Annotated in this window: 41 protein-coding genes (1 of these 41 cut by a window edge); 17 read left to right on the forward strand and 24 right to left on the reverse strand. The window is 70.4% G+C overall.

The features are described 5' to 3' along the window. The 6 genes from OO67_RS15935 to OO67_RS15955 form a co-directional block, all read right to left on the reverse strand. Positions 1-97, reverse strand: the 5' portion of a protein-coding gene (locus OO67_RS15935; RefSeq protein WP_033300709.1) for a glycoside hydrolase family 11 protein. It extends 629 nt beyond the left edge of the window; 97 of the gene's 726 nt are visible here — the first part of the coding sequence; the start codon lies at positions 95-97; the stop codon falls past the left edge of the window. 754 nt (positions 98-851) lie between these two features. After that, the gene (locus OO67_RS15940) at positions 852-2,075 is read right to left on the reverse strand and encodes an MFS transporter (protein WP_051709452.1); all 1,224 of its coding nucleotides are present in this window, start codon (positions 2,073-2,075) and stop codon (positions 852-854) included. Between the two features lie 163 nt (positions 2,076-2,238). Continuing rightward, positions 2,239-2,448: a hypothetical protein gene (locus OO67_RS38990; RefSeq protein ID WP_167748647.1), complete on the reverse strand. Its 210-nt coding sequence runs from the start codon at positions 2,446-2,448 to the stop codon at positions 2,239-2,241. A gap of 11 nt (positions 2,449-2,459) precedes the next feature. Further along, on the reverse strand, positions 2,460-2,651 hold the full coding sequence (locus OO67_RS36715) for a recombinase family protein (protein ID WP_244300217.1): 192 nt from the start codon (positions 2,649-2,651) through the stop codon (positions 2,460-2,462). 226 nt (positions 2,652-2,877) lie between these two features. After that, complete coding sequence (locus tag OO67_RS15950) at positions 2,878-3,426, reverse strand: TetR/AcrR family transcriptional regulator (RefSeq protein ID WP_033300711.1); 549 nt, start codon at positions 3,424-3,426, stop codon at positions 2,878-2,880. A 25-nt stretch (positions 3,427-3,451) separates the two neighbouring features. After that, positions 3,452-3,925, reverse strand: coding sequence for a nuclear transport factor 2 family protein (locus tag OO67_RS15955; protein WP_033300713.1), 474 nt, complete (start codon positions 3,923-3,925; stop codon positions 3,452-3,454). Positions 3,926-5,144: 1,219 nt separating this feature from the next. On the opposite strand from OO67_RS15955, the gene OO67_RS15960 reads away from it, so the two are divergent. Together OO67_RS15960 and OO67_RS15965 are read left to right on the forward strand one after the other, a co-directional pair. Beyond that, complete coding sequence (locus OO67_RS15960) at positions 5,145-6,266, forward strand: outer membrane protein assembly factor BamB family protein (protein WP_167748651.1); 1,122 nt, start codon at positions 5,145-5,147, stop codon at positions 6,264-6,266. Between the two features lie 911 nt (positions 6,267-7,177). Next, positions 7,178-8,116 (forward strand): DUF3048 domain-containing protein, encoded by a 939-nt coding sequence (locus OO67_RS15965; RefSeq protein ID WP_033300717.1) that lies wholly within the window; start codon positions 7,178-7,180, stop codon positions 8,114-8,116. A gap of 288 nt (positions 8,117-8,404) precedes the next feature. On the opposite strand, the gene OO67_RS15970 is transcribed toward OO67_RS15965, so the two are convergent. The 6 genes from OO67_RS15970 to OO67_RS15995 all read right to left on the reverse strand — a co-directional run bounded on the left by OO67_RS15970 (position 8,405) and on the right by OO67_RS15995 (position 15,045). Further along, positions 8,405-9,802, reverse strand: a complete 1,398-nt coding sequence (locus OO67_RS15970) for an NAD(P)-binding domain-containing protein (protein ID WP_033300719.1) — start codon at positions 9,800-9,802, stop codon at positions 8,405-8,407. 63 nt (positions 9,803-9,865) lie between these two features. After that, positions 9,866-10,003 (reverse strand): hypothetical protein, encoded by a 138-nt coding sequence (locus tag OO67_RS39310; RefSeq protein WP_208861020.1) that lies wholly within the window; start codon positions 10,001-10,003, stop codon positions 9,866-9,868. A gap of 450 nt (positions 10,004-10,453) precedes the next feature. Then, on the reverse strand, positions 10,454-10,834 hold the full coding sequence (locus OO67_RS15980) for an FKBP-type peptidyl-prolyl cis-trans isomerase (RefSeq protein WP_033300723.1): 381 nt from the start codon (positions 10,832-10,834) through the stop codon (positions 10,454-10,456). A gap of 730 nt (positions 10,835-11,564) precedes the next feature. After that, complete coding sequence (locus OO67_RS36720) at positions 11,565-13,016, reverse strand: serine/threonine-protein kinase (RefSeq protein WP_078597964.1); 1,452 nt, start codon at positions 13,014-13,016, stop codon at positions 11,565-11,567. A gap of 617 nt (positions 13,017-13,633) precedes the next feature. Then, positions 13,634-14,476 (reverse strand): cytochrome c oxidase assembly protein, encoded by an 843-nt coding sequence (locus tag OO67_RS15990; protein ID WP_051709454.1) that lies wholly within the window; start codon positions 14,474-14,476, stop codon positions 13,634-13,636. Continuing rightward, positions 14,473-15,045: a DUF2243 domain-containing protein gene (locus tag OO67_RS15995; protein ID WP_244300219.1), complete on the reverse strand. Its 573-nt coding sequence runs from the start codon at positions 15,043-15,045 to the stop codon at positions 14,473-14,475. The genes OO67_RS15990 and OO67_RS15995 overlap by 4 nt, the downstream gene beginning before the upstream one ends. Positions 15,046-15,952: 907 nt before the next feature. On the opposite strand from OO67_RS15995, the gene OO67_RS39825 reads away from it, so the two are divergent. Next, complete coding sequence (locus OO67_RS39825; RefSeq protein WP_244300231.1) at positions 15,953-16,276, forward strand: hypothetical protein; 324 nt, start codon at positions 15,953-15,955, stop codon at positions 16,274-16,276. A 161-nt stretch (positions 16,277-16,437) separates the two neighbouring features. Beyond that, positions 16,438-16,887, forward strand: coding sequence for a Helicase associated domain protein (locus OO67_RS40620; RefSeq protein WP_051709458.1), 450 nt, complete (start codon positions 16,438-16,440; stop codon positions 16,885-16,887). A 721-nt stretch (positions 16,888-17,608) separates the two neighbouring features. Here the strand turns inward: OO67_RS40620 and OO67_RS35725 are convergent. Both OO67_RS35725 and OO67_RS16010 read right to left on the reverse strand, forming a co-directional pair. Next, positions 17,609-17,935: a hypothetical protein gene (locus OO67_RS35725; RefSeq protein ID WP_051709460.1), complete on the reverse strand. Its 327-nt coding sequence runs from the start codon at positions 17,933-17,935 to the stop codon at positions 17,609-17,611. A gap of 249 nt (positions 17,936-18,184) precedes the next feature. Further along, positions 18,185-19,054: an MBL fold metallo-hydrolase gene (locus OO67_RS16010; RefSeq protein WP_033300726.1), complete on the reverse strand. Its 870-nt coding sequence runs from the start codon at positions 19,052-19,054 to the stop codon at positions 18,185-18,187. A gap of 708 nt (positions 19,055-19,762) precedes the next feature. Between OO67_RS16010 and OO67_RS40480 the strand changes: the two genes are divergently transcribed. Further along, positions 19,763-19,897: a hypothetical protein gene (locus tag OO67_RS40480; protein ID WP_279626900.1), complete on the forward strand. Its 135-nt coding sequence runs from the start codon at positions 19,763-19,765 to the stop codon at positions 19,895-19,897. Positions 19,898-20,001: 104 nt separating this feature from the next. Here OO67_RS40480 and OO67_RS16015 read toward each other — a convergent pair whose 3' ends face one another. Continuing rightward, positions 20,002-20,283 (reverse strand): hypothetical protein, encoded by a 282-nt coding sequence (locus OO67_RS16015; protein WP_033300727.1) that lies wholly within the window; start codon positions 20,281-20,283, stop codon positions 20,002-20,004. 273 nt (positions 20,284-20,556) lie between these two features. Between OO67_RS16015 and OO67_RS16020 the strand changes: the two genes are divergently transcribed. Then, complete coding sequence (locus OO67_RS16020) at positions 20,557-21,417, forward strand: helix-turn-helix domain-containing protein (protein WP_033300728.1); 861 nt, start codon at positions 20,557-20,559, stop codon at positions 21,415-21,417. 326 nt (positions 21,418-21,743) lie between these two features. On the opposite strand, the gene OO67_RS16025 is transcribed toward OO67_RS16020, so the two are convergent. Then, positions 21,744-22,247: an AAA family ATPase gene (locus tag OO67_RS16025; protein WP_051709462.1), complete on the reverse strand. Its 504-nt coding sequence runs from the start codon at positions 22,245-22,247 to the stop codon at positions 21,744-21,746. 818 nt (positions 22,248-23,065) lie between these two features. On the opposite strand from OO67_RS16025, the gene OO67_RS16030 reads away from it, so the two are divergent. The 3 genes from OO67_RS16030 to OO67_RS16040 are packed head-to-tail and all read left to right on the forward strand — an operon-like array spanning position 23,066 to position 26,605. Then, complete coding sequence (locus OO67_RS16030; RefSeq protein ID WP_033300731.1) at positions 23,066-24,307, forward strand: hypothetical protein; 1,242 nt, start codon at positions 23,066-23,068, stop codon at positions 24,305-24,307. Next, positions 24,304-25,869: a vWA domain-containing protein gene (locus tag OO67_RS16035; protein ID WP_078597966.1), complete on the forward strand. Its 1,566-nt coding sequence runs from the start codon at positions 24,304-24,306 to the stop codon at positions 25,867-25,869. The genes OO67_RS16030 and OO67_RS16035 overlap by 4 nt, the downstream gene beginning before the upstream one ends. Then, the gene (locus tag OO67_RS16040) at positions 25,856-26,605 is read left to right on the forward strand and encodes a hypothetical protein (protein WP_157841694.1); all 750 of its coding nucleotides are present in this window, start codon (positions 25,856-25,858) and stop codon (positions 26,603-26,605) included. The genes OO67_RS16035 and OO67_RS16040 overlap by 14 nt, the downstream gene beginning before the upstream one ends. A gap of 433 nt (positions 26,606-27,038) precedes the next feature. On the opposite strand, the gene OO67_RS16045 is transcribed toward OO67_RS16040, so the two are convergent. From OO67_RS16045 to OO67_RS16060, 4 genes are all read right to left on the reverse strand, one after another. Continuing rightward, positions 27,039-27,275: a hypothetical protein gene (locus tag OO67_RS16045; RefSeq protein WP_033300733.1), complete on the reverse strand. Its 237-nt coding sequence runs from the start codon at positions 27,273-27,275 to the stop codon at positions 27,039-27,041. 763 nt (positions 27,276-28,038) lie between these two features. Further along, positions 28,039-29,613, reverse strand: coding sequence for a hypothetical protein (locus OO67_RS16050; protein ID WP_033300734.1), 1,575 nt, complete (start codon positions 29,611-29,613; stop codon positions 28,039-28,041). A 543-nt stretch (positions 29,614-30,156) separates the two neighbouring features. After that, positions 30,157-31,539, reverse strand: a complete 1,383-nt coding sequence (locus OO67_RS16055; RefSeq protein ID WP_033300735.1) for a hypothetical protein — start codon at positions 31,537-31,539, stop codon at positions 30,157-30,159. Between the two features lie 573 nt (positions 31,540-32,112). Next, positions 32,113-32,316, reverse strand: a complete 204-nt coding sequence (locus OO67_RS16060) for a cold-shock protein (RefSeq protein WP_033300839.1) — start codon at positions 32,314-32,316, stop codon at positions 32,113-32,115. A gap of 875 nt (positions 32,317-33,191) precedes the next feature. Here OO67_RS16060 and OO67_RS16065 point away from each other — a divergent pair. The 5 genes from OO67_RS16065 to OO67_RS16085 all read left to right on the forward strand — a co-directional run bounded on the left by OO67_RS16065 (position 33,192) and on the right by OO67_RS16085 (position 37,646). Further along, a complete protein-coding gene (locus OO67_RS16065) occupies positions 33,192-33,443 on the forward strand; it encodes an MbtH family protein (RefSeq protein ID WP_033300736.1) in 252 nt (83 codons plus the stop codon). Positions 33,444-33,475: 32 nt separating this feature from the next. Continuing rightward, positions 33,476-34,636, forward strand: a complete 1,161-nt coding sequence (sbnA, locus tag OO67_RS16070) for a 2,3-diaminopropionate biosynthesis protein SbnA (RefSeq protein ID WP_033300738.1) — start codon at positions 33,476-33,478, stop codon at positions 34,634-34,636. Next, positions 34,630-35,661 (forward strand): 2,3-diaminopropionate biosynthesis protein SbnB, encoded by a 1,032-nt coding sequence (gene sbnB, locus OO67_RS16075; protein ID WP_033300739.1) that lies wholly within the window; start codon positions 34,630-34,632, stop codon positions 35,659-35,661. The genes sbnA and sbnB overlap by 7 nt, the downstream gene beginning before the upstream one ends. 582 nt (positions 35,662-36,243) lie before the next feature. Continuing rightward, positions 36,244-36,864: a helix-turn-helix transcriptional regulator gene (locus tag OO67_RS16080; protein ID WP_033300740.1), complete on the forward strand. Its 621-nt coding sequence runs from the start codon at positions 36,244-36,246 to the stop codon at positions 36,862-36,864. Next, positions 36,861-37,646: a helix-turn-helix transcriptional regulator gene (locus tag OO67_RS16085; RefSeq protein ID WP_244300220.1), complete on the forward strand. Its 786-nt coding sequence runs from the start codon at positions 36,861-36,863 to the stop codon at positions 37,644-37,646. Before OO67_RS16080 ends, OO67_RS16085 begins: the two co-directional genes overlap by 4 nt. A gap of 150 nt (positions 37,647-37,796) precedes the next feature. On the opposite strand, the gene panD is transcribed toward OO67_RS16085, so the two are convergent. Both panD and OO67_RS16095 read right to left on the reverse strand, forming a co-directional pair. Then, positions 37,797-38,222: an aspartate 1-decarboxylase gene (gene panD, locus OO67_RS16090; protein ID WP_033300741.1), complete on the reverse strand. Its 426-nt coding sequence runs from the start codon at positions 38,220-38,222 to the stop codon at positions 37,797-37,799. 98 nt (positions 38,223-38,320) lie between these two features. Beyond that, positions 38,321-39,739, reverse strand: coding sequence for an MFS transporter (locus OO67_RS16095; protein WP_051709464.1), 1,419 nt, complete (start codon positions 39,737-39,739; stop codon positions 38,321-38,323). Positions 39,740-40,034: 295 nt separating this feature from the next. Between OO67_RS16095 and OO67_RS16100 the strand changes: the two genes are divergently transcribed. From OO67_RS16100 to OO67_RS16110, 3 genes are all read left to right on the forward strand, one after another. Further along, complete coding sequence (locus OO67_RS16100; RefSeq protein ID WP_106972759.1) at positions 40,035-40,955, forward strand: TauD/TfdA family dioxygenase; 921 nt, start codon at positions 40,035-40,037, stop codon at positions 40,953-40,955. Positions 40,956-41,076: 121 nt separating this feature from the next. Further along, positions 41,077-47,625: a non-ribosomal peptide synthetase gene (locus tag OO67_RS16105; protein ID WP_033300744.1), complete on the forward strand. Its 6,549-nt coding sequence runs from the start codon at positions 41,077-41,079 to the stop codon at positions 47,623-47,625. Beyond that, positions 47,622-54,872: a non-ribosomal peptide synthetase gene (locus OO67_RS16110; protein WP_033300745.1), complete on the forward strand. Its 7,251-nt coding sequence runs from the start codon at positions 47,622-47,624 to the stop codon at positions 54,870-54,872. Before OO67_RS16105 ends, OO67_RS16110 begins: the two co-directional genes overlap by 4 nt. A 388-nt stretch (positions 54,873-55,260) precedes the next feature. Here OO67_RS16110 and OO67_RS38035 read toward each other — a convergent pair whose 3' ends face one another. Together OO67_RS38035 and OO67_RS39315 are read right to left on the reverse strand one after the other, a co-directional pair. Next, positions 55,261-56,211 (reverse strand): lantibiotic dehydratase, encoded by a 951-nt coding sequence (locus tag OO67_RS38035; protein ID WP_051709467.1) that lies wholly within the window; start codon positions 56,209-56,211, stop codon positions 55,261-55,263. Continuing rightward, positions 56,183-56,381, reverse strand: a 199-nt coding sequence (locus OO67_RS39315; RefSeq protein WP_208861021.1) for a hypothetical protein, incomplete at its 5' end; no start/stop codon positions are given. The genes OO67_RS39315 and OO67_RS38035, both read right to left, overlap by 29 nt.

Raw genomic sequence — 56,381 nt, forward strand, 5'->3', positions numbered from 1 at the left:
CGGTGCCGGCGCCGCCGAGGAAGCCTCGTCGGCTCCAGCCGTTGAGGGGAGCGGAGTTCTGCTGGATCTGGTCCTGCTGCGTGCCGTCCTGCTGCATGCGTCCTCCAGATGAAGGCTGGTGGGGCCGGGCGGCTTCTGCTGTCCGGCGGCCTTGCATGAAACACGGCGGGGGTCGCCCGTCGTCGTGCGGTGACAACCGGCCGCCATCCCCGGTCACATGACGCGCGGGGAACGACGTACTCCTGCCGTTCGGTGGCCACAGTTTTCGCAAAGCCTCATGAACCTGTCAATACTTTCGGCAACCTTTCGGAAATATTTCCGTTGACCAGAAGGATCTCGGCGAGGACATCCTCGCTGGTCAACAAGCCTCTCACGCGAACTGGCGCGAGGGATAGGATGAGAGTCCAGAGGGACAGGACGCAGGCATGGAAGCAGACTTCGAAACTTTCGAACAAGCGTAGACGCGACCACGTCGGCCTGCCACCGAACGAATGGTGCGGTGCCGCGCGCGCCCTCGAATCCGTCAGCCTCGCCTGGCCGACAGGCCCTGCCTCTCACGTCGACGAGGCCGCGGGTGCCTTCGATGTCCTGGCGTCGGTCGCCGGCACCGACCTCTCGACTGTGTACAGCACCCACAGGCGGCACCACCTGCCCGGGCCGAGGCCCTCCTTCCGGACCTCGACGTGACCGGACGCCTCGGCACCTCGGCCTCGGGGCGGCGGGCGGAATGAAGCGAGCACACCACCCGTCGCCAGCTTCTGATGGCTCGCGGGACGGTGACAGCACCTTCCGCCGCGTTCTGCAGAGATACGGCAACCGACGAGGCGTCCACAACCGTCGCCGGCCGGGTATCAGCAGTTCTCGGCGGGCCTGCCCTCCATCGTCCGCCCGGATTCAGGCGTGCGGACCTGCTCCACGGGCGGCAGCAGCCGCTCGGTGAGCAGTGCCGAGAACGCGGCGACGGTCAGCAGCCCGCCCACCAGGAACGTGGCCCGCACATCCCAGGCGGGCAGGACAAGGCCGCCGAGCAGCGCCCCGCCGGCGACCCCGGCGTTGTAGGCACCGGAGTTCGCCGCCAGGGCGATCTCGGTGCGGGCGGGAGCGAAGCGCAGCATGTGGTTCTGGGTGGCCATGAACACCGGTCCGAGTGAGCCGCCCAGCAGCGCCAGGAACACGACGGCTCCGGCCGGGGCGGTACCGAACGCGTACAGGCCCAGCATGCCGGCGGCCTGAGTGGCCACCGGAACGGCCAGCGTGCCTCGCGGGTAGCGGTCCAGGAGCGGCCCCGCCGTCGTCACCCCGACCACGCCCGCGATGCCCGAGACCATCAGCAGAGCGCTGACGGAGGTGTCGGAGAAACCGCTCACGTCACCCAGGAACTTCACGAGGTACGTATAGCCGGCGAACGCGCCCGTGACGGAGAGGGCGGTGGTCAGCAGCACGATCTTGAACCGCCGACTGTCGGGTGCCGAACCGTAGGCCGCGTGCCCCTCCTCCGGACGGGACGTCGGGAGGAGAACAGCGATCGTGACGAGGGAGACCAGGCCCAGCCCCGCCAGCATGACGAGCGGGAGCTGCCACGCGCTCTGCTGGCCCAGCCACGTACCGAGCGGGACGCCCAGCACCAGGGCCAGCGAACCGGCCACCGACAGCACCCCGATCACCCGCCCTCGGACAGCTGGTGCGAACAGGCCGACCGCCACCGGCCCCATCACCGCCCAGAACAGCGCCTGGGCGAGCGCGGTCACCACCCGGGCGGCCATCAGCAGCCAGTAGCTGGAGCCCAGCGCCGGGACAAGGCTGGACAGAACGAGCGCGGCCAGCACCACGGTGAGCAAGTGGCGGCGTGGCATGGACCGGGTGGCGTGCGCGAGAGGCAGCGAGACGACGGCGACGGTCAGCCCGTAGGCGGTGACCAGACAGCCCACCGCCGAGAGTGAGACCTGCACGTCGTCCGAGATCAGCTCGAGCAGCCCGATCGGCAGGTTCTCCACGGTGTTGAAGGTGAACGCCGCCAGCATCAGGGCCGCGAGCACGGCTGCCTTGTGCCAGCGAGCCGACGGTGCCGTTGCCATGCAGCCTCTTCCCGCTCTCCTACGTCGATCGCACTCCGGTTGAACATACGCACAACTCATCTGCTCCTTGATCTGCTTGAGGCCACATTGGCCGAGAGCCGTGCTGTGGGGTGGGCAGGGAACAGGCTGCCCGACGACTTCTACCGGCCCGGGCCCACCACGATCACCCGCGCCGCCCACGGTGCGGGATGTCGTCGGCGATCTCCCACGCTCCGATACCCCAGACCACTGGCAGGTCGAACTCAGAACCGACTCCACCAGGCTTCAGCTCGGGCACGTAGTTGCAGATCGTGTTCTTGGGGACGCAGAGGAGCTCTGCGATCGAGGTGACGGCGTTCTCCGGGCGGGCGAGCAGGTCGCGGGCGTGACGCACCTGTTCCTCCGTCATCGCCGGCGGGCGGCCGAGTCGGGCGCCGCGGCGCGGGCGACGTCCAGGCCCTCGTCGGTGCCTTGCACGATGGGTTCGCGGATGAACTCCACCACGGCCGCAAAAACGTGGAAGACCAGGCGCCCGCCGGGCGTGGTCGTCCCCCGTCCCTCCGTGTCGCCGTCGGCGGTGAACAGCACGGACAGCATGTCGCCGCGAGATCACCGAGGAACTGGGCCTGCCGGACCGTCCCTGTCGCGCGGCTCGCCGTCCACTTCCTCTCGTCCCTCTCGCCGCACCCGGGCCCCATCAGAAATGTGCCAGAACCGGTGATCTGTGACGTTCCGTGACTGGTGTACCGGTCGGTGAGGCCTGGCGTCGCGGTCGACAGGGGCCGGAGCTCGGGGCCGTCGTCGCCGAACTGCCGGTGTCAGGTCATCGAACGGTGAGGACGCGCGCCCACGGCTCATCGATGTCGGCCAGACCCAGCACGGCGACCACGTTGTCGAGCATGCCGGCGCCGAACCAGCGCCTCACGGCGTCGTCGTCGCCCAGCAGCTGCCGAACGGTGTCGACCTGCTTGGCGTAGCACCGGCGCACGGCCTGCGCCACCAGCGGCTCGCCGGCGGCACAGTTCGCGTGCATGAGGAAACGCAGGATGTTCCGGTCCGCGACGAGCGCGGCGTAGGCGCCGCGCGCCGCATCCAGTGCCGCCCCTGACGGCGGCTCGGCCCCACCCACCGCCGGTGCGTGCGCGACCAGCGAGTCGGTCATGACGACGGACACGTGGTCGACCACCGCCGCGAACAGCGCTTCCTTGTTCGGGTACAGGCGGTAGAGATACGGCTGAGAGATGCCGACCCAGTCTGCGATCTCGTGCGTCGACGTACCGTAGAAACCCTTTTGCGCGAAGCAGTCGACCGCGGCGGCCATGATGGCCCGACGTCGTTCATCGCTCTTCGTACTGGTACCGGCGGCAGGCATGGGTGTCAGTCAAACACGGCTTCCCTCAGCTTCCAAAAGTCACGCTGCGGTCAGGGTCGGACAGCACGTCGTTGGGCGTGAGCGCCTCGATCGCCACCAGCGGGTTCCAGTAGTCCAGGTAGTGGGTGATGAGCGCGTCGTCATTGGTCCGGACAACGGAGATGCACGTCTGCTCGTACGGCTTGCCGGTCGGCAGCGCAGTTCCCGTCGAGCGGAATTCAGCGATCACCAGACGCGGATCGACCGTGTCATGGAACACCAGGTCGACGAACTCGACGTCGAAGGTCTCGGGGAAGCCGCTCATGTGGGCGCGCAGGGCGTCTCGTCCCGTGACCTGCTTCGGCACGCCGTCCGGGGCGTACGGGAACTCGAGCACCGCGTCCGGGGTGAACAGCTTCACCCACTCCTCGGTGTGTCCTGCGGCGGTGAGGCGCAGGTGCTCGGCCACGGCGCGCTGGGCAGCGGCGCGGCGGTCGGCATCGTTCTTCTGGACTGTCATAATCACTCCTGCGTTAGTGGTCGATCTATAACCTACCACGTGGAAGCCGTGCGGGTACTCGAGCAAGAGGTCACGCAAGGGATCCCGGCCTCGCTTCACGTGGGGATGACGTCCAGAGAACGCACCTCGGCAGCGGACGGCGGCCCGGCTCCATGGGAAACTCGTTACGCAGCGTCACAGACAACCGCTTCTGACACAGCTTGTTCTTCATCCTCGGGCATGACGCAGAGCCAACAGAGTCTCGAAGTGTCTGCCCGGCGTGACAGCCGTGACGCTGTCGCGGCAGCAGCCACGAGAGCTCCTGTGAGAAGCCCGCGCATTTACCGGTCCACGGACAGCTGACCGAGCCGATCCCGTCGATGGAGTGCCGGCCGGCCGATTTGAGGTCGCGTGCGGTGACTGCGGGAAGCCCGGTGGCTTCGCAGTGAGGGCAGATGCCGCCAGGTCCAGGCTGGTAGAGCAGGGGTCATCTCCGTGGCTGCAAGGGGCTTGGCACGAAGGAGTGAACTCGGCGTGCGAGGCGGTGTCCCGCCGTGGCGGACCTCCGGTGCCGAACGGGTCTCGCGCGGTGCTGAATTGGGTGTCCAGGGGCGGCAGGCGACGGCGAAGAGCGCCCCGAATGAAGGTCACGACCCGGACCGCGGCCGCTGTCCGGTCCAAGTGGCAGCATGCGGAGCACAACAGGAAAGCCCGGTGGACGAACCCGGGCTCTACGCTAAGGGTGCTTCCCTCAGTCACCAGTTCAGGGCCGCCATGCCGGCTTTGCAGCCGTGCAGGCTGACGCATCCTCATAAGGACCGACAGACACATGTCACAGCCGCCCATGCCACCCGTTCCGCCTGCGGCACCGGGTCATCCGGCTCAGGGGCCTCCCGGATTCGGGCCGCCGCCATACACGGGTGGGCCCTACGGCACCCAGCCGCCGTACGGGCCCGTCCCACCCCGGTTCCAGCAGATCCCCAGCCCTCCGGCTGGGGGCAAGAAGCACCGGAGAGCGGTCATCGCGGGCTGCGTCACTGCGGCCTTGGCCGTCGTGGCCGCCTGCACCCTCGCGTTCTTCCACTTCGATGACGGGCAGCAGTCGGCTGAAGATGCGAAGGGGGGCGCGTCTGCGAAGGCGTCAGCTATGGCCGACCCCACGCAGAGCCGCGTACTGCTGAACGTGCCGCCGCCGGAAGAAGACGTCGAAGCCGAAACCCACAGGGGGGATGGTGCATGGGTGACGTCACACTCCTACGTCACGGGCGGTCTCTTCTCCGTCGTCGGCTACGACCTGGACAGCGGAAAGCAGACCTGGAAACTGCCGCTGGACGGTGATCTGTGCCGCGCGTCCAAGGACGCGAGTAGCAGGGGCTACGTGGCTGTGGTGCTCGCCGGGTCCAAGAAGCCGTACAGCAAGTGCACCGAGGTCGCTGTGATCGACATCAATCACGGCCGCAAAGTCTGGCAGAAGACGGTCGCCTCGGATTCCACCGCCACCATGGGGCTGGACCTCAGCGTCGCCATCAGCGAGAGCTTCGCCGCGGTCGGATGGGCGACGGACGAGGCGGAGGAGTCGTGGGGTTTCGCCATCGACACCGGCAAAACCGTGTGGGACTCCGCCCCGCCGGGTTGCGACTACGAGGAGTACGTCGGCGGCAGCACAATGGCAGGTCTCGCCTGGTGCGACGACCGTTTCGCGGTGTCACAGCGTGATCCGCGTACGGGTAAACCGTCGCGAACCGTGAAGCTACCGGAGGACTTGGGGTATCCGTATCTGGCCTCGGCCGACCCGCTGGTGGTCGCCTCCTACGTGGGCGATGAGGACAACCAACTGGACGCGAACCGGCTGTGGACGTTCAACACGGACGGCTCGGTCAAGGCGACCATCAAGGTCGATGACTACGTCCCCGGCTGTCAGAGCGGCACCGGCACCGGGTGCGGCGCTTTCGTGGCCACGCAGGACACCCTCTACATCGGCAGCGACGAGGAGCACCTCACCAGCGGGAACCACCTCGCCGCATTCGACATGAGTACGGGCAAGCGCAAGTGGACCGTGGACGGCGTGGGCTGGTCGGTCACGCGGCCCCTGCGCGCCGACGACACGGGTGTGATCGTCTTCAACCACGCCGGCCAGAACCGGGACGGCAGCGGTGTATTCCATCTGGCTGCCGCAGACGGCAAGCAGACCGTTCTCCTGAAGCAGTCCAAAGGCTTCGCGATCTCGGACACGACGGCGCAACTGTCTCCGGAGACCATGAGGGATCCAATTCTCTACGAAGACGGACGCCTGTTCTTCCACCGCGCCTCAGGCTGGTTCATGGAAGACATCCCCATGACCTACATCCTCACGACCCACTGACCTTCCGCGAACTCCTGGAGGTCGTTCCCGCCAGGAACGACCTCCTCTTTTCGTACTCAGGGCAAGCGACCGACCTCGCCGCAGTCCGCAACATGAGCCTGGTCCGAATGAACGCCCACCTGCCGCAAGTCCATGACGTGTAGCCGTATTTCCGCTCTGCGCCGGCGGCGGGAGTAGCGCGCGACGGGCTCAAGGTCAGGTCGTGTCCTGAAATGCGAACAGGATGCCGATACCGAACCTGGTCAACGGCGGTATCGACTCGGATCTCGGCCCGCTCTCGCCGACGGCACAGGCGACGTCGCCCTCCACATCGGCTACCGCACCACCTGACCTCTCGCGCCAGCCGGGATGGCGAGCGAGGTGCTCTCTCCGGCGCGGGGCGCCGTGGTGGCGACGTAGGTGTCCTCGTCGCTGCCGCGCAGCCACACCGCTGGACAGGTGCATGATCGCGAAGGGTGGGGCAGGCACTCTCACAGCCACGTCCCGGAGACTCGGAACGGGCGTCTCCGACGCCGTGGCCTCCACATCATGTCCGCCGCACCAGACGTGCTCGGCGTGCCCGGTTGTCGCGCCTCGTCCTGAGCAGCAGCCGACCCTCGTGGCCGACGTGGTCAGCCTCCACCGGGAGTATCGGCGCGGGGTCTCCCCCGGTGCGCTGTCGTCCCGTGGGAGCGCCGGCGCGTGAGGCTGTACGGCTCTGTCATTCCAGCCGCGCCGTGGAAATTCTCTCCGCGCAGCATGTACGGCAACTTCTCCAGTGCTCTTGGTCGGCTGGCCGGACAGCGCCGGAGGGGTTCCGACGTCGCGTCTGAGGCGCTCCGGCCGGTCTTCTGCGTGATGATTGACGGGAGAGTCATCGCCGCAGCAGACATGAGCCGGTGCCGCAGAGCGGCCCGAAAGGGGCGGCAGCCATGCCCACGTCCAGAACGAAGCGATCGACCGCAGCCGCACTCGCCGCGCTCACGCTCGTCATCACCGCAGCCTGCAGCAGCTCGGGCGGAGGGAAGACAGCTCCCAGGACGACATCCGCACCACGCGCCGACATCCTCGCCGTGAAGATCGACAACGTAGCCGCGGCACGGCCGCCCACCGGACTCGAGAAGGCCGACATCGTCTACGTGGAGCAGGTGGAGGCAGGCCTCAGCCGCATACTCGCCGTCTACTCCTCCGACCTGCCCTCCGTCATCGGCCCCGTACGCAGCGCTCGCGAAACGGATCTGGAGCTGCTCCGGCAGTTCGACGAGCCCACGCTCGCGTACTCGGGCGCCCAGTCCGCCCTCCGGCCGTCGATCGAAGCGGCCCCCCTCGACGCGCTGCCGCCGTCGAAGGCACCGGATGCCTATTTCCGCAGCGGGGACCGCGCCGCACCGCACAATCTCTACCTGCGCCCGGGGAGGATCCCGCACTCCTCCACCGGGGTGAACGCGGCCGAGGACCTCGGGATCCGCTTCGCTGCGCCGCCCCCGGGCGGCACCCCCGTCCACGGGCGCACCGTGTCGTACCCGTCGGCGCAGTTCACCTTCACCTGGGCCGCAGACCGGGACCAGTGGCTGGTGAGCATGGACAGAACCCCGGCCCGTACGGCCTCCGGGGACCGGCTACGAGCCGCCACAGTGGTCCTGCAGGATGTGGACGTGCAGCCTTCACGCTTCCGGGACCGAGGGGGAAACACCTCACCCTTCAGCGCGACCGTTGGAACCGGCTCGGCGGCCGTCCTGCGTGACGGCAAGTCGTACGACGTGGCATGGGAGCGGAGCACCGCCGAGTCGGCGACCAGCTTCACCACCGAGGACGGCGAGCCGATGACGTTCGCGACCGGCCAGGTGTGGATCGTGCTCGTACCGAAGTGACGCGCGGCCGCCGGAGAGTCCGCGCATGCGGACTCCGGCGGCCCCGGTGACGGCGAAGCGACTCGGACTCAGACGATGTCGATGATCGTGCGCAGTGCCTCGCCGGTGCAGGTCACTCTGGAACCGACCTCCATGGTGCAGTCCTGGACAGCTCCACCACACCGGACGTCCTCGCCCGCCAGGTCGAGCAGGACGTCGACGGTATCGCCGTGCAGCTCACTGTCGAGGCGGAGGGACCGCAGGAGTAGAGCGCCGTCCGATCTGCGTGCGCTGGGATGCTCAGCTGGGTCACGAGCCGCAGCAGCCGCCGGCCGGTGCCTTCTCGGTGACCGCGGCAGCGGTTACCACGGGGGCGCCTACGCCGAGCTGCACCAATGCGGGTTCCGGTGCGGCGCAGCACCCTGCAACCTCGCTCTGCGCCGCGGCAGGATCGTCGAACAGACCGGCGCCGCCGCAGACCCCGGTTTCGGGGAGGGTGAGTTCGACGCGGTCGGCCGCTTCGAGGTCGCCTGCGATGGCAGCAGCGACGGAGCGGACCTGCTCGTAGCCGGTCATGGCCAGGAAGGTGGGGGCACGGCCGTAGGACTTCATACCGACCAGGTAGACGCCTGGTTCGGGGTGGGACAGTTCGCGGTGGCCGTGGGGGTAGACGCTGCCGCAGGAGTGCTGGTTGGGATCGATGAGTGGGGCCAGCTCGGTTGGTGCCTGGAGGCGTTCGTCGAGGCCGAGGCGGATTTCGGAGAGGAATGTCAGGTCAGGGCGTAGTCCGGTCAGTACGACGACTTCGTCGACCGGGTCGAGCTCGCGGCCGTCTTCGCCGACCAGGACGAGGCGGCCCTTGACGTCCCGTTTGATGGCCTCGGTGCGAAAGCCCGTGACGGCATCGGCATGGCCTTGGTCGACAGCGGCCTTGGCGGCCAGGCCGAGAGCGCCGCGGGCGGGGAGCTGGTCGGCGTTGCCACCGCCGAAGGTGGACCCGCTGATGCCTCGGCGCAGGATCCACACCGCGTGCGTGCCGGGCTCGTCCTGTGCGACGTCGGCGAGGCCGGCGAGCGCGGTGAAGGCGGAGGCGCCGGAGCCGATGACTGCGGTGCGCTTGCCGGCGTAGCGGGCACGGACGACGGGATCCTTGAGGTCTGGCACCCGGTAGGTGATGCGATCGGCCGCCGCGTTCTCGCCAAGGGCGGGCAGGCCGGAGGCGCCTGCCGGGCTCGGCGTGGACCAGGTGCCGGAGGCGTCGATGACGGCGCGGGCGAAGACGCGCTCCTCACCGTCCTGGGTGGTGAAGTGGACGACGAAGGGCTGGGATTCACGCTCGGCGTCGACGATGCGGTCACGCCCGCTGCGGGAGACGCCCGTGACCGTAGCTTTGTACCGGACGCGGTCGCCCAGGGTGTCGGCGAGGGGCTGCAGGTACTGCGCGGCCCAGTCGCCGCCGGAGGGGTAGGTGCTCGCGTCAGGCTTGGTCCAGCCGGTCGGGGCCAGGAGCTCTTCGGCGGCAGGATCGATGAGCTCGCCCCAGGTCGAGAACAGCCGCACGTGGCTCCACCCGCGGACAGCCGAGCCAGCGGTATCGCCTGCTTCCAGGACGAGGGGCTCGATGCCGCGCTCGACAAGGTGGGCGGCGGCAGCCAGTCCGGTGGGACCAGCTCCGACGATGACGACGGGAAGCTGCGGGGTGCTCATGATGCTCGGTCTCCTCAAGAGGGCGAAGGGTCAGCGCGCGTGAGTGATGGCTGCAGGCAGGGCCTACTGCCTGCGCTCCGTCGCCCTGGCAGCGCTGTCGCCGACCTGGGCGCAGCGGTCGCAGCAGCTGACGCCGCCAAGGTGGCGGGTGATGCGGCGGGCTCGGGCCGCACTGAACGCGGTCCTGACTGTGGGCGCCACGATCATTCCCTTGATTTGATGCTTGTCGATATGAAGAAGCCTGCCACTTGCTTCGGCGAGTGTCAACATAGACACATGTCGAATTCCGACGTGATGGAGCTCCCGGTTCCACAGGAGCAACCCGTGGTGCCACGCGGGTCCCGGCACGCCTTCCGCGAAGCGCCCCGAATCCAGCTTCACCGGGGTCGTCCACTCTGCCTCTGACCGTCAGCCGGCTCGGCGTCAGCGGCTGGCTTCGCTCCGAGCCTGTTGGGCACGCGGCACATCGCGTGGGCATCGAGTCCGAACATGGCGGGTGCATGTGCGCCGTGAGCGGTCCGTGGATCACGGGCGCCGATGCGTGCCTCCGTCCGTGGCTGCGGGTGAAGGGTGCCCGGGTGTGGTGTCCGGTCGGCCGGCAGGTGTCGGCCTGCCTTGGTGCCGGGCGGAGAGACCTGGCAGCAGCAGGCCTCAGACTGCGACGGAGAGGAGGTCCACCACGAAGACGAGTGTCGAGCCCGCCGGGATCAACGGCGAGGGTGACTGGTTGCCGTAGCCGAGGCGCGGGGGAACGATGATCTCGCGCCTGCCGCCGACCTTCATCCCTCTGACCCCGCGGTCCCAGCCCTTGATGACCTTGCCACCGCCCACGGCGAACTTGAACGTCCGGCCCCGGTCCCAGGAGGTGTCGAATTCCTTTCCGGACTCGAAGGTGACTCCGACGTAGTGAACCTGGACAACCCTGCCCGGCTTCGCCTCGAGTCCGTCCCCGGCGACGAGGTCGCGGATCGTCAGCTCGGTGGGAGCGTCACCCTCCGGAAGGTCGATCTCGGGCTTCGCCAGTTCACTCATCGCAGCCTCATTCGCTCGCCGCCGGAAGCCCTCATACAGGCCAGCCAGGCGGATGGTCACTCCATGCAGTAGATCATCATGCTGCCGGAAGGCTGATCTCCTGAAGTGCATCGAGCCCGACGGAGCATCATGACCAGCGTGACCGGGCGTGCTACGTCATCGGTGCGCCGCGCCCGTAGTAGATGACGGCAAGGGCCTGCTCCCCCGCGTCCGCGGGTATGGCCCCTTGGCGTCGCTTGGTGGCGCGTGGCCCGCTGCGCGGAAGGCCCGGTGAGACGGAGGACCTCCACTTCACGGGGGTGTAAGCGAAGGGGCAGGGGGCCTGTCCTCCATGGAAGCGACGCCCGAGTTGGCTCTGTGATGTGACGACTGCGACCTGCGGTCTCCGTAGCCTTCCACCTGGCCGCAGCGCGCGTGCCAGGGCGGTGGCGAAGAGATCCGAAAAGTTCAGTGACCATTCCCCTGCTCCTGCCCCATGGAGGGGAACAACCATGAAGCAGGCAGCCAAGAGAGTTCTCGTCGCAGCGGTGACCGCTGCCGGCCTGTCATGGTGTGTCGTCGTTCCATCCAGTCGAGCACACCGGCCAGCACCCCGGCCACAACGATCGCCGTCACCGGGAGACCTCGGCCTTGACGGCCGCACGGATCCGGCAGACGCGCAGCCCCAGGTATGCCCCGGATAGAAGCGGCGCTCGAGGTCGACGACGTCAGGCGGTGTTCTCTTCACACTTCAGTGCTGAGGCGCCCTCTTGTCGGCCTTCCCCTGCTGGGCCTTGTTCGTGACCTCTCCTGCCTTCTTCGCTTGGCCGGGCGGGCTGTGTGGCCGGGCGGTCGGCGCCGCACCCCGCGTTGTCGCTGCGGATGTGCCGTCGGTTGGTTCGATCTGCCCCGCCTTGCCTGATGAGCTGTGCGCGTCTGCGTCGCTAGCGGATTCCTTTTCCGGGCCCCGAGAATCGGGGTGGACGGTTTGGGCGTCAGTGCGCCCAGGGACCATGCCGACGGAAGCTGTGGGCTCAGAGGATGGCGCCGCCGTGGACGTCGCGTCCGACTTCTTCTGCCCTGCGCCGCCAGAGGGGCCCGCCTCTCCTGCGGGGGTGCTGGTAGCCCTGTTCGCGCTTCCGCCATTGCCTTGTGGCGGGGAGCTGCCGGTGACGGAGAGGGCGGTTGCCGTGACGGCGGCGACGGCGAGGGTCGCACCGGCCATGAGGGTGCGACCACGCGCGGGCGTGGTTCGGTGAGCGGCACGTTTTCTACGGCCCATTGGATTCGTCTGCGTGTCCTCGGCCGTCTGCGATGACCCTTGACTGGCGATGAGACTGGTGACGGGCGCCGACGGTCCGGGTGCGATGTGTGCCTCCCCGGCCAGCGCCATCAGGGTACGCGCGCAGTGGTGGGCCGTTGGACGGTCCTGTTCGTCGAGGGCTGTCATGTCTCGCAGCAGAATGCTCAGTTGTTCCGGCAGCCAGGGAGGCAGGACGGGGCGTCGGTGCAGGCGGGCGATCGCGGCTTCGAGGGGGCCCCCGTCGTACTCGAGCCTGCCTGTGAGGCATTCGAGGAGCACCAGACCGAGGGCGTATATGTCAGCGGGCCGGCCGACAGGCTCACCGAGTACCTGCTCGGGAGAGAGGTAGGCCGCGGTGCCGATGAGTGTGCCGGTGGCGGTGTGGGCTGTTGCGTCCAGCAGCCGGGAAATGCCGAAGTCGGCGAGATGGGGCCGGTTCCTGGCATCCAGGAGAATGTTGGACGGCTTGACGTCTCGATGGACGATTCCGGTTTCGTGTGCGTGAGCCAGCGCATCAGCGAGGTCCGCGCCGATTGCAGCAGTCGCTTCGGGCGGCAGCGGTCCCTCAGCGATGCGGGTCTTCAGGGTGTCACCTTGGATCAGTTGCATGACCAGGAAGGCGCGTCCATCGTGCTGCCCGGCGTCGTAGGCGGTGACAAGCCCAGGATGGTGCAGCCGGGCCAAGATCATCGCTTCGCTGTGCCAGGTCTCCTCCATGCCGATGCCGGCGTCGGGACGGAAGATCTTGACCGCTACCGGTCGTCGCAACCGCAGATCGTAAGCTCGGTGGACATGGGCAGCACCGCCTGAGCCGAGGAGCCTGTCCAGACGGTACCGGCCGCCCAGCACCTCGGCGGAGCACCAGGAAGCTGTGGCCTGACCAACGTCACGAAGCCTCATTGCCTCTCCCACTGCATCGAAGGGCGAATGCCCTCGGCGAGCCGCGACCGACGCGCCTGGGGACGCGGGTACCCACGAAGAGCGGGAGTACCCCACCTTCTCGCCGGCAGAGGCGCCTCAGGCTGACGCAAGTACGCGAGGAGGTGCGGTCGGCTGACGGAATGGTGAGGAGACCGTGCGTGACCTGGCCGAGGGGAACCATCGACACGCACCCGAGACTCGACCCCGCCCGGACGCCCGGAATCCTGCCGGTCTGTCCCAGGTCCGGGCTCCCTGCGATCCTGCGCGAGCTCATCGGTGGCCCCGACCCGGCTGACGGGTTCATGCAGTGCGCCGCACAGCTGCCTACTCTCGCCGCTCAGCGGCCCGGCGCAGGTCGAGGACGACCGGGACGGCCCTGCCTCCTGTCCTCAGCAGTCATTCTGCAACCGGCGACGGGCGGCCCCTTCGCACGGCAGGCCTTCCGTGTCCTGTCCTGGGGGCGGTGCGCTCAGCGCCCGGCAGTCGGCCCGGCACGGACCTGCCGCTCATCAGCGGCAGGTCTCGCCGGACATGGCCCCCGGGCAGCGAGGCCGGGGCGCCCGCCCCGCGCGGGCGGGCGCCTCACTAAGACTGATCTACGGGATCGCGGGCCTGGCCGTCTTCGGTCGACGCTGGGGGCTCGGGGCCCGGCAGCGGGTGTGTTCCGGGCGCCAGGTCGCGATCAGGGCGACGGCCAGGAGCAGCTCGGCGATGTCCCCTCCGTAGTACATGATCTGAGCTCCGCCCTGTACCTGGTCGACGGGGACGTGGATGTTGATGCCGAAGCCGCCGTACATGAGCTGCGAGATCACCGCGTGGGCGGCGATCGCCACCCCCAGTACCACCAGACGCACCGGCACGCTGGGCCGCGCCGGTGCCGGGTCGGGCCCTGCGAGGACGTAGGCGAACAGGCACCCGGCGAGCAGGAAGTGGGTGTGCAACAGCCAGTGCAGCCCGGTGTTCGCCGATGTCGCGTTGTACAACGGCGTGAAGTACAGCACCGCCAGCGTGCCCACGCCCAGTACCAGCGTGGTGACCGGATTGGCCAGCACTTGCACCGGTCGGCGCTGCAGAAGACTGGTCAGTCGCCTCCCTTGTCCGGCAGGCAGGTTTCGCAGCAGCAGCGTGACGGGCGCTCCCAGCACCAGCCCCAGCGGGGCGTACATGCCGATCAGCAGGTGCTGGAGCATGTGACCGCGGAAGTCGTCGTACGCCCACGGCGCGAGAGGCGGCAGCACCCCGGCTGCCAGCAGTACGCACCCGGCCAGGAACCATCCGGTACGCCACCGGCTCCACCCGGCCTGCACATTGCGCCGGCGCGCACGGGCCGCCAGCAGCACATAGCCAACGGCCGGCAGCACGACGAACACTGCGGGCACCGCGACGTCCAGCGGCAGGTCGCTGGTCTCCTGATGATGATGTGCGGGGTGACCCGTCATGCGCGCCGAGCCTCTCGCACCCGTCCATCACCCTCCAGGTCCAAGGGAACCGCCCGGCGCTGGATCACGTAGCCCACCGCGACCAGGATGGCGCCGAGCAGGAGGAAGCCCAGGTCCCACCAGATCTGCTGCTCACCGGCGTAGACGTGGTGGATGCCCAGGATGTGGTGATCGAGGACGCCCTCGACGAGGTTGAACAGACCCCAGCCGACCAGGATCCAGCCCCACAGAGCCGGCGACTTCCACACCCGGCGCCGGTGGCGGGTCACCCGCGCGTACAAGATCGCCAGACCGGTGAGCACCGCCACCCAGCAGATCGCGTGGAAGATCCCGTCCCACACCGTGTTCATCTCCAGCCCGGAGACGGTGTTCGCCGGGTAGTACTTCACCCCGATGCGGTCGTGACTGGTGCTGGTCAGCATGTGATGCCACTGCAGCAGCTGATGCAGCACGATCCCGTCGACGAAGCCGCCCAGGCCCACACCGAGGATGATCCCCGGCAACTGCAGACTCTGAGACTGTTCACCCGCCATCGCGCCCTGACGTTCCGCACTCACACTGCTCGACATTCCGCTTCCCTCCGCTGAACCGGCGACAGGACGCCCGGGCGGGTACCCATGTATCAGCCCTTCCACCACAGCAGCCGGATCCCACCCCCGCCATCCCGGGCAGCGCGAACGGTGGCAGGGGCACCAGGTCTGCCGGCAGGCCCGGCCTGGGGAACGAAGAGCTTCCGACCACCCACTCGCGCGCCAGGTGCCACCACCGTGACCGTGACGGATGACGAAATCACCGCTTGCGGACAGGCCTACCAGCTGGCTTCGGCGCCTGCGGCCGTACCACTCCTTCCCGAGGCACCCGGCGTTCCGGAGACCGTCGGTGTGAGTTCTGCGGGCCGGTCCACGACATCTGCTCACGTTCGGCCTGTCGGCCAGCTCGAGGAACGGACTCTGGATAGCGGGACCCGCAGCGTGCGGCATGCCTGGTCGACGGCTGTGTCTGCGGCTTGTTCGGTGAGTCCTCGCCGGCGGGGAAGGGCCATGGGCGAATGGGCACCCTGGAAACGCGCGCGCCTTCCGGAGTCCAGAAAATGTGACTGAGTGCCGGTGGGGAGGAAGGCGGGTCCTCTTCGCGACGGCCCTTCAGCACCTGTTGTGGGTCGAGGCGAAGCGGGGTACGGGCTCACCGCGGACAAGCACCCGCACAGCGTGAACGTGCTTCGCCCGGACACCCCCGCAGCCCGGCGCATGCATCCACGGCATCTGAGGGTCGCCTCTGAGTGTGGCGGGGTCGCCGAGCAGCTCATAGAGGATGCCGCGGGGTGGGCGGGACGGGCCGGGGCGAGTTACCCGGAGATGGGGCCGCCGCGAGTATCACCGGCAGGCGGCACGCAACCGGTACCCGCGGGCCGTGGGCAGCCGCTGGTACCTGCACGCCCCGACCGGGCGCCGGCCCTCGCATGGAGCGAGCCCAGGGATGACGCGCCACCGGGACAAGACCGTCGCCACTGGGCGGGATACGGTCCGCAAGGGCGACGCCGCTGCTGGCGGCGCTGTCGCGGCGGTGGTGTGCGCCTCCGAGCGCCGGGTGGTGTGGGCCTGTCTCTTCGACCCGGCCGAGTACGACGCCGTCACCATCAACGTCCGCGAGTACCCGGCCGTCGCCGCGGTCGGGCGGCGAGGACCACCAGGTCTGGGCCGGCCGGTGATCCCGCAGCCCGCGCCTGGGCCGGCCTCCACGGGCACCTGCTCGCACCGCTGGACGCCACCTATGAAGGGGGGAAAGTCGGCATCTTCCTGAAGAACGCCGGCGCCGACGCACGCCGCGCCGACGACATCACCCGCCGCCAGGGCCTGCCCGCCGACGCCACCGGCTGGATCCTGTCGGAGGAACGGCGTGAGCAGCTGGAGGAGATCGACGCGTCGTGGTGCCCGGTCTGGTCCATCACCTGACAGCGTGCCTTGCACCTCACCCGACTCCACCTCGAAACCGGTGAACTCCTGCCCACACAGCCTGGTCAGGCCCTGCCCCAGGGCGAAGACCTCGGGCGCTGGGTCCAGACGGCCCGCACCGGATGGGACAAGCTCACCGGCGCCCAGCAGTGGATGTGCGCACACATCCTCGGTATCGAGCCTGCCGCCCGAACCGAGAAGCCGACGCCGTCCATGAGCCAGGCAGAAAAGTGGGCGATGCATCTTGCTGCTGCGCAGCAGTTCTTCGAACGGGAAGGTCATCTCAAGGTCCCCCGCAAGCACGTCGAGACGATCAGCCTGCCATGGCCCGGTGACGGCCGGGACGAGGAGCGCCTCCTGAAGCTCGGTGCGTGGGTCGCCAACCAGCGCTCCCGTGCGGCGCCACTGACCGCGGACCGAGTCGACCAGCTATCCGCCGTCGGAGAGCGGTGGACGTGATGGTTGTCGCCGTCATCGTCCCCGCGCCCTCGCGCTCGGCTACACGCTCGGAGGCCTGCGCCCCTGCTTACGCCGCGCTACCTGAGCTGACGACCAGATCCGCTTCACCGGGGCGGGGCCGTCGCAGCCAGGCTGCCGTCACCGTGACCCATGCTTCACCACGCCTTGACTGCCCGTGAGAACGCATCCGCTATGCCGGTGGGGCACACGGGCACGGGGACTTTCTCGTACGCCCCATCGATACCTGCTCCCACGGCCTATTGGCCGGCGTGCAGTTCCTTCCGCTGGGTCCTGTGCGAAAGCCAGCCGGCGCAGCCACTGCTGTGCACGAAGAAGGGGCGTGAGGGACAACTGCAGGTGTCGGCCGGCCGGCGTACGCCGCACAGCGCGCAGTCCCCTCCCTCGACCTGGTTGACCTGGACGATGGCTAGCCGTGCCAGGCCCGGGCGCCGGTCGTGCGCGCCGTGTCGGGCAGGCGCTCAGGAGCGAGGGTCTGTAGCCGGGGGTGAGCCGACAAGAGCCGGGTGGGGGCTGCTTGCACCGGGCCGCAGGAAGACGGTGACTCCTCTCGCCGCGCGCGGTGGCGGTTGGAAGGTCGCTGCAGGTATGGGTAGGCCGGACGGCACCAGGAAGTACACGGTGCGGGCGCCCGAATACACGATGCCGGGCCCCGCACACGCCGGAGCTGCCCCTGGGAACACCCCTCCGGTAGCACCGGTGGTCACCAGCAAGGGCTGCCGTCGTCCTCGCGCCAGGCCACGTTCGTGACGGACATGGGCACGGTGAAGTAACTCCCGTGGCCGCTGCTGACACAGGCCGTGTACGCAGCCCCCTGCCCCTCGTCCTGGGCGACGAAGTACGTCATCGTGACGTCCCGGGACGTGTTGTTGTAGAAGATGTGGCCGGGAGCGCTGCCCGACCATTCACCCTCGGTCGCCAGCGACGGAGGCGTATCGGTGTCTCCGTACCAGAACTCGGGCCAAACACAGAACGTGCCTTGCGGGCAGTTGCCGGGAGCCCACGCCGAAGCGCTGGGGGCCGAGACCATAACTCCGAGAAAGGCCGCAGGTACTGCTGCGAGGGCGATGGTCCTTAAACGCATGGGGAACCCATTCCTTAGACGTCGCATCGACGCTACCCGCACCGATGTTGAAAGATCAAGTGTCAGGTTTCCGACATCTCCCGCGTCCCGGAGGCAGCCGCGCCTCACGGTCTTCAGTCCCGTCGGCGACGGGACTGAAGAGGAATTGGAGCGTCTGCATGCCCTCGCTGCCTGACCGGCCCAGAACCGCCGGGATTACGCCGAGAGGAACGGCTCCGTCAGATGCGGCGTCGCCAGGTGCAGCGTAATGGCGGTTTCGCGGCCGAACATGCGTTCCCTCGAGTGCCTGGCCGCCTCAGGGTCGGCCTCGTGCGCGTAGGCGAGCTCGGGGTGGAGCAGCTGGAGCGCGTGCACCAGGAGGTCGCCGGTGACGAGCGCCAGCTCCCGCCCGTCGGCGACCAGCACGCTCTGGTGTCCGGGCGTGTGACCGGGAGTGGCGACCGTGCGCCCGGCGCGCAGCGGCGTGTCCCCGTCGAGGAGCCGGAGTCGGCCAGCAGCCGCGAGCGGGTCGGTGAGGGTCTCGCGAAGCTGCGGGTTGAGCGTGTCGATGGCTTCGAACTCGGCCCGCTGGAGCAGGTATTCGGCGTTCGGGAAATAAGGGCGGCGGCCGCTGGTCGCTTTGCCGGTCGAAGCGTTGCCGTCCGCCGCGCTGTCCGCTGATGGGGCGGCCGCCTCGGTCACGACCGCCCACCCGACGTGGTCGGTGTGCAGGTGTGTGAGCACAACGGTGTCGACTTCGGCCGGGTCGATGCCCGCGGCGGCGAGCGACTCGGGGAGCGCACCGGGCACGGGCGCCCACGAGCCGGCCGGGCTGTCCGCCGGACCGATCCCGGCGTCCACGACGGTGAGGCCCTTGTCACCCCGGATCGCGTACGCGCGGAACTGGAGCCGCCAGCGGCCCTCGGCATCGACCGCGCCCGGGTCGTAGCCGTCGGCCTCGGCCCACTGTGCGGCCGTTGCCTCGGGGAAGGCCTCGGCGCGCGGGGAGAAGAACGGGCCCTCGCCGTCGGCGAGGGCGATGATCTCGGTCGAGCCGATCCGGAGGCGAGGAACGCTGAGGGACATGACCGCGATCCTGCCATCCCTTCCACGCGGGTGGTGACTCAGCCCACGTCGTGACGTTCTTGAGGCGGACGAGGCGATCTTTCAGATGAACTGTGAGCAGTGCTCGGGTGGTTGCTGCCTGTTGCGCTGTTGGGCAGGCCGTCGTGGTGTCGAAGACGCCTACCGTCGCCTGATCACCAACCGCCTCGACATCACCGGCACCCGCCGAGGGCTCGACGGCGCCGAAGCCGTTGGTGAACCACTCAGAGCCTCAAGATCATCTCGATTCTTTCGATGCCCCATGCTCGCCGGGCCGATGCTAGGGATATACGGCCTCAGCAGCTCCGAAAGACTGCTGTTCGCGGTCTTCGCAGTGATGGTGGAGACGTGTAGACCGGCGGCACAGTCGTCCTGTGCACAGGTGCCTGGCTCGGGGGTCCTCGTCCACGAACTCGCCAGCCAAGGCCTTCGTGCGGGCCGAGGTATGACGAGCGCAGCAGCGGGACTGGCAGCCGGAGGCATCAGGTTCGACCGGGTCAGCGTCGCGTACCCAGGTCGCCGACACACTCGAACTCGTAGGCGTGTCTGCCTCCGCCAAGCACCAGGCGTCCTTCTCCGCGGCTGGTCCGGCGCCTGCCTCTCGCCCTGGTACCGCCCTGACCGCCCGCGGCGGCTCCTCGGCCGCCTCGGAAAGGAAGGTCTTCACCGCCTACCGCCGACGCCTCAAGGGTGAGAACGGCGAAGGCTGGTACGACAAGCCTCTTCGCGGGTGACGGCACGGCCCTGCTCATCAAGGCACTGCACGACTTCGGCGGCAAGGATCCGGCGACGGACATGGCCGATAGCGAGGAGAAGCAGCTGTGACCGGCCTGTGCCATGCACTGGTCGGCCGGGTGCAGCTTGGGAGGCCGTCGGTGGCCTCTCCCTCGGTGAGAGGGAGAGGCCACCGACGGCGTCAGGTCAGGTGCTCAGCGGTTGGTCCACAGGTTCCACACCCAGGGCCAGGCGGAGCCCTCAGCGCACTGGTAGCGGTCCCAGTGCCCGCGGTCGATGCCCTGCTGTCCGGCTGTCTGGCAGCCGTTCAGGGTCATGAACTTCTCGCGGTGGACGTCGAGGCTCTCGGCCGCCTGCACCGTGGCCACCCGGTGTGACATCGGGGCGGATGCCGCGATGGCCGGCGCGACCGCGCTGAGGCCAAGCCCGGCCGCTGTGATCGCGGTGAAGGCGGACAGTGCGATGCGTACACGCATGATGTAGATCCTTTTCGGTAGGGGTGTGAGGCCGGGCCCCTGCGGGGTCCGCGGGCACGGCCACGATTACCGGCCCGCTCACCCCTGGGGGTGATCTGCTCTCGGCCGGTACGCAGAGTTTGCACAGGAACTGGCGCCTGGGTGGCCAGATCCCGCTTGCTTCATTGATGTCGGGATAAATACAGTCCTGACCTGCTGGGACGTAGCTGTCCCGGGACATGGGAAAGCCGGTGGGACGCCGTTGCCCCGCTCCGCGAAAGGGCCCCTACTTCGATGACCGACCAACAACCCGGCCATGGTGCAGCAGCACGGGAACTGGGAGCGGCGCTGCGGAGCCTGCAGCAGCAGTCAGGACGCACTCTGCGCAGCCTCGAAGCCGAGGTCCGTATCAGCGACTCGTCGCTGTCCCGTTACTTCCGCGGCGAAACCGTGCCGCCCTGGCCCGCGGTCAGAGACCTGTGCCGGGCGTTGAAGGCAGACCCCACCCCGTACCGGGTCCTCTGGGAGGCAATCGAGAACACCCCGCCCGACGATCCAGACGCTGCTGCGGCGAACACCAGTGCCGCGCCCGAGGATGCCGCTGGGGGTGCCGGCCCGTCGCAGGTGAGCGGTCCGGCATGGTGGCACAGGTGGCGCAGACTGCCCCGGCGCCGCGGGCGCCTGACCGACCGTGGGGCTATCGCGACGGCCGGCATCGCGGGCTCACTGGTGACCGTCGGTCTCCTGCTGTTCCTGTTCCCCTCGAAAATCACGCCCGATGCCGCACCCGCCGCGCAAAGCGCCCAGGAAACGACACGTGGGGCAGGCGGGAGCAGCCACGCCGGTGTCCTCGTCCACAATGTCGAAAGAGCCTGCCAGAGACCCCGGACGACCCAGTGCGCACTCTCCCTGGCCTACAACCCCTACCGCCCCTACAACACCGCCAACTCCGCGGGTCGCGTCTGGCACCACGACCTGCTCCATGCCACCTGCACCATCGCCAACGGCGTCACCGTCACAGACGAGAACCACAAACACACCAGCATCTGGATTCGGATCACGCACGACGAGGACCAGCTCTGGCTCCCCGGAATCCGCGTCCACCCCAACCACCTGACCCAGCTCACCACCGTTCTGCCTACGTGCACCACATAGGCGTGCGTCCAGCAGTGGCGGTGGAAGCATGACCTCCGTCTCCCGACATACGGCGCCCCGGACAGCACGAAGCGTCAGGTCTTCACACATCGCCTGCTGCCAAAGTGGTAGTGGCCCGCGTCAGGGGCGAAAAGCCCGGACCCTCGGGGGCAGATCACCAGAGATCGGGGGCGGATGCTTCAGGTAGCGAGCCGGGTCCAGGGCTCCTGACAGGTCGTCGATCTGTGCATCGAGATTGACGTACCCCATCGGCCTTCGCCCCGCTCGTGTCCTACCGGCCGATGATTCGTCTCGCAGACACACCACATGGATGGCGTCTGAAGCGGTCATACGATCTCGACGCGAGCGGTGGACAAATTGTCGAGAATGGTCGCGACGGTCTCCTCTGGTGTCTGTTCCGAGGTGTCCAGCCAGAGCCCGATGCGCGGAGTCCGATCGTGCAAGGATTGATCGAGGGCCTCCACCGTCCAGATCCCGTATCCGGTCTTCGAGCGGCCCGCCTCCCTGCTTCGCACAACAGCCGTGGAGGGAGCCAGAACCACAACGTACACAGGGCGCGTGCGCAGGCCGGAGACGTACCGCGACAGGTCCGCCCCCAGAATGATGTCCTGGACGATCGCGGTCCACCCGTCACGCGCGTATTCGTCGGCCACGAGAGCGGACAGCCGATAACGCAGTTCCAGCTGGTTCCTGGCCTCCGGAGTTTCCTCGGGTAGCAGTTCCTCTCGCCCAGACACCAGCATCCGGCGGAAGGTATCACCGCGGATGTGAGCAGCCCGAGGTAGCCGCCTCGCAAGCAGGTCGGCCACGGTGGACTTTCCAGCTGCCATTACTCCTGTGACCAGGAGGACCGCAGAATCCAGCTCCTTCACCACGCGCACCTTTCGCTCGGGGACGGCGTCCGGTCAATCAGCATGCTCGACAGTCTGCCGATGCTCCCCGAGACGCACATCCGGATTTCTCGCACAACCTCGCCGTCCTCGGACTCGCCGCAGCCACCTGCTGCTACGAACGACTCCTCCGGCTCACGGCACAGGACGTGAGCCTGGCGTGATCACGGCATTGAAGGCATCGGCATCGGCCCCCTCGAGATCGAGTGAGCGTTCCCCGCTGACAGGGCCGCCAAGATGCCTCGACGCCGTGATCACACCGCCCCATGGTGAATTCCTCACCTCGGGGGCCGGAGCCAGAGACCTTCTTGGCATCGCTGGTGTGATCACGGGCGTCGGAGCCTTCTGGACAGGCCCGTACACCCGGGCTGAGTCCGCGCGCTGCTTCGGAAGGCCGGTAGTCCCGCCGCGCCACGAAGGCGCGAACTCGGTCCGCAACGGCCATGGAGCGTCCGTTGGGGGAATGTGTGCTCCTCACAGTGGCCTATCGGCGGACACAACTGACACTGCTCCGGCTGGCTCCGCTGTTCGGGGTCTCGAAATCCGCGGCCGCCCCCATCACCCGCCTGCCTCGGGCCGCACCCTGAGCCCCAGCCACGCAAGCGGGGCCGGAAGGGTGCCCACCGACCTTCGCCGTGCACTTCTTCTTACGTTCACCCAACGTTCCGGAGAGGGTCGTCCGGGGTACACCGGCATCACCGACGATCCTGACCCGGGCCCACGGGGGAGAACGCAGGTGTCATCGAGGGGAGACGCAGGTGTTCGCGAACAGACCGGCTGCCGAGGAGCCGCGGTTAGCCGTCACCAGACCCCCGCGTCGACGCCTGCGCAGAGTGCTGGCGTCGGCGCTGCCCGTCCCGGTCGTCGGACTGGTCCTGCTCGTGGCCTCCGGGAACCTGCTGTTGCCGCTGCGGCAGGTGGTCGACATCGAGGCCAAGATGGCCTCGAAAAGGGACTTCTTCCAGGACCCCGTGGTCGAGCGTCTGCTGATGAAGCACGGCTTCCGGGTGCGGATCACCAACATGGGTTCGCGTGAGATCGCCAAGCAGGACTACGAGGGATACGACGTCGTTTTCCCCTCCGGCCAGCCGGCCGCCGACCTGATCAGCCGGGAGCGGGCCCGGGCGAACCGTCCGGTGTTGCTGTACCGCCCGTTCGTCAGCCCTATCGTGCTGGCAACCTACCGCGAATACGCCGAGGTGCTCACGGCGGAGGGTGCCGCGAAGCGCCTGTCGAGCTCGGGCGGCCGGCCGATGTACTACACCCTCGACATGCGGCAGTTCCTCGATCTCGCGCGCGGCAAGAGGAAGGGCGCCCAGCGCGATCCCAAGGACGGCTACCGCTGGGACGAGATCGACCGCAACGACCACGTCCGCAACGGCAACAAAATCCTTGCCCAGACCTCGGACATCTGCGAGTCCAACTCCGCCGGCACCTACCTCGGGCTCGTGGCCTTCGTCGAGCACGGGAACGACGCGCCGGACAGCGAGGCCGAGGCCGAGCAACTCGCCCGCAAGATCAAGCCGCTTCTCGTGGAACAGGGCCTGCCGTCCTCCGAACGGGCCGAAACGTATCTGTCCCCCGACGGGCAGAGCATCGCCCCTGTCTCGGTGATCTATGAACACCAGTTCCTCGCCCACCAGATCGGGTACGAGGCCGAGAAGGGCGCGACCGACGACGAGCGTGTCCTGCTCTACCCATCCACACGCTTCGTCACCGAACCCCAGCTCGTCGCGCTGACCGGCGACGGCGCCCGGCTCGGCGAGCTGGTCAGTGAGAATCGCGAACTACAAGACCGTGCAATGGAGTTGGGCTTCCGATCCCGCAATGCCACCAGCGGTGCGACCAGCGACGAGCTCACCCGGTTCCTCACCGAGCGGCAGATCCCGGTGCCCACCACCTCCGCCGACGACACCCGAGCGGTCCTGCCCAGCCTGCCCCTGTTGGAGAAGATGATCGAGATCGTCGGCGACTGCCCGGACCGGACGGGCAACCAGTGAGGCGCGGTGCGGGCCTGCTGGCGCTCTGCCTGGCGCTCGTGGCCACCTTGCTCACCGCCTGCTCGGCCGCCGACGGCGGCGAGACCGTCCGGCTGCGCGTGCTCGCCAGTCCCGATCTCGCCGTACTGGCCCCGTTGCTGGGCGATCTGAAGGCCGAGACCGGCGTCGATCTGCGCCTGGACCACCGGGCCGACGCCGAGACGAAGCCCGCGGACCGCGACAGGTACGACCTCGCGTGGCTGTCCTCCGACCGCTATCTGCGTCTCACCGCCAAGGCCGCGACCCGCGGGGTACAACGCACCCCCACCATGACGTCTCCCGTCGTCATCGGCATGAAGCCGGACGTGGCACGGAAGCTTCGCGCCCAGGTGCCCGGCGGCCGGCTCACCTGGGCGGACATTGCGGACGCCGCCGCCACCGGCACCGTCCGCTTCGGCATGGCCGACCCCCGGCACGCCGGCAGTGGGCTCGCTGCCCTCGTCGGCGTCGCCACCGCCGCGGCCGGCACCGGAGCCGCGCTGCGCCCCGAGGACGTCTCCTGCGACCGGCTGCGCGGCTTCCGTTCCGGCCAGAACCTCACCGCCGACACCGGCCCCGCCCTCGTCGACTCCTACGCCGACCACCAGGACGAGACCAACGCCCTCATCACATACGAGTCGGATCTGCTCGCCCTCAACGCCTCTGACCGCCTGGACGACGGCCTGGAGATCGTCCGCCCCGCAGACGGTATGGTCCTGGCCGACTTCCCGCTGCTCCTGCTCGACCCGGCCCACCGCACCGCGTACGACAAGGTCACGCAGTGGCTGCGGCGCGACTCGGTGCAGCGGCATATCATGCAGCGCACGCTGCGCCGCCCCGTGAACACGGCGGTCACCCGGGACGCGCGGCTGCGCGAACCGGTCGGCAACGCGCTCTTCTACCCCGACCAACCCGGTGTTGTGGCAGCCCTGTTGGCGGACTACGGAGACCCCGACCGTCGCACCACGAGCCAAGTGGTCTTCCTGCTCGACTTCTCCGGCTCGATGCGCGGTGCCCGGATGGCCGCCCTGCGCGAGGCGTTCGCCGGACTCAGCGGCGGGGACCTCTCCGCCTCCGGCAAGTTCACTCGCTTCTACCGGGGCGAGCGGCTGACGGTCGTCCGGTTCGGCGAACGAGTGCTGGAGGAGAAGACCGTCACCGTCACCGGACCGGACGACCTCACGGCCCTCGCCCGCACCGTCGCCAGGGGCGGTTACGGCGATGCCACCGCCGTATGGTCCGCCCTTGACCGCGGCTACACCACCGCCGCCCGTGAACTGGCCGTCGATCCCGACCGTTCCATCTCACTCGTCCTGATGACGGACGGCGAGAACAACGCGGGCCTGGCCTATGCGGAGTTCGTACGCCGTCACCAGGCGCTGCCCACCGCCGTGCGCGCCGCCGTCCACACCTACCCCGTCCACTTCGGCGAGGCCGACGCCGACGAGCTGCGGCGAGCTGCGGCGCGGACCGGTGGGCGGATGGTGGATACAGCCGGCTCGTCCCTTTCCGAGGCCTTCAAGGAGATTCGTGGCTGTCACTGACGCCCTGTGGTGGAGCCTTTGGTGGCCGTGGATGACGGTCTGGCTGGTGACGGCCGTCGGCACGGTAGTGCTCCTCGTGGTCCTGGTGCGCCATGCCCGGGAGCGGCGCAGGCACATGCGGCGCTGGCAGTCGGCGTACAGCATCTGTCTCTACCTTGACGAGCAGGCGGTGATGGACCTGTATGAGCTCGGCAACTACCGGTCCGCGCTGGAGGAGGCCGTCGAGCTGCGGACGAAGGTCGACACGAGTGTCGGCTTCTGGAGCCGGGTGCTGACGTGGCTGTTCCGCTTCCGGCTGAAGCGGGACGTCAGCCAGGAGACCTTCCGCAAGTTCGTGCGCAAGGACAAACCGATCAACGTGATCGGCGTCGTCATGGAGGCTTTCGACCGGGCCGACGCCATCGTGCACGCCGACCTGACCACACTGACTGTCGTCCCGAACCGGAATCTGGCCGACAACCTGGCCGACGGCCGTGCGGTGATCCTGAGCCGCATCGGCGAATTCGTCTCGGTCAAAGGTGTGTTCACCGGAGTGCCGGACGTCGCTGAGGGATTCGTCCTGCGGGCCGAGTACGGCGCCGAGCGGCCCCCGGTGTACATGCGCGTCGTAGCCCCCGGAAACGCGCGCCGCTCCATCCCGGCCGGCACTTTCACGGCACGTTGCCTCGGCAAGATGACCGGCTGGAGCGAGGACACCCGCGAGGTGACACTGGAGGCGATCGCGATCTTCTGGTGACGGCCGCCGCTCAGCGGGAATTGACCTCGGCGAGCATGTGCAGGGTGTGCGGGTCGGGGACGAGGGCGAGGAGGCCGGCCGCCGGATACGACTGGGCCGCGCGTTTCGCTTGAGCCTGGTCCGGATCGCAAGCGGAACCACGCAAGTGCCCTCTGATCTGGGGCGATGGACCTGACGACGGGTCCTGTCGGTCCAGATGGAGGGCGCTTTCTGCTCGTAGGGTTTCGGTTCGCACCCCAGGCCGACCGGATCCGCTGCTCGGGCGGGCGGGTCACCTCGCCGCGGTCCGGTTCGGCTTGGGGGGGGGGCCGGTTCGGAGCCCGAGGGCCCGAACTTCAGACTGCCGTCGTCGACGGCATTGACGTATTCGTATTCGTGTTCCAGCTCTGCCCGGCAGGCGGATATCTGGTCGCTGCGCGTGAGATCCAACGGATCAGTCGTGCGACACTCCGGCGGCCTCCATCACGGGGCAGCACCCAGCGGTGACGGCGTCCACGGCTCGCAGGCCGGAGCCGGCCGCCTCACACACCTCAGCCATCACGATCTCGCGGTAGAGCGCGGACGCGGCGACGGTGCTCTCGAACCGGATCACCGGGTGGACCGACCCCCAACTTCCCATCCGGACGCGCCCCTCCGCCGGCAGCATCAGATGCTCATGGAGCAACGGCATTCCCGACCGGGCCTCGCACCCTCTCGATCGCGCTCGTGCGCGGCTCAATCACCAGCCAGGTCGAGAACTGCGGTCGGACTGGGGCGGACGGCGGACAGTATGGTGACGCCGACAGGTTGGAAGGGCCGCGAAGCCTCGGATTTCGGTACGCGCCTTGCGCCGTACCGGTCACCCGATCGTACGCAGTAGCAGCCGCACAACGGTCATGACGCCTCGCCCGATCCACCCCAGCAGTCCCGTCTCCACAGCCAGCTCGGCGACCTCCGCGGCCGTGTCCCCCCGATCCGACCCTCTGGAACGACACCGGCGACAGGAGCGAGGCCAACGGCGCTTCTGCGCACCGCACTTCTTACACATTGCCATACCGGCCATTCTCCCTGCCACCGTCCGCATGAAGCCACCCGGTACCACCCGTCAGGCAGGCCGTCGGCAGCGCGGCCCTCATGGCCGCAACGGTTTCGGCCCCTTGCTCCCGCGCAAAATTTGTTTCCCCTGAAGGCGATGGCGCCACAACCGGGTTCGATGTCGGTCGATGGCCTTGCCTCACGCGCCGGCGGTGGCGGTACGCCGCGCTCTCCGTCCGAGAGCCCAGCGGTACGCGGACCGAGCGCGAGCGCGTGGATCTCGGCTCCGACGGTGACGCCGGCGGACGGCAGCGCACCGGGAAGAGCTGCGAAGAGTAACGAGCTCGGGCGGGTGACTGCGGCATGAGCACCCAAACCCAGGTCCCGCTGTACCTCGCCACAGCGGTAGGGCCTCCGCATCACCCCGAGGCCAACTGCTCCGCGATCTCCTTGATCCAGCCGGCGCTCTTCGCCGGGTCGTTGAGGGTCTCGGTCCACGCTTGCGGCTCCAGCTTGTGCTTGGCGGGGCCGGATTTGAGGGCGATCAGCAGGGCCCGGGCGGACTCCCGCATCTCGGCCGTCGTCTTGCCGCTACCGGAGATGTCGGGACCCGCCGCCAGAGCGTAGATCTCGCGCGCCATGGCCTGGCGTTCGCCCCTCGACACCTTCTTCCAGAACTTCAGGGCATGCTTCAGAGACTCCTTGCGGGACGCGGCCTCCGCCGGGGTCTCACCCTCCGGCGCCCAGCGCTCGGGGTGGTGGACCTCTTCGTAGCGCTTCGTGGCGGCGCGGAGCGCTTTGTACATGGTGACGCCGAGGACGAGGCCGGCCCCGGCCCCGGCGAGGCCCCATCCGACCGGGTTGCTCGCCAGCCCGGCTGTTCCCGCCGCGACCGCCGTGACGACGCCGGCCGCGGCCTTGGTGGACTCGCCCCCGCCGCTGACCGTCTCCTTGCCCATCTTGGTGAGCTGCTTCTTCTTCGCGTACGCCTGCACCATGCTCAGCTTCTCCACGTCCTTTTCGGCGCGCTGGAGGCTCTCGGCTGCGTCACGTGCTTCACCCATCGCCTCCCAGGCGGCGTCGATGGCCTCGGAAACGAGCTCCAGCCGGCCCTGGCCCTCATGCTTCCAGTAGGCGTCCAGCGCGACGTAGGCCTCCGCTGCCGACCAGCTGGCCTGCTCCCGCGACTCGTTCAGCCGGGCCAGTGAACCCGCGTGGACGAGGTGAGGATCTCCCAGGTTCTTGACCTGCTTGTACTTGCGGGCCGCTCCCCCGACGCGGATGACGGACCGCATGCCCTTGATCGCGCCGACGGAAGCGCTGGCGATGCCGCTCGCCTCGGACGCCACCGCAGCGTCCGCCGCCTTCTGGATCTTGGTGACCTCCTTGGCGAGGGCCGCGCTGTAGCTTCCCGAACTGGCGGCGCCGACGACCGCGTCGGTCCCCTTGGACTTGGCCCTCTTGTTTGCCGTGTGGTGGCCGGCCCCGGTCTCGTGCTTCTTGGCGTCCTTCATGCTCTTGTACGCGTCCATGCCACTGACCACGGTGCCGGCGGCCTCCGTCAGGAGGTTCCCCGACGCCGCTGAGGTCCCCGAGGCGGCGGCGGAGTGCTTGAGGCCCTCGTTGGCCGTGACAGCGGCCTGCTGGGTGAAGGCCGCGTTGGTGGGGGTTTGGAAGCCCTTGATGAAGGTGTCGATGGGCTCGAGATTCTTCTTGAACCTGTCGAGGAGCCCGGCGATCCGGTCGCGGTAGTTCTTCTTCTCTCCAGAAGACGCGTCGCCGTTCTCCGCCGTGCTCCCTCTCCCGGCGCCCCGGGCGCGCTGCACCGCCGCGGTGACGGCCCGGTTGCCGGCGCGGGACTGCATCTCGAGGAGGGCGTGCTCCGTCGAGCGTGCGGACGTGCTCCCGGTCCGGCTCCCCTCCCGACGCTGCCGGGCCGACGTCAGGACGGCTGCCGACGGCCGTGTCGAGGTGCGGTGGATCGGGGTGCTCATTGATGTACCTCTCCTGTACCGGACCGGGCGAGGCGAAGGTAGCCGGGCCTGGCTAACAGAAGGGGTGCAGCTGGAGAATTCCTCACGGATGCTGTGATACGCGTTGTGGTGGCGTCAATGGGTCGTCGCAACACCTGATCGTGGGGGTATTGCGTGGGGAGGCGGAGGTCACCAGGCATCTTGGGCAAGTTGGGGGAGCCTCGGCTCGCCTCGCCGTCGACCGCTTCGCCTCCCGCTCCCCCATGCGCGAGCGCCGGTGTGGCCTCGGGAAGGCGTCAGGCTCCGCGGAGGGCCGCGGTGATGGACTCCCAGCGCCGGTTCGCTGCCTCTGGGGCGAGTGCGTGGGCGCCGACGCCGCCGGGCTGGTCGTCGTCGCCGTGGACGGTCCGCGCCTTCTGGTTGTCCTCGACGTAGCGGGCACGTCCCGGTGGGGGTCCGAGCTGACGAGCACGATGCGCACGGAGCCGGTGGCCCGCATGGCCGTGTGCAGGCCAGTGGCCGGCGTCCGCATCGACGGGTGCGGGCAGCTGCTGAGACGATCAGTCAGCCAGGGATTCCCGCCCGGTCGAGAAGTGACGTCATTTCCGCGACCGGCAGCGCGGGGTTGGAGGCAGCCGCCGCGCCCACGTCGGGATCGTCCAGCAGTTCCACCAGCCTGGGGACCGGTAGCCGTGGGTCGCGTGCGGCAGTCTTCCGCACCCGTGCCTCTGGATCCCGGCTCAGCCGTTCGACGATCTCAGGCGTAGCACCCGGGTCCCGCACGATGAGAGTGCGGGCCTCCGGAGCCGCCGCGTCAGCGAATCGCACCGCGAGGCCGTGGGTCGGAAACTGCGGTCTGGAAGTCAACATGGCGACCGCCCGATGCAGGCCGTGCAGATACAAGTCGAGCAGCAGTTCCGCCGGCGCGCTCGGGTGGTTCTCGGCGAGCAACAGCCGCACTCCGAAATCGGGGTCGCCCGCGAGCAGATCGACGCAATCGTCAGGCAGTTCCGCACACATCGCAGCGCTACGCCGCAGCCAGGTGTGTGCGGAAGTCGCGCACCGGCGCAGGAGCTCTGTATCACCGCGCGCGTCCCACACCCACCGCAAGAGGCCCAGCCGGTCCTCGGGACCGACCTGCCAGTCGATCGCGGCTCGTTGCTCCTCCGAAAGCTCGGGACGGGAGGAAACCGCCAGCCGCACGGCCGGGTCCTCGTGACGGGCGAGCCCCGTCGCGAGATCCGCGGGAAACGTCGGGTTGCGCGCGAGCCGCTCGAGCCACGTCCCGTTGGCCGCCAGACGCTCGGCCAAGGGCCGCCCGAGCCGGCCCCATTCCACTACGTCCCCCAGCCGCCACTCACCCGCGAGTGCTTCGACGAGCTCTGCGGTGCGCTCCTCGTCCTCGTGCATGACGTGCAGCGACGCAGCTGTGCGTACCTCAGGGTCGACGTCTTCGAGGAGCAACACGCGTACTGCCTCGCTGAGTTCGTGCCAGACGCGGCGGCAGGCCGCCAGCCGGAACAGCGGGTCGTCGTGCACGGCGAGGGGCACGAGCACGTGGGGCGGCACGGTGGACGCGTTGACCGTCTCGTACCGGACCATGCCGCGCTCGTGGTTCAGCAGTCGCTCGTATGCCCAGTCCGGCAGTGGCTCCGCCTTGATGCGGTACGGGTGGGGCCCCACCGCGACCGCCAGCGCGTCCGAGGCCGGTCCGTGCAAGAGGCCGGCGCGCACGTCGGGGTCGACGGTCCAACTCTCGGCAAGTGCGGTCCGCACGCGGCGGTCGGGGTGCGCCAGCATGGCCTCGGCCACTTCAGTGGGCAAGGTCGTGCGCCATGAGAGCCGTTGGACGATCCAGCGGTCCTCGAGCGCCAGCAACCGAAGTAGCACGCCGGGCGGCGCTGCCGGATTGTCTGCCAGGCCATCTACCGCATGCCGCGCTGTCAATGCTCCCCCATGATTTCCGGCTGCTTGTGCCCTGCCCAGCGCGCCGGGAGCCCGGTGGAGTGCCATACGACAACCGAGGTCTCACGGCAGTGAACGCCCGCACACATGACTGCTGCGGCTGATCGCCCGGATCCGCCGTGAGGAGTCCGCGCCCACCCGGGTGCTCCGGTGTCGGGGCCTGAGAGGACATCAGGTCAACGTCCGCACCTGGGTGACGGGCATGTCCGTCTGGATTCTCCAGGTAGGTGCGGATCTGCGGGTTTACGGGCCAGGTTGTTCAGCCACGCCCAGTGGATCGCCGTCCGGATCTCTGCGGCACGGCTTCGTCGTCCCGTTCCGGACGCCGGCACTGCATCAGCCAGCGGCAGGCCCGCTCGATCGCCCGCCGCCTGGGCAGCGACTCGAACCCGATCGTCCGCGGTCGATGAGACACCCCGACATCGAAATCCGGTCCGGCGCCATGGCCGAGGATGCTTGTCGATCAGGTGCCGCCTGCCCGGGCCCTGGACGCAATGGGTGGGCCTCCGCCCCGGAGAGTTCATGCTCCGGGGCGGAGGCGTATGAGGTTTCCCGTCAGACGGCGGTGATGTTCTCCGCCTGGGGGCCCTTCTGGCCTTGCGTGACGTCGAAGGTCACGGTCTGGCCCTCCTGAAGCTCCCGGAAGCCGCTGGAGTTGATGTTGGAGTAGTGGGCGAAGACGTCCGGCCCACCGCCGTCCTGCTCGATGAAGCCGAAGCCCTTTTCGGAGTTGAACCACTTCACGGTTCCGCTGGCCATGATCATGCCTCTCAGTCGACGTCGAGCCCGCACCGCGCGGACCCGGAGGTGATCGTCCTGGTCCGGCACTGCACAGCAAAAAGCCCACGCCAGGGCGCGGGCAGGACTGCGAACCACGACAGCTGGAGCTGAAGTTACACGCCTGGCTCATCCATCGCCAGAGAGCACGGCCAGGACAGCGTCCTGCTGTATGCCTATGCCCTCGACGCGCCAGGACCTGACGCTCGCAACCACGCCGCACCGGGCGGCATCTTCGACGCTGGTGACCTGTCCGTGGGCGCAGTTCCGCGTTGGTGATCCGGGTGGTGCCTGGCGTCCGGTGCAGGTGGGGACGACACGGTCCGTGGTCGCCCAGGGGAAGAATCCTGCGCTACGCCGCCGCCTTGCCCGGTACGAAGAAGATCGCCGGTAAGTGAGGCCACCGAAGGGTGCGCGGGGCGGCATCCGGGGCTGCACAACAGCCGTTCCAGGGCGACGTCGCCACTGCGGGGGCACCGGCTCCGGTCAGGGCCCGTCCCGGCGCTCCCTCCGGCTCTCCGCGGGTGTCCTCGGCGCCGAGGCGCTGCTGCGCGGGCAACCGCTCACCCAGCGCGCGTCGTCGATCTGCACCACCACTGTCTCTGCGACCCGATGATGGTGCGCTCGACACCCTCCAATCGGTAGACGCACGCGCAAATCAGCAGGGCTCAGCGGCACGTCACGGGCGGCCCGAAGGCGTCCGGATCTCGCTGTCCGGGTGTCAGGGGAAGGAACGGCGGCCCTCCGCCGCCTTTACCGCTGCCCGTTTGTCTCTACGGCCGGCCGCCGCCGACGGGCACGCTCGGGCTGGCGCCGGTACCGACTGCGGCGCCCCCACCGACCGAGGAGAGACGGCGATGTCCGACCACACCGAGAGCGTCTTCCACGTCGTACTCAACGACGAGGAGCAGTACTCGATCTGGCAGGCCGAACGGGAGCTGCCCGCCGGCTGGCGGGCCGAAGGCACCAAGGGCACCAAGCAGGAGTGCCTGGACCACATCGGCCGGGTGTGGACGGACATGCGTCCGGCCGGCCTGCGACGCCGGATGGAGCGCGAGGCCGCCGGTGCGGCGGCCGGTCAGAGCGGACGACAGAGCGCCTCGGTCTGATCCGCCTACCGACAGTGAGGGGAAGCCCGGCGATGAACTCCGTCTCCCAGCCGAGATTCCGGCCGTCCCTCGTGACGAGGGCGGACCGGCCCGAGGACGAGGTATCCGCACTGCCCGACGCCACCGACCTGTCCGGGCCCGCACCCAGCGAGTACGGCGCGGACCGTACCGGGGCGCTGTCCGCCGTCGGCGGGACGCCGCTGGTGGAACTCACCCGGCTGCTGCCCGGCGCCCGCTTCCGGGTCTGGGCCAAGCTGGAGTCGGTCAATCCCGGCGGCAGCATCAAGGACCGGTCCGCTTACACCATGCTGAGCCACGCCGTCGCCACCGGCGCGGTGCTGCCCGGCCACGGCACCGTGGTCGAGTCCAGCTCCGGGAACCTCGGCGTCGGCATGGCACAGGCGTGCCGAGCCCTGGACCTGCGGTTCATCTGCGTGGTGGACCCGCGTACCAATCCGCAGAACATCGCGATCATGCGGGCGCTCGGCGCGGATGTGCACACGGTTACCGAAGGCGACCCGGTCACGGGCGAGTTCCAACCCGTGCGGATCGCCCGGGTACAGGAGCTGGTGGCCGCGCTGCCCGGGGCGTACTGGCCCAACCAGTACGCCAACCCTCGCAACGCCTGGGCGCACCGCATCACCATGAAGGAGATCGCGGAGGATCTGGGCCGGGCACCCGACTACCTTTTCTGCACCATCAGCTCCTCCGGCACCCTGCGCGGCTGCGGCGACTGGATTCGCGCACACGGGCTGCCGACCCGGGTGGTCACCGTCGACGCCGAGGGCAGCGCCATCTTCCGACCGCCGACGGGGCGCCGGCTGATTCCGGGCCATGGCGCGGCGGTCCGCCCGCAGCTCTACCGGGGCGGGCTCGCCGACGACGTACTGCATGTCAGCGATCTGGACAGTCTGGTGGGCTGCCGCCGTCTGGCGCTGCGCGAGGGGCTGCTCCTCGGCGGCTCGTCCGGCGCGGTTGCCACCGCCCTGGAGCAGCTGAGCGGCCGTATCCCGGACGGCGCCTCGTGTGTGCTCATCATGCCGGACCGCGGCGAGCGCTACCTGAACACGATCTACGACGACGCATGGGTGAAGGCTCAGTTCGGCGAGGTGACCCATCTGTGGAAGGACGAGGTGGCCGAAGTGGCCGAGGTGACCGAGAACAGCGAGATGACCGGGGTGGCACCATGCTGACACTCGGCAACGGAGACGTACGCAGGATTCTGGACGGCCGGGAGAAGGAGGTGCTGAACGTCGTGCGGGAGGCGTATCTGCGCCACGCCGACGAGCAGACCTCGCTGCCGCACTCGGTCTTCCTCCGCTTCCCCGACGACACCCGCAATCGGATCATCGGGCTGCCTGCCTATCTGGGCGGGCCGAGGCCGCTGGCCGGTATGAAGTGGATCGCCTCCTTCCCCGGCAATGTCGCGAACGGCCTGGAACGCGCCTCCGCGGCGATCATCCTCAATTCGATGCAGACCGGCCAGCCGGTGGCGCTGGTGGAGGGCTCCACCATCTCCGCCCGGCGCACCGCGGCCAGTGCCGCTCTCGCCGCCGCCGCACTGCCGCCCGCGGACGGCCGGGAGACCGGCGTCGCGCTCATCGGCTGTGGTGTGATCAACTTCGAGGTGCTGCGCTTCCTGCTGGCGGTCCGGCCCGAACTGGCCGACATCACCGTCTTCGACCTGGACGCCGGCCGTGCGGAGGCGTTCCGCGACCGCAGCGCCGCGGAGTTCGGCGGGGACGGGCGGGTGGTGCGGGTCGCGGAGAGCGTCGAGGCGGCGCTGAGCGCCCATCGGCTGGTGAGCCTGGCGACCACGGCCGGTGTGCCCCACCTGGATCTGCGTGACTGCCGGCCCGGCACCCTGGTGCTCGGTGTCTCGCTGCGGGACGTCACGGTGGAGGGCGTGCTCCAAGCCGTGAACGTGGTCGACGACCCCGACCATGTCTGCCGGGCCGCGACCTCGGTGCATCTGGCGGAGACCCGTGTGGGCGACCGCTCCTTCATCCACGGCACCCTCGGGGAGCTGCTGCGGGAGGAGTCACCGGGCCATCGCGACGAGCGACGCCCTACGCTCTTCTCGCCGTTCGGGCTCGGGGTGCTCGATCTGGCGTTGGCGGGGCTGGTGTTGAGCGAGGCCCGGGTGGCGGGCATCGGCACCGAGGTCACCGGTTTCCTCCCGGAGCCCCAGGCCTCCGGAGCCACCGCCGCCAGCTGACCGGGTGCGGCCCGGGTGGCCCCGCCCTGAGGGCCGCACCAGCGCGCCAGGGCGGCGCGCACACGCCCGCCCGGGCCTGCTCCGGGGCGGGCGCGCCCACCACGAGGTCGGCACTCGCAGACCGGGCTCTGCCCGTACGTACGGCAGCAGCGATGCGCGTCCCACCACACGCCGACGAAGCTCCGGTGAGGGCCGCATGGGGGACGGCCCCCCATATTGCCGCAGGTCCCACCCACCCCTCCCCTCAAGATCACTCCCGAGCAGGTCAGCGCGGGGGTCGAGGCGGTGGGCGACCTCGGTCCCGGACGGTGCCGGAGCCGTGTGCCGTCCGCGGTACGGCATCGGACGCACGGGACGATGTGCTTGTGGGGGCAGTTCCGCCCCTGGCCGCCCGGACAACGGCGGCGAGGGGCGGAACTGCCCCCGCGTTGCCCCGTCCCCACCCCCGCGGTGAGATGCCCGGCGGTCCTCGGACCGACGGCACGGCGTAAATCTGGGTGTGGTGCACCGATGCCGGGCGCGGCCGAGGTTCCCATGATCGGTGTCACTGGCGAAGGCCAGCAGAACCGAGAGGGAGAACCTATGCAAGAGCCGGTGCGAGTAAGCGTCGTTGCGCTGGACCCGGTGCTGGAGGCAGGCACGCGAAGCGCGCTGGAGGGCTGTCCGGAGGTGCGTCCGGTCAGCGTGGAGCAGCGGCCGGACGTGACGGTGGTGGTGGTCGACCGGGTGGCCGACCCGGTGCTGGATCTGGTGCGCCGCACCCGGGCCTCCGAGCACCGCCCGGAGGTCGTCCTGGTGGCCGCCGAACTGGCCCCGGCGGAAGCGCTGCACGCCATCGCCACGGGTGCCCGGGGGCTGCTGCGCCGCCGCGAGACCGACGGCCCACGACTGGCACACGCCGTGCTGGCCGCGGCCGGCGGTGACTGCGCGGTGCCGCCCGACCTGCTGGACGGACTGCTGGAGCACCGCGCGGAGGGCGCGGCCTCGCACGTCCCGGACGCCTGGGGCGCGGCCGGACTCAGCGACCGTGAGCGCGCGGTGCTGCGGCTGGTCGCCGACGGCCGCGAGACCAGCGAGATCGCGGACGAACTCTGCTACTCGGTGCGGACGGTGACCACGGTCCTGCACAACGTCACACAACGGTTCCGGCTGAAGAACCGCGCCCACGCGGTCGCCTACGCGCTGCGGGCGGGTCTGCTGTGAACGCCGCGACGCTGACCGGCCGCTCGGCGCGGGAGACCGGCTCACCGGACGGTCCCGCCCCGGACGGCATGCGGCTGCCCGGGAGAGCTCCGTCCGGCGCCCTCCCGGACGGACGCGTGCCGCGTCCGCACGCACCGCCGCACGCTCCTGTGCGTGTCCATGTGCGGGCCTCGGACGACGGCCTGCGGCAGTCCTGGCACCAGCGGCTCGCCGGTGCCGGGATCCCGCTCGCCGACCGGGCGGAGCCGCGTCCCGGGCTGGTCCTGCTGGCCGCCGGCCGTACCGTCGACGAGGCGGTCGAGTCCTGCCCGGCTCCGGGGTCCTGGGACCAGGGCCGGCAGGGCGTACTGGTGGCCGCCCACCTGGTGTCCCCGGACAGCGTGCTGCGGGCGGTACGGGCGGGCGCCCGCACGATCCTGCGGGCCGCCGACGCCAGCCCGGCGCAACTCGTGGCTGCCGTGCACTCCGCCCACCACGGCGACGGGCGGCTGCCTTATGGCGTGCTGGTCCGTCTGCTGGGCGGCACACAGCAGGCCGGCGGGGGGCACGCGGCACCTGCTTCCGACATGGGCCGGGTGCCGAACGCGGCGGCTCCGCTCACCACGCGCCAGACGGTGGTGCTGACCCTGGTCGCCGAGGGCCACGGCAACGCGGTGATCGCCCGCCTGCTGTCCTGCTCGGAGCACACCGTCAAGAACGTCATCTACGAGCTGATGGTCCGCCTCCAGGTGCGCAACCGGGCCCACGCGGTCGCACGGGCGGTGCGGACCGGTCTGATCTGACCGGTCCGCACCGCACCGCCCGCTTCCCACCCACTCCCGGACGACACCTTGCCGGTGTCCGGGGAACCGCACCGGTCGCTGTCCGGTGCCTCCGGCCTGGTACCGGCCCCAGGGGCGACCACCCCTGGGGCCGGTACCCGGCCTCGGTCCTCAGCGCCGCGGGTGGACGAGGTCGCCCCGGAGTGTGCCACTGCCCGGGGCCGGCTCCGCCAGGTCCGAACCGGTTCTCCGGACCTGCCGGTTGTCCTGGTCCACATGGACGACACGGGGCACCAGCGCCTTGGCCTCGGCGTCCTCCACGGAGGCGTAGGAGATGATGATGACGAGGTCGCCCGGCTGTACCAGCCTGGCCGCCGCGCCGTTGATGCCGATGACGCCGCTGCCGCGCTGTCCGGGGATCACGTAAGTCTCCAGACGCGCGCCGTTGGTGATGTCGACGATGTGGATCTGCTCCCCGGGGAGCAGGTCGGCGGCCTCCATCAGGTCCTCGTCGATCGTCAGCGATCCGACGTAGTGGAGATCGGCCTGAGTGACGGTCGCCCGGTGGATCTTGGACTTGAACATGGTGCGCAGCATGGCGTTGTCTCCGTAGGACTCTGGGAGGGGATCTTCGGACGCACCGCCGTCAGGCCGGATGCGGCCGCACCGCTGGGACCGGGCGGGTGCCCGGCCGCTCAGCGCGAGTCCGCCGCCGCGACGGGCACGGACTGCTCGGACGGGGAGGACGACTGGGACGGGGTCGTGCAGGGTGCGGGGGACGAAGGGACCTTGAGGGGCGCGGACGGGTCGACGACCACGGTCATGGTGGCCCGGCGTACCGGCCTGGCGAGGGTGGCGGCCAGCGCCATCAGCACCATCCACCCGGCCAGCACGGCCGCCGCGACTCGCACGCCCAGGCCGTCCAGCAGCAGGCCGCCGGCCAGCGCGCCCAGCGGCAGAGCGCCGTTGGCCAGCAGGCTGGAGGCGCTCAGCACCCGGCCGCGCAGCTCGTCGGGGGTGACGGCCAGTTGGTAACTGCCCACCGCCACGTTCCAGATGGGTCCGACGAACCACATCGCCGTGTAGGCGATCACGGCCGGCCACAGCCCGCCGCCGAAGGCAAGCACACACATCAGCAGTGCCCAGACCCAGTTGGCGCTGATCACCAGGGCGTTCATCCTCAGGCGGCGCCCGCACCAGCCGGCGACCAGGGAGCCGAGCATTCCGCAGGCCCCGGCGACGCCGATCAGCAGACCGATCGCGGCGGGACCGGCGCCCTCCTCGGCGAGCAGCACGATCATCACCAGGAAGAGCGCGCGGAACAGCAGATTGCTCCCGGCCACCAGCAGGGCCGTGGTGCGCAGCAAAGGCCGCCTCCACAGCCAGACCAGCCCCTCCACCATCCGGCCCGCCTGCCGCAGGATCCGGGTACGGCGGCTGCCCGCCGTCGCGCCGTCGTGCGAACCGGCCTCCGCGCGCGGCGCATCGCCGGGGCGAGCGGCCTGGAAGTCCTTCCGGATGCACAGCAACGACACCAGCGACACCAGGTAGGCGAAGGTCTCCAGCACGAACGGCGCCACCCGGCCGAGGCCGAAGAGAATGCCGCCCAGCGGGGTACCGATCATGGTGGCCGCACGGCCGCGCGCCTCGTTCCCGGCGAGCGCCACCGAAAGCTGGCTCGGATGCACCACGTTGGGGACCGCGGCGGTGGAGGCCAGACCGTTGAGCACGGTGAGCGAGCCCTCCGCGAAGCCGACCACCATCACGTGCGCCAGGCTCAGTTCGCCCGCCATCAGGGCCAGCACGACGGTCGCCGCGCCGAGCGCTCGCAGGGCGTCGCACCAGATCATCACCCGCTTGCGGTTCCAGCGGTCGACCAGCACGCCGGCCGGGAGCTGGAGGAGCAGTGCCGGAAGCAGCACCACGAAGCCGACCAGCCCGGCGGCGGACGCCGAGCCCGTCACGGCCAGCACCAGCAGCGGATACGCCACCGTGGACGCCGTGGAGCCGACGATGGCCACCGCCGAACCACTCCACAGAAGCAGGTAATCCCGGTTGCGCCGCAGCGGCGGCACCTCGGGAACGGCACGGGCGTCGTCGGCAACCGTGCTCATGGGCTCGTCCCTTCGCTCCGACATGGGAATCCTCTCGACAGCCGCACGGGATGCTCGGAACACCGGTTGGACGGACGAGCTGCACGGTGCCGTCAGCGTGCCCGGCACCGGCGGACCGGCCCAGGGAAGGACGCGCAGAAAGGGACGCACACGCCCTGCCGGAGAGTCCGCCGGATGTTCTCTGCCGAGGCAAGCCGGGTGCGCCGACCCTGACGGTATGACTGCGAACCCTTCAGCGCCGTTCGCGCCGGCAGCCGCCGAGCGGCAGGCGCCCGGACAGACGCTTCCCCATCTGATCACCGCGGCGCCGGGCCGCGGCGTTCCGGCCGCCCAGTTGGCCGCCGCCCGCCCGGAGATCCGCGCCCTGCTGCGTGAGCACGGCGCCGTGCTGCTGCGCGGCTTCGGCCAGGACGGGGTGGACGGCTTCGAGCGGACGGTGCGCACCGTGGGCGGTGAGCCGCTGACCTACGCCGAGCGCTCCTCGCCCCGGTCCACGATCAAGGGGCAGGTCTACACCTCAACCGACTATCCGCCCTCGGAGGAGATCTTCCTCCACAACGAGAACTCCTACCAGGCCACGTGGCCGTTGACACTGTTCTTCCTCTGTGTGACCCCGCCCGACACGCTCGGCTCCACTCCGCTCGCCGACACCCGGCGGGTGCTGGCCGCCATCGACCCGCAGGTGCGGGAGGAGTTCGCCGCCCGCGGCTGGATGGTCGTGCGCAACTTCACCGAGGGATTCGGAGTGCCCTGGCAGCACGCCTTCAACACCGGGGATCGCGCTCAGGTCGAGGCGTACTGCTCACGAAACGGCGTGACGGCCGAATGGACTGCCGGGGGCCTGCGCACCCGCGCCCGCCGCGAGGCCGTACACCACCACCCGGTCACCGGGGAGCGGGTGTGGTTCAACCACCTGACGTTCTTCCATGTCACCACTCTCCAGCCCGATGTCTGCGCCGCTCTGCGGGAGATGTACGACGAGGCGGACCTGCCGACCAACACGTACTACGGCGACGGGGCCCCGGTGCCGGACGAGGTGGTGGCCCATCTGAGGGACTGCTACCGCGCCGAACAGCGGCGCTTCGACTGGCAGCAGGACGACGTGCTGGTCGTGGACAACATGCTCGCCGCTCACGCCCGGGAGCCGTTCACCGGGCCCCGGAAGATCGCCGTGGCGATGGCTGAGCCCTCCAGCGGACCGGTCGAGCAGGGCTGACCGCCACCGCCCCCGCCCCGGCGGCACCGGTCCGCACTCCTGCCGCGACCGGACTCGTACACCCACCGTCGTTCACCGCTCGTACCGGCCCCACCACCACTCGCCCAGGGAGACACGACCGATGGCAACCGTCGACGGCGGTTATCCGCTGTCCTTCGCACAGGAACAGCTGTGGCTGCTCGACCAGCTCAGGTCGGGTGATGCCGCCGAGTACCTGATGCACGAGACCTTCCGGATCAGGGGCCCGTTGGACACCGACGCCCTGACCGCCTCGCTCACCGAGATAGCCGCCCGGCACGAGGTACTTCGTACCCGGTACGTCGACGAGGACGGCCGCGCCGTCCAGGTCATCGACGAACCCGAGTCGGTGAAGCCCGAGTTCACCGACCTCGGCGACGTCCCTGGCGACCGGCGGGAAGAGAGACTGCGCGCCCTGGGCGCGGCCCGCGCGCGGACGGTGATCGATCTGCGGCGGGAGCATCCCTGGCGGGTGGCGGTGGTCCGGCTGGCGCCGGAGGAGACAGCCCTGCTGCTCACCTTCCACCACATCGCCTTCGACGGCTGGTCCTGGGGCCTGCTCGCCGACGAACTACGGGCGCTGTACGGCGCGTTCGCCGCCGGTGCCGCCTCTCCGCTGGAGCCGCTGGAGCTCCAGTACGCGGACTATGCGGAGTGGCAGCGCGAGGGGTGGCGGGTGCAAGAGGAGCTGATGGAAGGTCATCTCGGCTACTGGCGGAAGCAGCTGGTCGGGAACGCCCCCCTGGAGCTGCCCACCGACCGGCCGCGTCCGGCGGTGTGGGACTCGACCGGGGACACGGTCGGCTTCACCGTGCCGGCTCCGCTGGCAGCTCGCTTCACCGCCCTCGCCAAGGAGCAGGGCGCCACGCTCTTCATGGCCGGGCTCGCCGCCTACCAGCTGCTGCTCGCCCGGTACTCGGGCAGGCCCGACATCGCGGTCGGCGTCTCCCTGGCCGACCGGAACGACACCCGGCTGGAGCAGCTGCTGGGCATGTTCCTCAACACCGTGGTGCTGCGCTCCGACCTGGGAGGGGCGCCGGACTTCCGCGAGCTGCTGTCCCGGGTGAGAGACACCACCCTGGACGCCTACAGCCACCAGGAGGTGCCCTTCGAGCGGGTGGTCGCCGCCCTTGCTCCGGAGCGGGAGACCAGCCGCAACCCGGTCTTCCAGGCCGGCTTCGCGCTGCACAACGCCCACCGCCGGCCGTTCTCGCTGCCGGGCCTGGAGGTCAGCCGGGCCGACAGCGGCGCGCGCAGCTCCGCCTTCGACCTCTCCCTCCACCTGACCGAGCGTCCGAACGGCGAGATCGCCGGTGAGTTCATCTATCCCACCGCGCTCTTCGACCGGGACCGGATCGAGCGGATGGCGGCGAACTTCCTGCACCTCCTCGGCCAGGTGGTCGCCGGTCCGGGCACGCCGGTGGGCCGGCTGGAGCTGACCGCCCCCGAGGAGCGCGCCACGGTCATGGCCTGGGGCGACGGTGCGGCCCGCTCCGCCGGGGAGGACCATTCCGGCCGTGGTCTGGTCCAGTTGGTGCTGGACCGCGCGGCCGCCACCCCCGGGGCGACCGCCGTCGCCCACGAGGGCGGTGGGCTGACCTACGCCGAACTCGCCGGGCGGGTGCGGCATCTGACCGGCCGGCTCCGCGAGGCCGGGATACACCCCGGTGATCCCGTGGCGGTCAGCCTCCACCGGGGCCCGGAGCTGGTGACGGCGGTGCTGGCGGTCCTGGCAGTCGGCGGTGTGTACGTACCGCTGGCCCCCGATCTCCCCGACGCCCGGCGGGACTTTTTGCTGGCGGACTCCGCGGCGGGCCTGGTGCTCACCGAGCAGGCGCTGCGCAACCGCTTCGGTGAGACCGCCGTGGTGCTGTCGCCGGACGGCGAGTGGTGCGGTGCGGCCGTGGCCGCCACCGCCGCGGCGTCCGGTGTACTCCCCTACCCGGCCGGCCCGGACGACGCGGCCTGCCTGATCTACACCTCGGGCTCCACCGGCACTCCCAAGGGAGTGGTGGTGACGCACGGCGGGCTGCGCAACCGGGTGCTGTGGTCGGTGGAGCGGTACGCGATGACCGCCGCCGACCGGCTGCTGCAGAAGACCACCATCGGTTTCGACGCCGCCATGTGGGAGTTCCTCTCCCCGCTGGTCTCCGGCGGCACCGTGGTGATGGCCCCGGCCGACGCGCACCGGGACCCGTCGGTGATGGCCGACGCCATGGCCCGCCACGGGGTCACGCTGCTGCAACTGGTGCCCTCGGTGCTGCGGCTGCTGGTCCAGGAACCGGCGCTGGCCCGCTGCACCGCGCTGCGACTGGTCAGTTCCGCGGGCGAGCCGCTGCCCGCCGACCTGTGCGAGCAGATGCGCGCCACAGTGCCCGGGGTGGAGATCTCCAACACCTACGGCCCCACCGAGTGCTCCATCGACTCCACAGCGCACCGCTACACGGGCTGCGGCCTGCCTGGTTCCGGCACGGTCGCCATCGGCGGTCCGCTGCCCGGCGTGGGGGTCTCCGTGGTGGACGCGGGGGACCTGCTGGTCCCGATCGGTGTCCCCGGTGAGCTGTGCGTCCGTGGCGTGGGACTGGCCCGCGGCTATCTGGGCCGCCCCGGGCAGACGGCCGAACGCTTCGCGCCGGACCCGTACGCCACCGCGCCGGGCGGACGCTGGTACCGCACCGGCGACCTGGTGCGCTGGCGGGCCGACGGCACCCTGGAGTTCCTGGGCCGGGCGGACGACCAGGTCAAGATCCACGGCGTACGGGTCGAACCGGCCGAGATCGAGGCGGTGCTGCTGACCCATCCCGGGGCGGCCGCCGCGGCCGTCGTCGCCCGGCCCGGCGCGCACGGCGAACTGGAGCTGACCGCCTACGCCGTGCCCCGCGTACCGCAGGCCCCCGGGCTCCAGGATCCGCCTGCGGCGGAACTGCGCGCGCAACTGCTGGCCCGTCTGGCCGAGCGGCTGCCCGCGGCCGTGGTGCCGTCCCGGCTGGTGCTGCTGGACGCGCTGCCGCTGACCGCCAGCGGCAAGGTGGACCGTCGCGCACTGCCCGCACCGGAACAGACCGCACAGGCGGCGCACGGGCAGGCGAAGGAACCTGCCGCCGCCCGTACGGCGACCGAGCGAGCCGTCACCGAGGCCATGTCCGAGATCCTGGAGATCCCCGGGCCCGGACCGGACGAGGACTTCTTCGCCCTCGGCGGCCATTCCCTCCTGGCCATCCGGCTCGTCCTCCGGCTGCGCCGTGCTTTCGGCATCGACATGACCGTCGCCGAGCTCTTCGCCGACCGCACCCCTGTGGCTCTCGCGGCCCGCATCGACGCCGCTGTCGCGGCGCGCACCGGCAGCACCCCCGAGGACACGCTGGACGGGGGGAGCACCGGCGGCACGGGTGAAGGCATCGTGCCGGTGCCCCGTGACGGCGGGACGCCGCTCTCCTTCGGTCAGCAGCGGATGTGGTTCCTGGACCAGCTGGAGCCCGCCGGCCAGGAGTATCTGATCCCGCTGGCACTGCGGCTGCGGGGCCCGCTGGACACCGCCGCGTTCCGCGGCGCGCTGGACGAGGTGGTCCGTGTCCACGAGGTGCTGCGCACCCGGTACGCGGACCACGGCGGCAGTCCCGTCCAGCTCATCGACCCGCCGGCCCCGGTGGCGTTCCGGCTGATCGACCTCGTCGACGGCACGGGCGGCACCGCGGACACCCTGGCCGGCCGCGCCCGCACCCAGCTGGACGAGGCGCTGAGCACCCCCTTCGACCTGTCCGCCGAACACCCGTTGCGGGTCACCGTGATCCGCACGTCTCCCGTGGACCACTGGGTGGCGCTCGCCGCTCATCACATCGCCTTCGACGCCTGGTCCACCAAGGTGTTCCTGCGCGATCTGGACACCGCCTACACCGCGCTCGCCGCCGGACAGCCGGCGCCCCTGCGCCCGGGGCCCGTCCAGTACGCCGACTTCGCCGCCTGGCAGCGCCGCAGGGAGGACAGCCCCGACACCCGGCGCAACCTCGACTACTGGCTGGGCCGCCTCCGCGACCTCACCCCTGTCGAACTCCCCTCCGACCGGCCCCGGTCGGCCACTCGTGACGCCGGCGGTGACACCGTCATCGTCGATGTCCCGGAGTCCACCGGCCGTGCCCTGACCGAGCTGGGCGCCCGGCACGGAGCGACCCCGTTCATGACCCTGCTCAGCGCCTTCCAGGTGCTGCTGGGGCGCTACACGGGGCGCACGGACATCGCGGTGGGTGTCCCGGTGGCCGCCCGTACCCGGGAGGAGACCGAAGGACTTCTCGGTCTCTTCGTCAACAGCCTGGTGATCCGCACCGATCTGGGCGGCGACCCGGCCTTCGGGCAGCTGCTGTCCCAGGTGAAGGACACATGCCTGGAGGCGTTCGCGCACCAGGACGTGCCGTTCGAGCATCTGGTGGACGAGCTGCGACCGGACCGCGACCTGTCCCGTAACCCGCTGTTCCAGGTGATGTTCGAGCACCAGCACATGGGCGGGATCACCGCCACGCTCGGCGGGCTGACCGCCGAACCGCTCAACGCGGGGCCCCCGACCGCCAAGTTCGACCTCACCCTGACGGTGAAGGAGCGCCCGGACGGCCGGATGCACTGCTGGTTCGAGTACGCCACCGCGCTCTTCGACCGCGCCACGGTCGAGCGGATGGCCGCCCACTACCTGCGGCTGCTGGACTCCGTGACCGCCACGCCCGGAACCGCCGTTGCCGAGCTGGAGCTGATGCCCGAGGCGGAGCGGCGGCAGCTGCTCCGCAGCTGGCCCGACCCGCACGCGGCGCGGCTGCCGGCGATCGTTCCCGAGGCGGAGCGGGCCCTGACCGTACCGGAGCTCTTCGTCCGGCAGGCCGCCCGCACCCCTGACGCCATCGCCCTGGTCTTCGGCGCCCAGGAGCTCAGCTACGCCGGGCTGGAGGCGCGGACCGCCCGGTTCGCCCGGCGGCTTCGCGCGCTGGGCGCCGGTCCCGAGACCGTGGTGGCCTCCTGCCAGGAACGCGGCATCGACGCCGTGGTGACGCTGCTCGGCGTGCTGCGGGCGGGCGCGGTGTACGTACCGCTCGACCCGCGGCATCCTGAGCGGCGCCTCGCCCAGACCCTGGAGGACTCCGGGGCACGGTTCGTGGTCACCGGCGCCGACCGCGCGGACTCCTTCACCGGGAGCTTCCAGCTGCTGGTCGTCGACGCGCCGGACGACGGCGCTCACGTACTCGCCGACGCGCCGGATTTCCCGGCGGGTGCGGACCATCTCGCCTACGTCATCTACACCTCCGGCTCCACCGGCCGCCCCAAGGGGGTGATGATCGACCACCGCGCCTACGCCCACCACTGCCGGATCGCCGCCGACGCCTACGGCATCGGTCCCGGTGAGCGGGTGGTCCAGCTCTCCTCGCTGACCTTCGACGTCTCGATGGAGCAGATCGCCGCCCCGCTGCTGACCGGCGCGGCCGTGGTGATCGCCGACCCGCTCTTCTGGAGCCCGGCCGAACTCCCGGCCCGGCTGGCCGAGCACGGGGTCACCGTCATGGAGACCACCCCGGCCTACTACCGGGAGGCGATGAGCTACGACACCGGGATGCTCACCGGCCTGAAGCTGATCAACCTCAGCAGCGACGTGGTCACCGTGGCCGACGCCAGGCTGTGGCACGACAGCGGGCTGCCCGGCCGGTTCGTCTGCTGCTACGGCCCCACCGAGGCCACCGTCACCTGCCTGCTGCACACCGGGACCGGCGAGCACCACGGGCAGCGGGACACCGCCTCCATGCCGCTGGGCCGCCCGTTCGCCGGCACCCGGGCCTACGTCCTGGACTCCCGGCAGCGCCCGGTTCCGCTGGGCGTACCGGGCGAGCTCTGCGTCGGCGGCGTCCGGCTGGCCCGCGGCTACCACCGGCGGCCGGAACTGACCGCCGAGCAGTTCGTGCCCGATCCCTTCGGCGGCGCGGGCGAGCGGCTTTACCGGACGGGCGACCTGGTGCGGTACCGCCCGGACGGCACCCTGGAGTTCCTGGGCCGGATCGACCAGCAGGTCAAGATCCGCGGGCTGCGTATCGAACTCGGCGAGATCGAGGCCGCTCTCACCGGGCACCCCTATGTCGGAGCGGCGGCGGTCACGGCCCCCGAGATCACGCCGGGCAACCGTCAGCTGGCCGCCTATGTGACCGGCCGGGACGGCGCCGCCGCTCCGGACCCGGACCAGCTCCGAGATCATCTGCGGGACCGGCTGCCGGAGTACATGATCCCGGCGCTGTGGACCACCCTGGACACGCTGCCGATGACTTCCAGTCAGAAGATCGACCGCAAGGCACTGCCCACACCGGCCACCACCACCGAACGCGCCTACGTGGCGCCCCGGGACCCGGCCGAGGAGACGGTGGCCGCCATCTGGGCCGAGACGCTCGGCCTCGAACGGATCGGCGTCGAGGACGACTTCTTCGTTCTGGGCGGCCACTCGCTGCTGGCCACCCGGGTGCTCGCCCGGATCCGGGAGACGTTCGCGGTGGACCTCCCGCTGCGCCGGCTCTTCGAGAACACCACGGTCGCCGCCCTCGCGGCGGCTGTGACCGAGGCCGTCGAGGCCGCAATCGCCCAGCTCTCCGACGCCGAGGTCGCGGAACTGCTGACCCGGGAAGGCGCACGATGACGCACCAGACACTCGACCCCGCCGCACTCCGCGCCCGGCTGCTGAACCAGCGGCTGCGAGGCACCGCGGCACCGTCCCGGGCCGACGGCATCCCCCCCGCCCCGCGCGGCGGCCCGCTGCCGCTCTCCTTCGCCCAGCAGCGGCTGTGGGTACTGGACCGGCTGAGCCCGGGCACCACCACCTACCTGATGACTGCCGCACTGCGGTTGCGCGGCCCTCTGGACGACCGGGCACTGCGCGGAGCGCTGGACGCGCTGGTGGCACGGCACGAGGTGCTGCGCACCCGCTATCCGGTCATCGACGGCGAACCCTCGCAGGTGGTCGACCCGCCCGCGCCGGTGGAGCTCACCGAGACGGATCTGACCGGGCTGGACGCGGCGGGCCGAGCCCGCCGCCTGGCCGCGCTGGGCACCTCGGAGCGGCAGCCGGTGGACCTGGCCGCCGGACCGGTGCTCCGGGCGGTGCTGGCCCGGTGTGCGGCCGAGGAGCACGTGCTCTTCGTGACCGTGCACCACATCGCGGCGGACGGCCGGTCGCAGGACCTGCTGGTCCGCGAGTTGGCCGAGCAGTACCGGCGGCTGTCCGGCGAGGGGTCGCCGCCGCCGGTACCGCCGGCGCTCCAGTACCCGGACTTCGCGGTGTGGCAGCGTGAACGGCTCACCGAGGAACGGATGGAGGACGGGCTCGGCTACTGGCGGAAGCGGCTGTCAGGGCTCGCCCCGCTGGAGCTGCCCACCGACCGGCCCCGCCCGACGGTCCGCGAGGAGAGCGGGGCGGTCGCCCCGTTCACCGTGCCCGTCGAGGTGGCCACCGCTCTCACCCGGCTGGCGCACGAGCACGGCGCCACCCCGTTCATGGCCTGCCTCGCCGCCTTCCAGGTGCTGCTGAGCCGGTACACCGGCAGCAGCGACATCGCGGTCGGCACCCCCGTCTCCGGCCGGGACCGGCCGGAGACCCAGGAGATGCTGGGACTCTTCCTCAACACTCTGGTGCTGCGCACGGATCTGTCCGGTGACCCCGGATTCGCCGAGGTGCTGACCCGGCTGCGGGAGGGGGCGCTGGACGACTACGGCCACCAGGAAGTGCCCTTCGAGCGGCTGGTCAACGCCCTCGCCCCGGAACGCGACCCGTCCCGCACCCCGCTCTTCGCCACGATGTTCCTCTGGGAGGGCGCCGGCGGACAGGCCGCCGCCCGGGCCGAGGACAGCGGCGAGGGAACGCTGAGCATGGATCCGGCGGCGGTCGGCGAGAGCACCGCCAAGTTCGATCTGACGCTGAGTCTCACCGAGCGGCCGGACGGTTCGCTCTCCGGCGGACTCAACTACGCCACCGCGCTGTTCGACCCGGCGACCGCCGAACGCATGGCCGGCCACTTCACCCGGCTGCTGGCCGCCGCCGTCGCGGAGCCGGATGCCCCGGTCACAGGACTGGAACTGATGTCCGGGACGGAACGGCAGCAGGTGCTGCACGACTGGAACGACACCTCCACCCGCTATCCCGGCAGCACCCTGCACGGTCTGTTCGAGACGCAGGCGGCGGCCACCCCGGACGCCGTCGCGGTCACCGACGAGGCGGGCGAGCTCAGCTACGCGGAGCTGGACCGCCGGGCGGACGCGGTGGCCGCCGCGCTGCGCGTCCTGGGCGCGGGCCCCGGCGCCGTCACCGGGGTGTGTCTGGACCGCTCCCGGGGGCTGCTGGTGGCGCTTCTCGGGGTGCTCAAGGCGGGCAGCGCGTATCTGCCTCTGGAGCCGGAACTTCCCGCCGAGCGGCGTCAGTACATGCTGGCCGACTCCGGCGCCCGGATCCTGCTCACCGGCACCGACGCCGGGCCGGCCGGCGACTCCCCGGCGGCCGTGACCGTACTGCCCCTGGGCCGCGACGGGCTGCTCCCGGGCAGCCTCCCGTCCCGGGAGGGCACGCGTACCGCCGCCGCGACAGGTCCCGGTGACGCCGCCTACGTCATCTACACCTCCGGATCCACCGGCCGCCCCAAGGGCGTGCTGGTGGAGCACCGGGCGATCGTGAACCGACTGCAGTGGATGCAGCAGGAGTTCGGCCTCGACGCCTCCGACCGGGTGCTCCAGAAGACCCCCATGGGCTTCGACGTCTCGGTCTGGGAGTTCTTCTGGCCGGTGGCCACCGGAGCCACCCTGGTGATGGCGCGCCCCGGCGGCCACCGCGACCCCGACTACCTGGCCCGGGTCATCGCCGAGGAGTCCATCACCACCCTGCACTTCGTCCCGTCCATGCTGCGGGCCTACCTCTCCGGCCCCGGCACCCCGCTGCCCTGCGTACGCCGCATCGTGTGCAGCGGAGAGGCGCTGCCGGGAGACCTGGTCACCGCCTCTGCCGAGCGCCTCGGCGTCACCCCGCACAACCTCTACGGCCCGACGGAGGCCGCCGTGGACGTCACCAGCGCCCGCTGCGTCCCCGGACAGCGGGTCACCATCGGAAAGCCGATCGCCAACACCCGCACCTACATCGTGGACGCCGCACTGCGCCCGGTCCCGGTAGGCGTACCGGGTGAGCTGCTGCTCGGCGGCGTCCAGCTGGCCCGCGGCTACCTCGGCAGACCGGCCCTGACCGCCGGCAGCTTCGTCCCCGATCCCTTCGGCGGTACACCGGGCGGACGGCTGTACCGCACCGGCGACCTCGCCCGCTACCTGCCGGACGGTTCCATCGACTACCTGGGCCGTCTGGACCACCAGGTGAAGATCCGGGGCCAGCGCATCGAGCCGGGCGAGATCGAGGCGGTGCTCCATGAGCACCCCGCGGTCGCCGCGGCCGCCGTCGCCGTGCACGACCAGCGACTGGTGGCCTACCTCACCGGCGGGCCCGGACGGGATGCCGCGCCCGACACCGACGGGATCCGGACCTGGCTGCGGGAGCGGCTGCCGGACGCCATGGTGCCCGGTGACTGGATGGTGCTGGACACGCTGCCGCTGACCGCCAACGGCAAGACCGACCGCAAGGCGCTGCCCGCCCCCGACCGCAGCCGCGACAGCCGGTCCGGGGAGTACACCGCTCCCCGGACCCCGGCGGAACGGGCGATCGCCGAGGAGCTGGCCGCCGCGCTCGACCTGGACCAGGTCGGTGTCCACGACCGGTTCTTCGACCTCGGCGGCGACTCCATCCGCGCCATCCGCGCGGTCGGAGCCCTCCAGGGCCGGGGCCTGACGCTGTCCGTGCAGCATCTGTTCACCCACCCCACCGCCGCCGGGCTGGCCACCGTGGCCACCGAGGCAACCGAGGGCGGACAACGGCACCAGCTGGTGCAGCCGTTCGCCCAGCTGGGCCCGGCCGACCGGGAAAGGCTGCCGGACGGACTGGCGGACGCCTACCCGCTGGGCGAGGTCCAGGCCGGCATGGTCTACGAGCTGCTGGCCGACCCGGAGAGCAACACGTACCAGAACGTCAGCAGTTTCCACTTCACCGACGACGGACCGTTCTCCCTGCCCGCGCTGCGCGAGGCGATCCGGCGGCTCGTCGACCGGCACGAGATCCTGCGGACCTCCTTCCGGCTGTCCGGCTTCTCCAAGCCGCTGCAGCTGGTGCACGGGCGGGCCGAGGCAGAGGTCGGGTTCACCGATCTGCGCGGTCTGACGCCGGACGGCCGGCAGACCGCCGTCGCGGATTTCCGCGCCGCCCAGCAGCGCAGGCCGTTCGATCTGGAGCACGCTCCGCTGCTGCGCTACCACGTGCACCTCACCGGCGAGCACACCTGGACGCTCACCCATACGGAGTGCCACGCCATCCTGGACGGCTGGAGCCACCACTCGGTGATCCAGGAGATCCTCGCCGACTACGGCCGCATCCGGGACGACGCCGACTGCGCCGTCAGCCCGCCGCCGCGCGCCCGCTACGCCGATTTCATCGCGCTGGAGCAGCAGGCACTCGACTCCGCCGAGGACCGGGCCTTCTGGGAGGGGCGGATCAGCGGCTACCCCCGGCTCGAGCTGCCCGCGCCCACCGCGGCCGACGAGTCCGGCGCCCCCGCCCACGAGGTCCGCGTCTCCTGGGCAGCATTGGATCCCGCGCTGCGCCGGCTCGCCGCCCGCACCGGCACCTCCCTCAAGACGGTTCTGTACACCGCCCATCTGCAACTGCTCGGCATGATCTCCGGGCAGCGCCGCTTCTTCGCGGGCGCGGTCTGCAACGGCCGTCCCGAACTGCCGGACGGTGACGAGGTGCGCGGTATGTACCTCAACACCGTGCCGTTCGCGGTGGATCTGGACCGGCGCAGCTGGGAGGAGCTGCTGCGCTCGGTCTTCGCCGAGGAGGCGGCCGTCTGGCCGCACCGCCGCTATCCCCTGCCCGCCATGCAGCGCGAGTGGGGCACCGGCGCCCCTCTGGTCGACGTGGTCTTCGGCTATCTCGACTTCCATGTGCTGGACTCCCCCACGACCGCTCCGGTCACCGTCACCGACAGCAGCCCGAACGAGTTCACCTTCGACGTGTGGACCTTCCCCGGCGAGCTGCGGATGACCTGCAGGCCGGGCTGGGCCGGCCGGGGCAGGCTGGAGGCGATGGCCACCACGTTCGTCGAGGTGTTGCGGACCATGGCCGAGCGGCCGGAGGCCTCCCCCGCGGCCTTCCGCGCGCCGCTGCTGACGGCGCCTGCCGTCGCCTCCGACGCCCGGCCGCTGCCGCCCGGGGTGACCCTGCCGGAGCTGATCGCCCGCCACGGACGGCCGGAGGACATCGCGCTGGCCGACGCGCACTCCACCGTGACCTACGGCGAACTCCAGTCCCGGGCCAACCGCTTCGCCCACCTGCTGCGTGCCCGCGGGGTACGCGCCGAGGACCCCGTCGCGGTGTGCCTGGAACGTGGCCCGGAGACGGTGATCGCCCTGCTCGGCGTGGTGAAGGCGGGCGGCTGCTACGTGCCGGTCGATCCTGAGTACCCCGAGGAGCGGATCAGTCATCTGCTCTCCGACTCCGGCGCCGGCCTGCTGGTCACCCGCAGCGCTCTCGCCGACCGCCTGACCGGACTGCTCGCTGACGGCACCCAGACCGTGCTGCTGGACACCGACCGGGCCGAGCTGGAGGCACAGCCGGAGACCGAACCTGAGTCGGTGCTCTCCCCTGACAACACCGCCTATGTCATCTACACCTCGGGATCGACCGGGCGCCCCAAGGGAGTTCAGGTCACGCACCGCAACATCGTGCGGCTGGTGCACGACGAGAGCCACGCCGGGCTCGGGCCGGGGGACACCGTTCTGGTGGTCTCTCCCCTGGCCTTCGACGCCTCCACCTTCGAGATGTGGGGAGCGCTGGCAAACGGCGGCCGGCTGGCGTTCGCCCCGCCCGGCACTCCCACCACGGCGGGTATCGCCGAGGTCCTGCGCGAGCAGCGGGTCACCGTCGCGTTCCTCACCACCAGCCTCTTCCACCTCATGGTGGAGAGCTGCCCCGAGGCCCTTACCGGGTTGCGCGCGCTGCTGGCCGGCGGGGATGTACTCTCCCCCGGCCAGGTACGGACCGCGCTCGCCCACGGGCTGCCGGTCAGCAACATGTACGGGCCGACCGAGTGCACGACCTTCAGCACCGGACAGCACGCCATCACCCTGGAGCAGACGGCACGGCCCCTCCCCATCGGCCCGCCGATCGCGCACACCACCGCGCTGGTCACCGACGAGGACCTGAATCCGGTGCCCTACGGCGTCGCCGGGGAACTGCTGCTCGGCGGCCCGGGGGTCGCCCGCGGCTATCTGGGCAGGCCGGCGCTGACCGCCGACCGCTTCGTTCCCGACCCCACCGGCACCTGGCCGGGCGGCAGGCTGTACCGGACCGGGGACCTGGTCCGCCAGGACCCGGACGGCGTGATCCATTTCCTGGGCCGCCGCGACCACCAGGTCAAGGTGCGCGGCCACCGCATCGAGCTCGGTGAGGTGGAGGCCGGCCTGAACAGTCTGCCCGGAGTACGCGGCGCAGCGGCGGCCGTGCACCCTGGGCCGGACGGCGACAAGCAGCTGGTCGGCTATGTCGCCCTGGACGAACGTACCGTCTTCGACCCTGCGGCTCTGCGATCCACGCTGCGACAGCGGGTCCCCGCCTTCCTGGTGCCCAGCGCCTGGGTCCGGCTGGACGAGCTGCCGCTGAACGCCAACGCCAAGCTGGACCGCGCCGCGCTGCCCGCGCCCGAGGGGGCCGGCACGGGCGGCGAGGTGGTGGCGCCGCGTACCGCCGCCGAACGGGCTCTGGCCGAGGTGTGGGCGGAGGTCCTGGGCGTCGAACGGGTCGGCGCCCACGACGACTTCTTCCTGCTCGGCGGACACTCCCTGCTGATCCTGCGGGCCATCGCGCTGCTACGTGAACGCCATGGCCTGGAACTGACCGTACGGGCCTTCGTGGAACACCAGACGCTGGATGCCGTAGCCGCCGCGGCGGAACGCGGCGAGACCGGTGACGGCGCGCGCGGTGCGCTGATGTGGCTGCGCAGGGAGGGCGGACAGGCCCCGCTGTTCTGCGTCCACCCCGGTGGCGGCAGCGCCCACTGGTACCGGCGGCTGGTCCCGCACCTGGACGAGGATCTGCCGGTCGCCGCCCTGGAGTGGCCCGGACTCCAGTCCGGCCCGGGCCGGCCGGTGCCCACCGCCGCGGAAATGGCCGGGCGGTATCTCGCCGAGATCCGGCAGGCACGCCCGCACGGGCCCTACCGGCTGCTCGGCTGGTGCGGCGGCAGTGGGATCACCGCCGAGATGGCGGACCGGCTGAAGGCGGACGGTGAGGAGGTGACCTTCATCCTGCTCGACCCGGGCCTGGACAGTCATGAACGGCAGGGCTTGTGGGAGGAGTTCCGGCTGATCGAGAGCTGCACGGCCAAGCTGGAGGAGCTTGCGGCGGCCGGACCGGATGACGACACCGGCCCGCTGCGCGGCGAGATCCTGAAACTGCTGAACCACCTGGTGGACGACGCCGACCCGGCGACCGGAATCGTGCTCCCCGAGCGGAACGGTGCCGGGGTCTGGCTGCCGTCCGCCCGGATCTGGCGCGAGGTGATGGAGATGACGCTCACCTACAGGCACCGCTACTACTCCGGCACGCTTCACCTGGTCATCAGCGACGAACTCGCCCGCGGGGAGCACGAGGTGGCCCTCGGCCAGACCTACCAGGAGTATCTGGACCGCTGGCGGGAACTGAACGCCTCCGTCGAGGCCCACAGGGTCCCCGGCGACCACTTCGGCGTGATGCGCCTCCCGCACGTCACCTCCCTGGCCGACACCCTGGCCAGGCTGCTCGGCTGACCCTCCGAAGAGCACCGACAGAGCCCGGCCGGCACCCCGGCCGGGCTCGCTGCTGCCCGGACACGGCAGGAGGGACGATCCCGCACCGCCGGCTCTCCCGGTGCCCGGCCGGGATGCCGTCGGACGGGGCGGCCCTCGGTCCTGGCCCGTTCCGCCGAAGTCCACGGTGGCGGGCCTGGACCGGAGGGAGGTCCGGCCCGGCCCCGGGAACAAGGGCGGACATGACTGACGGGGTGCCCGGCCTCCGCGGCCGGACACCCCGTCGGGGAGTGTTCCCGTTCTCAGTCGTGCTGGTCGACGGCGACGAAACGGAGTTCGGAGGTGTAGGCGTTGCCCTGGTCGTCGGTGAGCCAGGCGTGTTCCGGGGTCGGCAGCATCTCGGTGACGGTCAGCTTCGCCAGCGGATCCCCCGGTGCGGGTCCGCGGTCAGCTCCCGCAGCGCGACGTAGTAGTCCTCCGGCCGCACCAGGACATTGCGCACCCGGACCGAGAGCCTTGACGTGTGCTCCTTGGGCAGGAGCGGAAGCAGCCGGGGCCCGGGGAAGTCACGGCCGGTCAGCTCGAGGAGCTCCGCCGGGCGCGGGTGCTGGCTGACGAAGAGCGAAGCACCCATGGTGTTGGTGGCGAGGTGCAGTTCGCCCAGCACCAGCTCGAAGTCGCCGTCGCCGACCGACCCGGCGTCGCGGGCGGCGATCATCACGTCGGGGCTGATGTACCGGGAGGCGGTCCAGCCCGGAGCCGCCGGGGGGAACTCCTCGGCGGCCCGTTCCGCGATCGCGGAGTGCGTCACGTGTACACGCCGGGAGTCCTCCGGGACGGAGATGATCCGTGCCCAGCGGCGCTGGAACTCCGCCAGTACCTCCTCGGCGTCGGTGACCGCGGCGCCGTGGAGGATCGGCATGCAGGCGAACCAGAACTCGGCGAGATCGACCTCCTCCCCTGCGCCGCCGGGCGCCGCAAGCTCCTCGAAGACCTCCTCGGCCCGGTGTTCCACCTGGGCCGCGAGCTGGGACATCAGCCAGGCGGCACTGTTCATCAGCGGTTCCAGCGGTGCCATGGCGTCCAGGACCCCGGCACCGACGCGGGCGGTGGCGGAGCGTCGGGTGTCGGAGTAGACGAGTGAGCGGTTGGGCGCGGTGCGGGTGCCTTTTGCGCGCTGGGAGGCGGTGTCGGTGATGCGGGTGAAGTCCTCCTCCAGCCCGGCCAGCGCCTCGCACAGGGCGGTCGCGTCACGCCCCGCCGCCTGCACCCGGTCACGACCCCGCTCCAGGACCTCCAACGGCTCCAGCGCCCGGTCCCGCAGACCCGGATCACCGACCCGCTCCAGAACCGCACGCAACTCCCGCTCCGGACGGGCACCCGAGGGAACCGGGTCCTTCGTCGGAGTCGGCGCGGATGTAGGGCATCCGTCGTGGGGGTATCCATGCCATCAGTGACTCGTCGGCCGACAGTGTCTTCGCCAGCGCGTCGATCGACCAACTGGAGAAGAACACCGACGACGAAGCCGTC

Source organism: Streptomyces atroolivaceus (assembly GCF_000717025.1).
Classification (GTDB): domain Bacteria; phylum Actinomycetota; class Actinomycetes; order Streptomycetales; family Streptomycetaceae; genus Streptomyces; species Streptomyces atroolivaceus.

What these genes read in the sequence shown, in the direction of transcription:
- OO67_RS16050 (WP_033300734.1), bottom strand. Translation starts at nt 29,613, where the DNA reads ATGAGCACCCCGATCCACCGCACCTCGACACGGCCGTCGGCAGCCGTC.
- OO67_RS15940 (WP_051709452.1), bottom strand. Translation starts at nt 2,075, where the DNA reads ATGGCAACGGCACCGTCGGCTCGCTGGCACAAGGCAGCCGTGCTCGCG.
- OO67_RS15970 (WP_033300719.1), bottom strand. Translation starts at nt 9,802, where the DNA reads ATGAGCACCCCGCAGCTTCCCGTCGTCATCGTCGGAGCTGGTCCCACC.
- OO67_RS16105 (WP_033300744.1), top strand. Translation starts at nt 41,077, where the DNA reads ATGGCAACCGTCGACGGCGGTTATCCGCTGTCCTTCGCACAGGAACAG.
- OO67_RS16020 (WP_033300728.1), top strand. Translation starts at nt 20,557, where the DNA reads ATGACCGACCAACAACCCGGCCATGGTGCAGCAGCACGGGAACTGGGA.
- sbnB (WP_033300739.1), top strand. Translation starts at nt 34,630, where the DNA reads ATGCTGACACTCGGCAACGGAGACGTACGCAGGATTCTGGACGGCCGG.
- OO67_RS36720 (WP_078597964.1), bottom strand. Translation starts at nt 13,016, where the DNA reads ATGAGGCTTCGTGACGTTGGTCAGGCCACAGCTTCCTGGTGCTCCGCC.
- OO67_RS15980 (WP_033300723.1), bottom strand. Translation starts at nt 10,834, where the DNA reads ATGAGTGAACTGGCGAAGCCCGAGATCGACCTTCCGGAGGGTGACGCT.
- OO67_RS15990 (WP_051709454.1), bottom strand. Translation starts at nt 14,476, where the DNA reads ATGACGGGTCACCCCGCACATCATCATCAGGAGACCAGCGACCTGCCG.
- OO67_RS16045 (WP_033300733.1), bottom strand. Translation starts at nt 27,275, where the DNA reads ATGCCGTTGCTCCATGAGCATCTGATGCTGCCGGCGGAGGGGCGCGTC.
- sbnA (WP_033300738.1), top strand. Translation starts at nt 33,476, where the DNA reads ATGAACTCCGTCTCCCAGCCGAGATTCCGGCCGTCCCTCGTGACGAGG.
- OO67_RS16025 (WP_051709462.1), bottom strand. Translation starts at nt 22,247, where the DNA reads ATGGCAGCTGGAAAGTCCACCGTGGCCGACCTGCTTGCGAGGCGGCTA.
- OO67_RS16110 (WP_033300745.1), top strand. Translation starts at nt 47,622, where the DNA reads ATGACGCACCAGACACTCGACCCCGCCGCACTCCGCGCCCGGCTGCTG.
- OO67_RS15950 (WP_033300711.1), bottom strand. Translation starts at nt 3,426, where the DNA reads ATGCCTGCCGCCGGTACCAGTACGAAGAGCGATGAACGACGTCGGGCC.
- OO67_RS35725 (WP_051709460.1), bottom strand. Translation starts at nt 17,935, where the DNA reads ATGGTCTCGGCCCCCAGCGCTTCGGCGTGGGCTCCCGGCAACTGCCCG.
- OO67_RS16015 (WP_033300727.1), bottom strand. Translation starts at nt 20,283, where the DNA reads ATGCGTGTACGCATCGCACTGTCCGCCTTCACCGCGATCACAGCGGCC.
- OO67_RS36715 (WP_244300217.1), bottom strand. Translation starts at nt 2,651, where the DNA reads ATGCTGTCCGTGCTGTTCACCGCCGACGGCGACACGGAGGGACGGGGG.
- OO67_RS16010 (WP_033300726.1), bottom strand. Translation starts at nt 19,054, where the DNA reads ATGTCCCTCAGCGTTCCTCGCCTCCGGATCGGCTCGACCGAGATCATC.
- OO67_RS16080 (WP_033300740.1), top strand. Translation starts at nt 36,244, where the DNA reads ATGCAAGAGCCGGTGCGAGTAAGCGTCGTTGCGCTGGACCCGGTGCTG.
- OO67_RS15965 (WP_033300717.1), top strand. Translation starts at nt 7,178, where the DNA reads ATGCCCACGTCCAGAACGAAGCGATCGACCGCAGCCGCACTCGCCGCG.
- OO67_RS15955 (WP_033300713.1), bottom strand. Translation starts at nt 3,925, where the DNA reads ATGACAGTCCAGAAGAACGATGCCGACCGCCGCGCCGCTGCCCAGCGC.
- panD (WP_033300741.1), bottom strand. Translation starts at nt 38,222, where the DNA reads ATGCTGCGCACCATGTTCAAGTCCAAGATCCACCGGGCGACCGTCACT.
- OO67_RS16060 (WP_033300839.1), bottom strand. Translation starts at nt 32,316, where the DNA reads ATGGCCAGCGGAACCGTGAAGTGGTTCAACTCCGAAAAGGGCTTCGGC.
- OO67_RS39825 (WP_244300231.1), top strand. Translation starts at nt 15,953, where the DNA reads ATGACGCGCCACCGGGACAAGACCGTCGCCACTGGGCGGGATACGGTC.
- OO67_RS16095 (WP_051709464.1), bottom strand. Translation starts at nt 39,739, where the DNA reads ATGAGCACGGTTGCCGACGACGCCCGTGCCGTTCCCGAGGTGCCGCCG.
- OO67_RS16065 (WP_033300736.1), top strand. Translation starts at nt 33,192, where the DNA reads ATGTCCGACCACACCGAGAGCGTCTTCCACGTCGTACTCAACGACGAG.
- OO67_RS15995 (WP_244300219.1), bottom strand. Translation starts at nt 15,045, where the DNA reads ATGTCGAGCAGTGTGAGTGCGGAACGTCAGGGCGCGATGGCGGGTGAA.